This is a genomic window from Streptomyces sp. NPDC050534 (assembly GCF_044457745.1).
GTDB lineage: Bacteria > Actinomycetota > Actinomycetes > Streptomycetales > Streptomycetaceae > Streptomyces.
Window position 1 is genome coordinate 57672 of sequence record NZ_JBITHF010000020.1, and the last position, 55580, is coordinate 113251.

The following is a 55580-nucleotide window of genomic DNA, read 5'->3' on the forward strand; positions in this document are numbered from 1 at the left end:
CGTGGCGGGAGAGCCAGGCGCGCAGGGAGGCCACCAGGTCGCCCCGGCCGGTCGCGTCGTGTTCGTACAGGGGGCGGAGCAGCCCGTCCGCGAACGCCTTGACCGCGTCGTCGGCGAGCAGCGGCAGCACCGACCCGGAGGCCAGCTGCTCGTGCGCCACGCACACCCGCCCACGCCGCCGGGCCACCGACAGCGCCTGCTCGGCCTGCTTGTACGCCGCCGCGGCCGCTATCGGTCCCACCGGCGCCGACAGCCCCACCACGAGCTCGTCCTCGTCTCCGGCGGGCTCCCGCGCCACCGCCACGTCGGAGCGCGCGGCCTCCACGGCCGCCGCGTACTCCCCGCACGCGGCGACCGCCGCGCCCCCGTCCGCCGCCAGCGCGATCAGCTGCTCGCCCTCGGGCACGACCAGCACGGACTCCCCCGCCCGCGCGGCCGCCGACTCCACGATCTCGGCGAGTGCGCCCAGCGGATCGGCGGCGGCGTCGGCCGCGGCGCGCGCGCTCGACGCCGACTCGGCGACGATCATCCGGAAGGGGGAGTCCAGGAGGCCGCCGTACAGATGGCCCGCGACGGCACGCGCGTGGTCCGGCTCGCCCGCGAGCAGCATGCGCAGCACCGCCGCGCCGAGGCGCTGCTCCGCCGCGTGCAGCGACCTCGACCGCTCCGTGGTGAGCGTGAGCAGCGCGATCGCCGAGTGCAGCGCGTACCGCTCCGCCGTGCCGAGGGCCGCCGCCGTGCCCACCGCGAGCGCGGCCCGCGCCCGGCGCTCCGTGCCCAGCGAGTGCAGTTCGACGCGGTCCTCGTTGTCGGGCGGACCCACCACCGAGGACGCCGGCGCCGGCCGCTCGCGCAGCCGCTCCACCTCCGCCGTCAGCCGCGCGGCCCGCCGGCCCGCCCACTCCGGGGCGGTGGCGACGACGGTGCCCGAGACGTCGTAGAGCGCCACCCAGCCGTCGACCTGCGCGGCGAGCGCGGACAGGACCCCCTCCGGACCGGCCGTCAGCGCCTGCTTCGTCAGTTCCCGCTGCGCCGCGAAGCCCGCCGTCACCGCCCGGTACTGGTCGGCCGCGATCGCCGCCGAGACCGCCTTGCTGATGGCGAGGAAGGGCGTGCGGCGCGGCACCTCGAGCAGCGGCAGCCCCTCTTCCTCCGCCGCGTCGACGAGCGCCTTCGGAATCTCCTCGTAGTTGACGCCCACGGCGAAGCCGAGCCCGACCACTCCGGCGCCGACCAGCCGCTTCACGTAGCGCCGCATCGCCTCCGGTTCCTCCGCGTCCAGCTTCAGCGCGGTGACCAGGAGCAGCTCGCCGCCCTCCATGTACGGCACGGGATCGGCGAGTTCGCTGACGTGCGCCCAGCGGACGGGCACGTCCAGGCCGTCCTCACCCGCGCGCACGGTGAGCTTGAGCGCGGAGTGGTGGACGAGCGAGGCAAGCGTCGGAGGCATGAGACCTTCAGGTCAGGTTTGCGAGGACCGGGCGAACCTTGTGATCTTTTGGCCGCCAGGTATGAACGGCGTGTGCCGATTCTGCCTCACTGTACGGTCACCCGGCGCCTCGGATTCCAGACCTAATCCCTCAGATCCACCAGGAGCGGGGGCGCGTGCTCCCCGTTGACATTCGTCAGGGACAGCACCGCGTGGCCCGGCGGCACTCCGTGCGCCAGCTCGGAGGCCGACCACCGCTCCCGCTCGACCTGCCGTACGGTCACGGCCCGCGCGGTCGGCGCCTTGCCGGTGATCACCCGGCGCAGCATGTGCACGGCCTTGCCGGCCGGGGTCTCGGCGATGATCTGGCGGTCGGTGACGTCCCGCGCCTCCGTCCACTCCTTGCCCCAGACCTCGGCGAAGTCCTGCCCGTCCCACGGGGTGAGCCCGGACAGCGCCATCCGGCAGCCGGCGGAGCCGAGCAGCGGCCCGCGCAGCGGCCTCGGCACGTCGTCCAGGGTGCGCAGGGTGAGCACGGCACCGGCGTTCGCCGAGCGCAGCCGCTGGATCCCGCGCACCGCCTCCGGCGTCACGACGCCCGTCGCGTCGTCCAGCACCAGGCAGGCGAACAGCGAGCGGTCCTCCCGCACCGCGACGCTCGCCGTGAACTGCGCGAGCACCAGCCGCGCCAGCATCCGCGAGGCGTCCGCGTGCCCGCGCTCGGGCAGGTCGATACGGACCCGGACCGGATGGTCGAGGGCCTTGAGCGAGAACGGCTTGGACTGTCCCGAGGTGTCGAAGAACCCGGCGAAGGCGGGCCGGTCGAGCAGCGCCACCCGGTCCGCGAGCACCGCCGCCACGTCGCCCGGGTGCCCCGACTGCCGCTGCCGCGCGTCCAGTTCCCGCAGCAGCGAGTCCTGCCCGGAGCCCTGCAGCGCCGTGCGCAGTTCGTCCAGGGGGCCGGGCGACCCGTCGAGCAGCTGCCGCAGCTCCGGTACGGAGGGGAAGCGGCCGTGGACCGCCCGGAACGGCCCGAGCAACTGGGCGAGCACGGTCGTGGACCGGCGGCTGTCACTGCCCGGATGCGGATCCGCGAGGTCCCCGACGAGCGCCTCGGCGAGCACGGCCGCGGCCTCGTCGGGATCACCGCTCCCGCCGTAGAGGTCGAGGTCGTACACCGATTCCGGATGGCCGATGCGTACGACGACGTCGTAGGAGTCGACAGGACCGAGCCCCGCGCCCGCGGCCCCGACCACGACCACGGCGGCCCGCCCGGCGAGGGCGTGCAGGCAGAGGGACTCGGCGAGCGGCTGCACCACGTGGGAGGTCTTGCCGGAGCCGGCCGGGCCGACCGCCAGCAAGGAGGTGCCGAGCAGATCGGTGCCGAGACCGAGGCCCGCCCCGCGGTAGGCGTACGGGTTGCGGGGGTCGTCGGCGGCCGTGCCGAGCCGCACCTGCCCGGTCACCAGGTCGTGCCGGGCCAGCCGGGCCGGCAGGTCTCGTTCCCCGGAGGGGTGCAGACAGGCGGCGGCACCGTCCCGCAGCACGGCACCGGTGAAGGCGGCGAGGGTGTGCCGGCCGGTGCGCACGCCCTGCCAGGCGCGGGCGATCCGGGCGTGGTCCACGTCCCGCATCAGCCCCGAGCGGGCCTCGGTGGCCAGCCGCTCGGCGGCGTCCTCGGCACCGGCGGCGCGCAGCTGGGGCCACTCGACGGGGTCCTGCTCGGGAACGGGCGGGCGTTCGGCGCGGGGCGCCGTCCGGTTCCAGGCGGGCGGGCCGTAGCGGCGCCAGATCTCGCCCCAGCGGCCGAGCCGGCCCACGCCGATCATGATGATCAGGGCGATCAGCACGTAGTAGGCGTAGACGACCACGACCGAGCCGAAGCTGTGCGGCTGGGCCCAGGAGTCGGGGATCATCGCGTAGAGCGGGAGCAGCCACCAGCCGCCGAGGTAGCCGTTCCACAGCAGCGACCAGACCAGCCAGCCGACCAGGAAGGCGATCACCGCGCCGCTGATCAGCTGGCGGGCGGGGATGAGCTCGGGCTCCTCCTCCGGGCGCGGCCGGTGCCCGAACCGCCACACGCCGGGCAGCGCGTCCGGGCGCGGCGCCCGCAGCCAGCTCAGGAACGCCGAGCCGTCCGGCCGTGGCGGCACGCCCGGGGCCTCGGACGGCCTGGGCGGCGTCGACGGCATCCGAGGTGGTCCCGCCGGACGTGGGACAGGATTCGCATGCGTACCCCGCGCGTCCTGCGTCCCGTCGCTGTCCATCGCCCTCGCCCCTTGACCAGCCGCTCCGTCCACCGTCAGCGGTCAATCTAACGCCCCGTCCGGGCAGTTCACCGCTTTACACGGCCGGGTCGGTGACCGGCGCCATGTCCACGGTGGACAATCGCGTCGGCCCGACACGCCCACATGGAGCATGCCCACCTTCCGTCCCCGGTCCTAGCCTGCGAGAAAAGAAGGCAAGAGTCCGCAAAACGCCATCCGCACCACCGCGCAGAACCCCAGGAGCCCCTCATGAGCGCACTTCCGCAGGAGCGCCGGATCGTCACCGCCATCCCCGGCCCGAAGTCGCAGGAACTGCAGGCCCGCCGCACCGCCACGGTCGCGCAGGGCGTGGGCTCCGTGCTGCCCGTGTTCACCACCCGCGCGGGCGGCGGGATCATCGAGGACGTCGACGGCAACCGGCTCATCGACTTCGGCTCCGGCATCGCCGTGACCTCGGTCGGCGCCTCCGCCGAGGCCGTCGTGCGCCGGGCCTCCGCCCAGCTCGCCGACTTCACCCACACCTGTTTCATGGTCACCCCCTACGAGGGCTACGTGGAGGTCGCCGAGGCCCTCGCCGAGCTCACCCCGGGTGACCACGCCAAGAAGTCCGCGCTGTTCAACAGCGGTGCCGAGGCCGTCGAGAACGCCGTCAAGATCGCGCGTGCGTACACCAAGCGCCAGGCCGTGGTCGTCTTCGACCACGGCTACCACGGCCGCACCAACCTCACGATGGCGCTGACGGCGAAGAACATGCCGTACAAGCACGGCTTCGGCCCGTTCGCGCCCGAGGTCTACCGGGTGCCGGTGGCGTACGGCTACCGCTGGCCGACCGGCGCCGAGAACGCCGGCCCCGAGGCCGCCGCGCAGGCCATCGACCAGATCACCAAGCAGGTCGGTCCGGACAACGTCGCCGCGATCATCATCGAGCCGGTGCTCGGCGAGGGCGGCTTCATCGAGCCCGCGCGGGGCTTCCTGCCCGCGATCCGCGAGTTCGCCTCGGCCCACGGCATCGTCTTCGTCGCCGACGAGATCCAGTCCGGCTTCTGCCGCACCGGCCAGTGGTTCGCCTGCGAGGACGAAGGCATCGTCCCGGACCTGATCACCACCGCGAAGGGCATCGCCGGCGGTCTGCCGCTCGCCGCCGTGACCGGCCGCGCCGAGATCATGGACGCCGCGCACGCGGGCGGCCTCGGCGGCACCTACGGCGGCAACCCGGTCGCCTGCGCCGGTGCGCTCGGCGCCATCGAGACCATGAAGGAGCTCGACCTCAACGCCAGGGCGAAGAACATCGAGGCGATCATGAAGGTCCGCCTCACCGCCATGGCCGACAAGTTCGACATCATCGGTGACGTCCGCGGCCGCGGCGCCATGATCGCCGTCGAACTGGTCAAGGACCGTACGACCAAGGAGCCGAACCCGGAGGCGACCGCCGCGCTCGCCAAGGCCTGTCACCAGGAGGGTCTGCTGGTCCTGACCTGTGGCACCTACGGCAACGTGCTCCGCTTCCTGCCGCCGCTGGTCATCGGCGAGAACCTGCTGAACGAGGGCCTCGACATCATCGAGCAGGCCTTCGCCCGCGTCTGAGGCAGGCCGTGTGAAGAACGTGTGCGAGGTGGATGGCGGGACGCGATTCCGCCTGTCTTCATCCCATCTGCTGCCGTAGGTTCTACCCAGATGAGAGATACACCCCGCTCACAGGGGACTGTGGGCGACTTCAGGCCGTGGCCTCCCCAGCTACGACCTGGTCGTGCCCTCGCGCACACACCCGGAGCCTCCGGCTTCGGATCTCCTCACCGATCGGACAGTCGCCCGCCCCAAACCCCCCGGGGTGGGCGTCGATCCGGTCAGATCGGCCGCCTCGGAACCACCCCCCCTGTTCCGGGGCGGCCGGCCTCCTTTCTTCCGCTTCTCGCGCTTCTGGGGCTTCCCGCCCTCCTCTTCGCGCTGATCACCTGGCAGGTCGTCTCCGACGGCCTGCTCGTTCGTGTGGACAGGCGCGTCAGCCACGCCCTGGTGGACCCGCTGCGCGTCTACGGCGGCCTCGCCGACCTGGGCAACGTGTTCGTCGCGGTCCCGGTGCTCGTCCTCGTCATCGGCTACGTCGCCCGGCGCGGCCGCGCCGCGGGAACGTACCGCTGGTGGCTGCCGCCCCTGGCGGCGGCCGTGGCGATGGCGCTGGTCCCGGTCCTGGTCGTCCCGCTCAAGGTGCTGATCGACCGCCCGGGCCCACCGATCATGGGCCCCGGCACCGGCTACTACCCCTCCGGCCACACCGCCACGGCCACCGTCGCCTACGGCACCGCGACCCTGCTCCTCCTCCCCCTGCTGAGCCGCGCCGCCCTCCGCCGCACCCTCGTCGCCGCCTGCGTGCTCGTCAACCTCGGCGTCGGCTACGCCCTGGTCCGCCGCGGCTACCACTGGCCACTGGACGTCGTGGCCAGCTGGTGCCTGTGCACGGTGCTGCTCACGGTCTTCTCGATGGTCGTCGGCAGATACGGCGATCAGCCGAAGTAACCGTCGAAGGTCCGCTGGAACTCCCAGTTCGAGTAGCGGTCCCAGTTGACCGACCACGTCATCAGTCCGCGCAGCGCGGGCCAGGTGCCGTGGGTGGGGTACGAGCCGCAACTGGTCTTCTTCGTGAGGCAGTCGAGGGTCTTGGTGACCTCGGCCGGGGCGACGTAGCCGTTGCCCGCGTTCGTGGAGGCCGGCATGCCGATGGCCACCTGGTCGGGGCGCAGCGGCGGGAAGACGTTGTTCGCGTCGCCCGCGACCGGGAAGCCGGTGAGCAGCATGTCGGTCATGGCGATGTGGAAGTCGGCGCCGCCCATGGAGTGGTACTGGTTGTCCAGGCCCATGATCGGGCCCGAGTTGTAGTCCTGGACGTGCAGCAGGGTGAGGTCGTCGCGCAGGGCGTAGAGGACCGGGAGATAGGCGCCGCAGCGCGGGTCCTGGCCGCCGAACTTGCCGGTGCCGTAGAACTGGTAGCCCATCTGCACGAAGAAGGTCTCCGGGGCCATGGTCAGGACGAACTTCGAGCCGTACTTGGCCTTCAGGGTCTTCAGGGCAGAGATCAGGTTGACGATCACCGGGGTCTTCGGGTTCTTGAAGTCCGTGTCGTCGGCGTTCAGGGACAGCGAGTGGCCCTCGAAGTCGATGTCCAGGCCGTCGAGGCCGTAGGTGTCGATGATGTTCGAGACCGAGGAGACGAAGGTGTCGCGGGCGGCGGTGGTGGTCAGCTGGACCTGCCCGTTGGCGCCGCCGATGGAGATCAGCACCTTCTTGCCGGCCGCCTGCTTGGCCTTGATCGCCGCCTTGAAGTCGGCGTCCGACTCGACGTTCGGGCACTCGGTGACCGGGCAGCGGGTGAAGCGGATGTCGCCGGAGGTGGCGGAGGTCGGCTCGCCGAAGGCCAGGTCGACGACGTCCCAGCTGTCCGGGACGTCGGCCAGTCGCGTGTAGCCGGAGCCGTTGGCGAAGCTCGCGTGGAGGTAGCCGACCAGGGCGTGCGCGGGCAGGTCCGGCGACCCGGTGGAGCCGGCGGTCGTGGTGGCCGTGACCGCCGCCGACTTCGCGGACTCGCCCGCGTCGTTCACCGCGGTGACCTGGAAGCTGTACGCCGTCGACGGGGCCAGTCCGGCCACGGTGGCCGAAGTGCCGCTCGCCGTCTGGACCTTGACGCCGTCACGGTAGATCGCGTAGCCCGTGGCGCCGGTGACCGCCGACCAGGACAGGGCGACGGAGGAGGACGTGACCGTCCCGGCCTGGAGACCGCCGGGTGCGGCGGGCGGCTGGCCGGCGCTCGCGCCCGGGCCGACGAGCGAGACGTCGTCGGCGTAGTAGGCACCGGTGCCGTACCAGCCGTGCGTGTAGATGGTCACCTTGGTGGTGGAGGCGCCGGTGGTGAAGGTCGTGGTGAGCTTCTGCCAGTCGGGTGCGGACTGGGTCCAGGTGGAGACGTCGTTGGTGCCGGTGCCGGAGGCGCCGAGGTAGACGTAGGAGCCCCGGACGTAACCGCTCAGCGTGTACTGGGAGTTCGGCTGCACGGTCACGGTCTGGGCGCACTGCGCGTTGTCGCTGCCGGCCGGGGTCGCCTGCAGCGCGGAGCTGCCGCCGTGCACGGGCGAGCCGACCGTCGTACCGGCTGTGCAGCTCCAGCCGTCGAGGCCGGACTCGAAGCCCCCGTTCCTCGCCAGGTCCGCGTCGGCCGCACGGGCGGCCGACGAGAGCGCGGTGATGCCGGGTACGGCCAGCAGGATCGCTGTGAGCGCGGCGAGGACGGGTCTGGTGCGTCTGGGGCGGTCCACAAGTGCCTCCGGGCATGGGGGAATTGGAGGGGTGGAGCGCGCCCAATTTGGTCCAGACCAATCCCGTTGTCAAGACCTCGGCCCCTGACCGTCGCCCTCCCCCGCCAGGCCCGCCGCCGCCTCGTGCATGGCCAGTTCGAGCAGCGCGGGGTCGGTCAGCGTGCCGGAGCCGTCCGGCTGGACCAGCCAGCGGACTCCGCCGGCGCTGCGGCCCGGGTAGGGCACCACGATCCATGTGCCGGCCCCCGCCGTACGGATACCGGTGCCGAGCCAGCGTGCCGCGGTGCCCGGCGGCACGAAGTAGCCCATGCGCGCGTCCCCGAAGCCGGCGAGGACCGGGCCGGGCCGGGCGAGGATGCGGGTGAGGACGTCGAGCGTGGGATAGCCGAGCACACCCGGCAGGATGAGCACGTCCCAGGCCTTGCCGGCGGGCAGCATCGCGATGCCCGCCGGATTGCGCTCCCATTCCCGGCGACAGGCCTCGGGATCCGGAGCAACGGATGCCAGCCACTCGACCGCCGTCTTCGCCCCCGCCATGAGGAGACCTCCCTGTCTCTCCTTGACGCTGGTCGCGTCAAGGGAGAGAGGGAGGTCTCCCGGCAGGCATTACGCGGGTTTCGGCACCCAATTGAAGTGAGCTGGATCACACTCAGCTGTCGAAGCCGAGGCCCAGCCGGTCCATCGTCCGCAGCCAGAGGTTGCGGTGGCCGGCCTGCGCGTCCGCGCGGGCGAGCGACCACTTGGTGAGGGCGATGCCGGTCCAGGCGAAGGGCTCGGGCGGGAACGGCAGGGGCTTCTTGCGGACCATCTCCAGCGACGTCCGCTCCGTCTCCTCCCCCGCCAGCAGGTCCAGCATCACCTCGGCACCGAAGCGCGTGGCGCCCACGCCGAGGCCCGTGTAGCCCGCCGCGTAGGCGACGTTGCCCCGGTGCGCGGTGCCGAAGAAGGCCGAGAAGCGCGAGCAGGTGTCGATGGCGCCGCCCCACGCGTGCGTGAAGCGGACGCCCTCCAGCTGCGGGAAGCAGGTGAAGAAGTGCCCGGCGAGCTTGGCGTAGGTCTCCGGGCGGTCGTCGTACTCGGCGCGCACCCGGCCGCCGTAGGGGTAGATCGCGTCGTAACCGCCCCACAGGACGCGGTGGTCGGCGGAGAGGCGGAAGTAGTGGAACTGGTTCGCCGAGTCCCCGAGTCCCTGGCGGCCCTGCCAGCCGATCGAGGTGAGCTGCTCGTCGCTCAGCGGCTCGGTCATCAGCGCGTAGTCGTAGACCGGGACGGTGTACGACCGCACGCGCCTGACCAGGTTCGGGAAGACGTTGGTGCCGAGCGCGACCTTGCGGGCGCGGATCGAGCCGTAGGGGGTGCGGACGGCCATTCCGGCACCGTACTGCTTCAGGGCGAGGGCCGGGGTGTGCTCGTGGATGCGGACGCCGAGCCGGAGGCAGGCGCGCTTGAGGCCCCAGGCGAGCTTCGCCGGATGGAGCATGGCCACGCCCCGGCGGTCCCACAGACCCGCCTGGAATGTCGGTGAGTCGACTTGTTTCCGTACCGCTTCGGCATCCAGGAACTCGACGCCGTCGGCGAGGCCCTCGCGCTCCAACTGCTCGTGCCAGTCGTGCAGTTCCGCCGCCTGGTACGGCTGAGTCGCCACGTCGATCTCGCCGGTGCGCTCGAAGTCGCAGTCGAGGCCGTGCCGGGCGACCGCCTTCTCGATCTCGTCGAGGTTGCGGGCGCCCAGCTCCTGCAGCCGGTGGATCTCGGCGGGCCAGCGGGCAAGCCCGTTGGGCAGGCCGTGGGTGAGGGAGGCGGCACAGAAGCCGCCGTTGCGGCCGGAGGCGGCCCAGCCCGCCTCCCGGCCTTCCAGCAGGACGACATCCCGTCCGGGGTCGCGCTCCTTGGCGATGAGCGCGGTCCACAGTCCGCTGTAGCCGCCGCCGACGACCAGCAGGTCGCAGGTCTCGGCGCCGGTCAGCGCGGGCTCGGGGTGGGGCTTGCCGGGGTCTTCCAGCCAGTACGGGACGGGCTGTGCGTCGGAGAGAGACTTTGTCCAACGGTTCATGGCGCTCGGGGCCATGATTTCAACTCCCTACGAGGGTGGTGCGGTTATGCCTTCTGCCGGTTGCGGCGATTGCTGATCACCATGGACGACAGCACCAGCAGTACGGCGACCAGGAACATCGCCGTGCCGATGACATTGATCTGAACGGGCGTTCCGCGCTGCGCCGAGCCCCAGACGAACATGGGGAAGGTGACGGTCGAGCCCGCGTTGAAGTTGGTGATGATGAAGTCGTCGAAGGAGAGCGCGAAGGACAGCAGCGCGCCCGCCGCGATTCCGGGCGCCGCGATGGGCAGCGTGACGCGCAGGAAGGTCTGCGCCGGACCGGCGTAGAGATCCTGCGCCGCCTGCTCCAGGCGCGGGTCCATCGACATCACGCGCGCCTTGACGGCGACGACGACGAAGCTGAGGCAGAACATGATGTGGGCGATAAGGATCGTGTAGAAGCCCAGCTGGGCGCCGAGGTTGAGGAACAGGGTGAGCAGCGAGGCCGCCATGACGACCTCGGGCATCGCCATCGGCAGGAAGATCAGCGAGTTCACGGTGCCCCGCGCGCGGAACCGGTAGCGGACCAGCGCGAAGGCGATCATCGTGCCGAGCAGGGTGGCGCCGACCGTCGCCCAGAAGGCGATCTGGAGGCTGAGCGACAGCGAGCCGCACATGTCGGCGACGCCGCACGGATCCTTCCAGGCGTCCGTGGAGAACTGCTGCCACTGGTAGTTGAAGCGGCCCTTCGGCTTGTTGAAGGAGAACACCGTGACGATGACGTTCGGCAGCAGGAGATACCCGAGGGTCACCAGTCCCGCGATGACCACAAGATGGCGCTTGAGCCAGTTGACGAAAGGCATTTAGACCAGATCCTCCGTCCCCGCCCTGCGGATGTAGATGGTGACCATGAAAAGGATCGCGGCCATCAGGATGAAGGACAGTGCCGCTGCCGTCGGGTAGTCCAGAATCCGCAGGAACTGGGTCTGGATGACGTTTCCGATCATGCGGGTGTCGGTCGAGCCGAGGAGTTCGGCGTTGACGTAGTCACCGGCCGCCGGGATGAAGGTCAGCAGGGTGCCGGAGACCACGCCGGGCATCGACAGCGGGAAGGTGACCTTGCGGAAGGTCGTCCAGGGCTTGGCGTACAGGTCGCCGGCCGCCTCGTGCAGCCGTCCGTCGATGCGCTCCAGCGAGGTGTAGAGCGGCAGGATCATGAACGGCAGGAAGTTGTAGGTCAGACCGCAGACCACGGCGAGCGGTGTGGCCAGGACGCGGTCGCCGGCGGTCCAGCCGAGCGCGTTGGTGAGGTCCAGGATGTGCAGTGTGTTGAGGACGCTCACCACCGGGCCGCTGTCCGCGAGGATCGTCTTCCAGGCGAGGGTGCGGATCAGGAAGCTGGTGAAGAAGGGCGCGATCACCAGGACCATGATCAGGTTCCGCCAGCGGCCCGCCCGGAAGGCGATGAGGTACGCGAGCGGGTAGCCCAGGATCAGGCACAGGATCGTCGCCGAGCCGGCGTAGAGGATCGAGCGCAGGAACTGCGGCCAGTACTCGGACAGCGCGTCCCAGTAGGTGGCGAGGTGCCAGGTGACCTTGTAGCCCTGCTCCAGGGAGCCCGTCTGCACGGACGTGGAGGCCTGGTAGATCATCGGCAGCGCGAAGAAGACGATCAGCCAGAGGAGGCCGGGCAGCAGCAGCCAGTACGGCGTCCAGCGGCCCCGCTTGCGCGGGGGCTTCTTCTCGGGGGCGGGCGCCAGGGGCGGCGGCGCCTCGGTGACCGTGGCCATCAGGCGGCCTCCTCCTCGACCTCGGCGACACCGGCGTCGATGTCCTGGGCCGCGTCGAGGCCGAAGGTGTGGGACGGGTTCCAGTGCAGGACGACCTCGGTGCCGGGCACGAGGCGGGCGTCACGGTCGATGTTCTGCGCGTAGACCTCGAACTCGGGACAGACGGGGCTGTCGATGACGTACTGCGTGGAGACGCCGATGAAGCTGGAGTCGGCGATCTTCCCGGTGATGCGGTTGCGGCCCTCGCCGATCTCGCCCGCGTCGTCGGCGTGCGTGAGGGAGATCTTCTCTGGGCGGACGCCGACCAGCACCTTGCCGCCGGTCGTCGTCGGCGCGCTGCACCGCGACCCGGGCAGCACCAGTTTGCCGCCGCCCGCCCTGAGCACGATGTCGTCGCCGCTCCTGGAGTCGACCTCGGCCTCGATCAGGTTCGAGGTGCCGAGGAAGTTGGCGACGAAGGTGGTGTTGGGGTTCTCGTAGAGGTCGGCGGGAGAGCCGAGCTGCTCCACGCGGCCCGCGTTCATCACGGCGACCGTGTCGGCCATGGTCATGGCCTCCTCCTGGTCGTGCGTGACATGGATGAAGGTGATGCCGACCTCGGTCTGGATGCGCTTGAGCTCCAGCTGCATCTGGCGGCGCAGCTTGAGGTCGAGGGCGCCGAGCGGCTCGTCCAGGAGCAGCACCTTGGGTGTGTTGATCAGTGCGCGGGCCACCGCGACGCGCTGCTGCTGGCCGCCGGAGAGCTGGTGCGGTTTCTTGCGCGCCTGCTCGCCGAGCTGGACCAGCTCCAGCATGTCCTCGACCTGCTTCTTCACGCTCTTGATGCCCCGCCGGCGCAGGCCGAAGGCGACGTTCTCGAAGATGTCGAGGTGCGGGAAGAGGGCGTAGGACTGGAAGACGGTGTTCACCGGCCGCTTGTAGGGCGGCAGTTGGGTGACCTCCTGGTCGCCGAGGTGGACGGTGCCGCTGCTGGGCTCCTCCAGACCGGCGATCATGCGCAGGGTGGTGGTCTTGCCGCAGCCGGACGCGCCGAGCAGGGCGAAGAAGGAGCCCTGGGGCACGGTCAGGTCGAGCGGGTGCACGGCGGTGAAGGAGCCGTAGGTCTTGCTGATGCCGGAGAGGCGGACGTCGCCGCTGCTGTCTTTGGTCATCTTCGTCACGCCCCTGTGAGCTTCGCGAACTTCTGCTGGTAGGCCGTCTCTTCCTTCGAGCTCAGCGAGCGGAAGGCGACGGACTTCGCCTGCATGGCCTTGTCGGGAAGGATCAGCGGGTTGTTCGCCGCCGACTTGTCGATCTTGGCAAGGTACGGCTTCACGTCCGCGACCGGACTCACGTAGTTGATGTAGGCGGCGAGTTCGGCGGCCGGCCCCGGCTCGTAGTAGTAGTCGATGAGCCGCTCGGCGTTCGTCTTGTGACGCGCCTTGTTGGGGATCAGCAGATTGTCCGTGGACGTCATGTAGCCGCTGTCGGGGATGACGTAGCCGACGTCGGGGTTGTCCGCCTGGAGCTGGACGATGTCGCCGCCCCAGGCGACACAGGCCGCCAGGTCGCCCTTGCTGAGGTCCGAGGTGTAGTCGTTGCCGGTGAAGCGGCGGATCTGACCCTTGTCGACGGCCTTCTGCAGCCGGGCGATCACCGCGTCGTAGTCGTCGCTCGTGAACTTCGCCGGGTCCTTGCCCATGTCGAGCATGGTCATGCCGACGGTGTCGCGCATCTCCGTCAGCAGACCGACCCGGCCCTTGAGCTTGGGGTTGTCGAGCAGGTCGGAGACCGACTTCACCTCTACGCCGCCGAGCGCCTTCTTGTTGAACGCGACGACGGTCGAGATGCCCTGCCACACGTACGAGTAGGCGCGGCCGGGGTCCCAGTCGGGGCTGCGGAACTGCTCGGAGAGGTTGGCGTACGCGTGCGGCAGGTTGGATGCGTCCAGTTTCTGGACGTAGCCCAGACGGATCATGCGCGCGGCCAGCCAGTCGGTGAGCACGATGAGGTCGCGGCCGGTGTCCTGGCCCGCGGCGAGCTGGGGCTGGATCTTGCCGAAGAACTCGTCGTTGTCGTTGATGTCCTCGGTGTACTTGACGGAGATGCCGGTCCGCTTGCGGAACGCCTCCAGCGTCGGGTGGTGCTTGCCGCTGTCGTCCACGTCGATGTACTCGGGCCAGTTGGAGAAGTTGATCTCCTTCTCCTTGGCCGAGTGGTCGTCGGCCGACTGGCCGCCTTCCGTCTTGCCCGCCGCTGGGATGCCGCAGCCGCTCAGCGACGCGATGCCGCCGGCGGCGAGCGCGCCGCCCGCGGAGGCGCGCAGCAGGGAACGGCGGGTCATCGCGGCCCGTCCGTTGCGGAAACTGCGCCGCACGGCGGCCGCAACGGCCGGTGACAGGCGATCGGGCTCGTACTGCTCCATGCGCGTGCTGCCCTTTCGGGAGGTGCGGCCGCAGGTCGGGCGGCCTGTTCTTCACCCGGCGGTAGCCGGCTCTGTTGAATATCCGACTACCGCCGGGCGGTGACTACAGTCGGTCCCCGAAGATCGTGCGGTGCCAGTCCTTCCTGGCCACCGCCGTGTTGTCGAACATGATGTGCTTGATCTGGGTGTATTCCTCGAATGAGTACGAGGACATGTCCTTGCCGAAGCCGGACGCCTTGTAGCCGCCGTGCGGCATCTCGCTGATGATCGGGATGTGATCGTTGATCCACACGCAGCCCGCCTTGATCTCGCGGGTGGCGCGGTTCGCCCGGTAGACGTCGCGGCTCCAGGCGGAGGCGGCGAGGCCGTACGGGGTGTCGTTGGCGAGCCTGATTCCATCGTCGTCGCTGTCGAACGGCAGGACCACCAGAACCGGGCCGAAGATCTCGGACTGGACGATCTCGCTGTCCTGGGCGGCGTCCGCGACCAGGGTGGGGCGGAAGTACGCGCCCTTGCCGAGGTCTCCCCCGGGAGCCTCGCCGCCGGTCACCACGCGCGCGTAGGCGCGCGCCCGCTCGACGAAGCCGGCGACGCGGTCACGCTGGACGTGCGAGATCAGCGGGCCGAGGTCGGTGCCGGGGGCGAAGGGGTCGCCGAGCCGGACGGACTCCATGAGGGCGGCCGTCCGCTCCACGAACGCGTCGTAGAGCGGACGCTGGACGTACGCGCGCGTGGCGGCCGTGCAGTCCTGGCCGGTGTTGATGAGCGCACCGGCGACGGCGCCGTTGACTGCGGCGTCGAGGTCCGCGTCGTCGAAGACGACGAAGGGGGCCTTGCCGCCGAGTTCCAGGTGGATGCGCTTGACGGTCGCGGTGGCGACCTCGGCGACGCGCTTGCCGACGGCGGTGGAGCCGGTGAAGGAGGTCATGACGACGTCGGGGTGGCCCACGAGGTGCTCGCCGGCCTCCTTCCCGGTGCCGGTGACGATGTTGACGACACCGTCCGGGATTCCGGCGTCGGTCGCGGCCTGGGCGAACATCAGTGAGGTGAGCGGGGTGAGCTCGGCGGGCTTGAGCACGATGGTGTTGCCCGCCGCGATCGCCGGGAGGATCTTCCAGGCGGCCATCTGGAGGGGGTAGTTCCAGGGCGCGATCGACCCGACGACGCCGATGGGCTCGCGGCGCACGTACGAGGTGTGGTCGCCGGAGTACTCCCCGGCCGACTGCCCCTGAAGGTGCCGGGCGGCGCCCGCGAAGAAGGCGGTGTTGTCGATGGTGCCCGGGACGTCGAACTCGCGCGTCAGCTTCAGCGGCTTGCCGCACTGGAGGGACTCCGCGCGGGCGAAGTCCTCGGCGCGGTCGGCGAGCACGGCGGCGAAACGGTGCAGCGCGTCCGAGCGCTCGCCGGGGGTGGCGCCGGACCAGCCGGGGAAGGCCGCGCGGGCGGCGGCCACGGCCGCGTCGACGTCGTCGGGTCCTGCCAGCTCGTAGGTGTACACCTCCTCGCCGGTCGCCGGGTCGACGACCGCGTGGGTACGGCCGGAGGTCCCCTTCGTCAGGCGGCCCGCGATGAACTGCGCACCGTCCGAGAAGCGGTCCTGCGCCGGGAATCGTTCCGGGGTGTCACTGCCCGGGTTGTGCATGTCGCTCTCCTCCGCCGTCGCCCCGCGGATCGGGGGGCGGGTGGCGTAGCTCCAGCTCGATTTGAGTGCCGATCCTGGCAGAGCAATAGCGGTCCTACAAGGGATTCCGTTGTTGCCTTTCGGTTACGCGACGGAATCTGTCGACCAGGTGTCGAGTGAGCACGGAAAAGGGGGGACGGAGTGTCAGTGGTGCCTGCCAGACTCCCGTGCATGGAAGAGATCACGGGGAAGATCGACTCCCGGGAGTCCCTGGTCAGGGAGGTCCACGCCGGGACTCGCATCAAGTATCTGCACTTCTGGGGGCATCGGGCGCGGGCCGACGGACAGGTGGGTCCGAGTTGCCTGAGTCAGTGGTGGCCGTCGCCCTTCACCGTGGCCGGAGTGACGTACGGGACGGCAGAGCACTGGATGATGGCGGCCAAGGCCCGCCTCTTCGAGGACGCGGAGGCGGAGCGCCGGGTGCTGGCCGCGGAACACCCCTCCCTCGCCAAGAAGGCGGGACGCCTGGTGCGCGGCTTCGACGAGCGGACATGGGAGCGCGAGCGGTACGGAATCGTCGTCGAGGGCAGCGTCCACAAGTTCACCGCGCACGCGGATCTGCGGGACTTCCTGCTGGGCACGGGCGACCGGGTGCTGGTCGAGGCGAGCCCGGTGGACCGGGTTTGGGGCATCGGCCTCGCGGCGAACGACGACGCGGCGGCGGACCCGGAGCGGTGGCGGGGACCGAACCTGCTGGGTTTCGCCCTGATGGAGGCGCGGGGGCGGCTGCGCGGGGAGAGCTGACGGGCCGGGAGGCGGTCGGCGCCGGGGGATGACGGGCCGGGGAGGCGGTCGGCGTGGGGGCTGACGGGCCGGGAGACGATCGCCACCGGAGGCCGACAGGCCGGGGAGGCGGTCGGCGCCGGAAGCCGACAGGCCGGGAGACGGTCAGCGCCGGAAGCCGACAGGCCGGGAGACGGCCAGCGCCGGAAGCCGACAGGCCGGGAGACGGCCAGCGCCGGAAGCCGACAGGCCGGGAGACGATCAGCGCCGGAAGCCGACAGGCCGGGAGACGATCGCCACCAGAAGCCGACAGGCCGGGAGGCGGTCGGCGAGGGCGGCCGCCGCCGGAGAAGGGCACTCGTCGAAGACAGGCCGCCGCCGAGAAGACGGTCGCCGGGGGCAGCGCGGCGAGGGACGTCACCGCCGGAAGAAGGCACACAGCCCGCCGCTGAGGGAAGTCAGTCGTCGGAGGTGGCGCGCCGAGGGGCGGGGAAGACGGTCACCGGAGGCGGCAGGCCGGCAGGAGAAGGCGCTCGCCCGGCGGGGCGAGAGCCGCGGCAGCCGTCAGGGGTTGGCGATCAGGACCGCGATCATGACCAGGCCGAGGACGATGCCCACGGCGCCGCAGATGATGCCCGCCAGGGACTGGCCCGCGTTGGTGGCCTCGCCTCGGCGGGCCTTGGCGCGGCCGATCGAGCCGAAGATCACCGCGAGCACGCCCAGCAGGATGGCGATCGGCCACAGGCAGAACACGACGACTGCGATGATGCCGATCACCAGGGCGGCGGTGCCCATGCCGTTGCTGGGGACGGGGGTCATGCCGGTCCAGCCGTAGTAGCCGGGCACACCGGGGGCCTGCTGCGGATAGCCGTAGCCGTAGGGGACCTGGCCGGGGCCGTCGGGGGCTATGGGGGGCGGGGGGACCGGCTCGCCGTGGTGGTGGTGGGCGGGCGGGGCGTACGGGCTCGCCGGGGGCGTCGCGGCCGGCGGGGCGAACGGGTTGGCCCAGGGCTGGGCGGGCGGTGCCGTGTCGCCGACACCGGGCATGGACGTGACCGTCTGCTGGTCGTGGACGGAAGGGCGCGCCGGACCGCTCCCCGGGCCCGCCGTCGGCACGTCGCTCCCGGCGATCGTGTACCCCGCACCCGCCGGCCCGTCGTTCGCCGGCGGCGCCCACGGGTTCGGCTCCGGCGCCGGGCCGTCCTGCTTGGCCAGGGGGACCTTCGGAGCCGCGTCACGCGAGTCGGCCTCCGACGGCGCGGCCCACGGGTCGCGGGCGGCCGGCGTCTGCGCGTCGTCGGACATGCGCGGAGTCCCCTCTGTCGAACGTCCCGTCATGCTACGGCCAGTACCCCGCACCGTGGAGCGGGGCCCGCAAGCCGGAACCCCCGGCCTACGATGATCCCCGAGTCACCGATCAGCCGATCACCCGCGTCCCGCCCGGCCGAACCCGCCACGGGACGCCGCTTTCGGGGAGGAACCCTTGACCGAGCACCTCGACGCGTCCGCCGCACCGCTGCGCGACCTGCACGCCTTCATCGCCGGACTGCCCAAGGCCGAACTGCACGTCCACCACGTCGGCTCCGCCTCCCCCCGGATCGTCTCCGAACTCGCCGCCCGCCACCCCGACTCCAAGGTGCCCACCGACCCCGAGGCGCTGGCCGACTACTTCACGTTCACGGACTTCGCCCACTTCATCGACGTGTACCTGTCCGTCGTCGACCTGATCCGCACGCCGGAGGACGTACGGCTGCTGACGTACGAGATCGCCCGCGATCTGGCCCGGCAGCAGGTGCGCTACGCCGAGCTGACCATCACGCCCTGGTCCTCGACCCGCCGCAACATCGACGAGCGCGCCTTCATGGACGCCATAGAGGACGCCCGCAAGGCGGCCGAGGCCGAGTTCGGGACCGTGCTGCGCTGGTGCTTCGACATCCCCGGCGAGGCCGGTCTGGAGGCCGCCGAGGAGACGACGCGGCTCGCGACCGACGACCGGCTGCGGCCGGAGGGGCTGGTGTCGTTCGGGCTCGGCGGGCCCGAAGTGGGCGTACCGAGGCCGCAGTTCAAGCCGTACTTCGACCGCGCCGTAGCCGCCGGCCTGCACTCGGTGCCGCACGCCGGCGAGACCACGGGCCCGGAGACCGTGTGGGACGCGCTCAACCACCTCCAGGCCGAGCGCATCGGGCACGGCACCCACTCCTTCCAGGACCCGAAGCTTCTCGCGCACCTCGCCGAGCACCGCATCCCGCTGGAGGTCTGCCCGACCTCCAACATCGCCACGCGCGCGGTCCGCACCCTGGAGGAGCACCCGATCAGGGAGTTCGCGCAGGCCGGGATAGTCATCACGGTCAACTCCGACGACCCGCCGATGTTCGGCACCGACCTGAACAGCGAGTACGCGGTCGCCGCCCGGCTGCTGAACCTCCACGAGCGGGGCCTGGCGGAGCTGGCGAAGACCGCGGTCGACGTCTCCTTCCTGGACGAGCCGGGCAAGGCCCGGATCCGGGACGAGATCGACGCCTACACCGCGGCGTGGCTCGCGCCCTGACGCCCGCCCGTCGCCCGCACCCCTCAACGGGCCGCGACGCAGACCCCTCACAATGAGGGCCATGCAGAACGTGACCGCCGTGGCCCACCGCGGCGACCCCTACCGGGTCCGCGAGAACACGATCGACTCGCTGCGTTCCGCGCTCGCCCAGGGCGCGGACGCCGTCGAGATCGACGTACGGCTGACCAGGGACGGCGTCCCCGTGCTCCTGCACGACCGGACGCTGAAACGGCTGTGGGAACACGAGCGGCCCCTCGCCTCGCTCTCCGCGGACGAGCTGCGCGGCCTCACCGGCGGCGGCGTGCCGACCCTGGCCGAGGCGCTCGCCGCGGCCGGCGACAGCCGGATCATGCTCGACCTGCCCGGGACGAACGAGGTGCGGACGGCCCGCCGGATCGTGGACGCCGTGCGCGAGGCCGGAGCGCAGGACCGCGTGTACTACTGCGCCGACGCCCACGCCATGCTCGCCGTCCGGGCGGCCGACCCGTCCGCCGAGATCGCCCTGACCTGGACGACGTCGGCACCGCCGCGGCCGGCGCTGCTGCAGGCGGTGCGCCCGCGCTGGCTCAACTACCGCTTCCCGCTGGTGGACAGGAACCTCGCCGCCCGGGTCCACCACGACGGCTACCTCCTGTCCGTCTGGACCCCCGACACCCGGCGCTCCATGCTCCGGCTGATCGGCATCGGCGTCGACTCGATCACCACCAACCGCGTCGAAGTGCTGTGCGCGCTGCGGGACTACGCCGCCGAGAGCTGAGGCACCGCCGGACCGAGCGCCTCCAGCCGCTTGATCTTCCTGCGGACGACGTACAGCGGGATCACCCCGAAGACCCCGAACGACATGTCGAGCACCGACCACCAGAAGGGGATGCCCCGGACCGGTCCGCAGATCAGGGCGAGCGGGATGATTCCGGCGCAGGCGATCATCGCGAACTCGACGACCCAGATGTTGCGTACGGGGTCGCGGTAGGGGCCGTAGAAGGCGACCGCGATGACGAGGTGGGCGAAGGCCAGCCAGTCCGTGCCGTAGAGCAGGAAGGGGTAGTCGGCGTCGGCGGTGTCGAGTCCGTGCCGGACGCGCACGATCCAGTCCATCAGGGCCGGGACGTGCTCCGGTGCGGACAGGGACCGCAACAGGTCCTCGGTCCAGCGCAGTTCGTGGACGAGGGGGAAGGCCGTGGCGCCGCTGAGCACCAGGCAGACGACGAACAGGACCAACCACGCGCGGATGCCCTTCAGCAGGGCGGCTCTGTCGCTCATGGCGGTAGCGTACGCCTGGAATTGAACACGTTCAAAACACTTACGGCCGGGTGGCGGCGGAGGGCGTCGCACCGGTGCGGGTCCGCGCCGCCGACGGCGCCCCCGACGGGGCCCGGGTGGCGGTCTGCGCGGCGGAGGTGGACGGGCTCATACGGTCGTTCGCGGACGGTCGGGCGGTGGGCGTGGTGCTCGAGCGCATGGTGGGTACGGCGGTCGGCGCGGCGGTCCAGGGGTCCGGGGTCGGGCGCGGGCTCTCCGGGGCGGGCGACGCCGACCGGTGTGACGGCACCGACGGGCTGCTCGCGGGCGGCGGGGCGAGAGGCACCACCGGGGAGCCGGCGCCGTCGGAGCCGGTCAGCCGCAGCGGCAGGATCACCAGGGCGGCGACACCGCAGGTCACGGCCGCGCCGGCGGCGGCGCGCAGCAGACGGCGGCGGGACGCGCCGCGGCGGATCGCCTCGTAGCGGCCGGGGGGTGCGCCGAGGTACTCGCCGGGGGGCCGCAGGATGACGGTGAGCGGGTCGTCGGGGTCGCGGCCCGGGCCCCCGTCAGGGTGTGTGATCAAGGCTTCTCCTCAGGTGGGCACGGAGCAGTTCGCGGGCCGTGTGAAGGTCGGCCTTGACGGTTCCCTCCTTGCGTCCGGTGAGCACGGACACCTCCCGGATGGGCATGTCGGCGTAGTAGTGCAGAAGGATCGGGACGCGCAGCCGCTCCGGGAGGGACTGCACGAGCAACCGCACCGAGGGGTCGGCCTGTTCGGGGTGCGGGGTCACCGCGGCCTCCGTGGTCGCCCGCCGTACGGCTCTGCGTTCGCGCTCCAGTTTGCGCCAGTGGTCCCGGACTAGGTTGGCCGCGGTGACGTAGAGGAAACCGCGCGGCTCGGCCACGGCCGTCCAGCGGGCCCACAGCCGGGTGAACGCCTCCGAGGCGATCTCGTGAGCCGTCTCGTCGTCGTCGACCAGCCGGCGGACCCAGCCGGCGAGACGCGGATAGAGGGCGGCGAACAGCTCGGACGCGGCCTTCTCGCGGGACCGTTTCAACATTCTCCCGGGGTGTGGAGGGCTCGTGGGGGCTGCCGGGGTCTCCTGGGGAAGAGCCCGGGCCGGCGGCGTACGTTCCACCGGCCCGGGATCCACGGCGCCCCGGGGCGGACCGAGGCGGGCGTTCAGCGGCTCGTGGAGCTCAACTTCGGCTCGTGGAGCTCAGCTCCGCGAAGACGATCACGTTGTCGCGGTAGCCGTCACCGGTCCGTGCGCCGCCGCAGGTGATGAGCCGCAGCTCCGGCCGGTGCACGTTCCCGTAGACCTCGTCCGAGGGGAAGTGGTCCTTCGCCACCGTGCGCACCTCGGTCACGGTGAACTCCGCAGCCGTGCCGTTCTCCAGGCGCGCCACGATCCGCTCGCCCCGGCGCAGGTCCTTCAGGTGCCGGAAGACGCCGTCCCCGTAGGCGCCGACCGTGACATGGCCGAGGATCACCGACGGACCGGTCTGTCCCGGCGTCGGGGAGTGTTCGTACCAGCCCGCCCTGTCGTGCGCCGTGATCGGCGGCACCTGCACGGTGCCGTCCCCGGCCAGGCCCAGCTTCATGACCGGGGTGTCGACCCCGATGGCCGGTATCCGGAGCCCGACCGGGACCGATCGCCCCACGGCGGACACCGACCTGGCGGCCGGTGGCGCGGAGGACGTCGGTGCGCTCGGCCGGCTCCCGTTCGCGGGGCCGCCGGCCGTGGCGCCGGGGCCGCCGCAGCCCGTGAGCAGCGCGGCCAGCGCCACGGCGGCGAGGGCGGACCTGGAGAACGGCCTCATGCCCCGTTCGCCTGCCGGCGGCGTACGAGGAAGACCGCTCCGCCGCCCAGGACGACGGCCGCGGCGGCGCCCCCGCCGATCAGCGCGCCGGTCCCGTGGGAGTCCGAACTCGTCGGCGCCACACCGGTGTTGGGCGCGCCGCTCGGCACGACGGAGACCTGACCCGACCGCGGCGCCCGGGTCGGTGCGGCGCTCGGGACGGCGCTCGGGGCGGTGCTCGCCCGGTCGGAGGTGGGGACGGGGCTGGGGGCACGGGTGGCGCTCTGGGCGGCACTCCGGGCCGGGCTCGGGGTCGCGCTCGCCCCGTCGGCGAAGGCGGGCACCGCTCCCGCCAGGACGGCTGTGCACGCAAGTGCCATGGCACTGAGGCCCGTTCGGCGCATGGATCGCTCTCTTTCGTCGGCCCGCGCGGTGGTCGACCGGCGGGCTGTGTGACTGGTCGAGCGGAGAGACGAGGCGGCCCCGGGGCGGGTTGTAAAGAACGGGCAAAGCCGCTGGGGCGGGCGTCACGGCTGTGACTCGGGGGGCTATTTGGTGACGACTGTGCGCGGGTCTTGAAGGTGCCTTGCGGCAGTTCCGGCCATGACGTAGTTACGTGAATCATGAACCTGTTCACCCGAGCTGCGTCCCTGCGCCGCCCGGCTCCCCCCACCGCACCCGCACCCGCTCCCCAACTCGCCCCGGAACCACCGGTCTTTCCCCCCAGAGCCGGTATGCCGGACCCCGCCCTGGCGGGGTTGACGGGAGAGTGGATCATCGACCCGGCGCACAGCCGTATCGGCTTCTCCGTGCGCCACGCGATGGTGACGACCGTCCGCGGGGCGTTCACGGAGTACGAGAGCCGGCTCCATTTCGACGGCCGCGATCCGTCCCGTTCGCGGGCCGAGATCGTCATGTCCACCGGGTCGGTCGACACCGGTGTCGAGCAGCGCGACGCCCATCTGGTCGGCCGCGACTTCCTGGACGCCAGGAACTACCCGCAGATGCGTTTCGTCAGTACGACGGTTCAGCTGCTGGGCAGCGACGTCTACCGCATGACCGGCGACCTCACCATCAAGCGGACCACCCGGCCCGTCGAGCTGGACCTCACCTACATCGGGCACGTCACCGACCCGTTCGGCATGCAGCGGGTCGGATTCGACGGCACGACCACCATCAACCGCACCGAATGGGGCCTGACCTACAGCCAGAAGCTGGCGGAGGGCGGTGCCATGGTGAGCGAGAAGGTGCGCCTCCAGTTCGACATCGCCGCCATCCGCGCGGACCACGCCTGACCGGTCCGCCCCGTGGACCCGCTCGGCCTCCTCCCCCGGCGGCCGGGCCGGTCGGCGCGCACGCGGCGGCTGCCGCCCTACAACCCCACGATCTTGTTCCACCGCTTCGCGAACTCCACGCGCTCCCGCGACGTGATGTCCCGCGCGATCACGAGCCGCTCGCGCATCTGTGCGTCCGGGAAGATCAGCGGGTTCTCGGCGAGGGCCGCGGTGTCCTTGTCCTTGGCGTCGGCGAGGACGTGCCGGGCGGCCGGGACGGGGCAGACGTAGTTGACCCAGGCGGCGAGGTCGGCGGCGACCTCGGGGGCGTAGTAGTGGTCGACGAGCCGCTCGGCGTTGCGCTTGTGCCGGGCGCGGTCCGGGATCATCAGCGAGTCGGACCAGAGCTCCGCGCCCTCCTCGGGGACGACGAAGCGGATGTGCGGGTTGTCCGCCTGGAGCTGGATGACGTCGCCGGAGTACGCCTGGCAGGCCAGGACGTCTCCGCTGACCAGGTCCTTGGTGTAGTCGTTGCCGGTGAAGCGGCGGATCCTGCCCTGCGCGACGTACTTCTCCACCTGGTCGCAGACCTTGTGGAAGTCGTCCGCGGTCCACTTGGTGATGTCGACGCCGTTGCCCTGCATCAGCAGCGCGAACGCCTCGTCCAGACCGGACAGGAGGGTCACGCGGCCCTTGAGGTCGTCCGCCCACAGGTCGGAGACGTGCCGGACCTCGCGGCCCAGCCTGCGCCGGTCGTAGGCGATGCCGGTGATGCCGGACTGCCACGGCACGGAGAACCTGCGACCGGGGTCGAAGGCGGGCGAACGCAGCAGCGGGTCCAGGTACTTGGCGACGTCGGGCTGCTTCGCCCGGTCCATCTTCTGGACCCAGCCCAGCCGCACGAATCTCGCGCACATCCAGTCGCTCATGACGATCAGGTCGCGGCCGGTCTGCTGGTGGTTCATCAGGGCGGGGCTGATCTTGCCGAAGAACTCGTCGTTGTCGTTGATCTCCTCGGTGTACTTGACGGAGATCCCGGTGCGCTTCTCGAAGGCCTCCAGGGTGGGCCGCCGGTTGGGGTCGTCGTCGTCCGTGTCGATGTAAAGCGGCCAGTTCGCCCAGGTCAGCCGCTTGTCACTGGCCGACAGATCCGCCGCGGCACGCTCACCGGGCCCCACGTACGCGGCCGGCACCCCGCACCCGGCCAGGCCGCCGAGCACCGCGCCCCCGCCCAGCGCACGCAGCAGGGACCGGCGGGGCAGGGCGGCGTTCTTCGCTGAGAAGGGCATTGCCGCAGCATGCCGCCCCCGTCCACGGCCCGGCAATCGACGTACCGTCGAGTACGCCCCCGCAGGCCGGACACCCTGCCGATCAGCGGGCACCCTGGGAGCCGCCGGGCGAACGGGATCAGCGGGCCGCTGTTCTCGATGCGGAGGGCGGGGCGGCCCGTGGGGTCCGGTCCGGTCCACACGCTCACCCAACCGCCCTGCCCCGCGGGGAGGTTGTCGCGTACGGCGTTCTCGTCCGGCAGCCGCTCACGCACGATCGCGGTGAGGTCGACGAACTCCCGGCGCTCCAGGCCCCGTTGGCTGCCGCCGCACTCGGCACGGTCAACGCGACGGACGCCTGAAGAAGGCCGGCGTCACCTTCCCGGCGGGCCCGGGCCTGCCCGGACTGACCACCAGCGTGCGGAACGCCTGACCGCCGCGGAGGGGGAGAAGAGCGCGGCCCCGGACGGAACTCTCCCGTCCGGGGCCGCACTTCACGTCGTACGGACTACACGTCCAGCGACGTCATCACGTGCTTGATCCGCGTGTAGTCGTCGAAGCCGTACGCCGACAGGTCCTTGCCGTAGCCGGACTTCTTGAAGCCGCCGTGCGGCATCTCCGCGACCAGCGGGATGTGGGTGTTGATCCACACGCAGCCGAAGTCGAGCTTCTTCGACATCCGCATCGCGCGGCCGTGGTTCTTGGTCCACACCGAGGAGGCGAGGGCGTACTCGACGCCGTTGGCCCACTCCACCGCCTGGTCCTCGTCCGTGAAGGACTGGACGGTGATGACCGGACCGAAGACCTCATTCTGGATGATCTCGTCGTCCTGCTTCAGCCCGGAGACGACGGTCGGGGCGTAGAAGTAGCCCTTGTCGCCGACCTGGTGGCCGCCCGCCTCGACCTTGGCGTGGGCGGGCAGGCGCTCGATGAAGCCGGAGACCTGCTTGAGCTGGTTCGGGTTGTTGAGCGGGCCGAACAGCACGTCCTCGTCGTCCGGCTGACCGGTCTTGGTCTCGGCGGCCGCCTTCGCGAGCGCCGCGACGAACTCGTCGTGGATGCCCTCCTGGACGAGGACGCGGGTGGCCGCCGTGCAGTCCTGGCCGGCGTTGAAGAAGCCCGCCACGGAGATGTCCTCGACGGCCTTGGCGATGTCGGTGTCGTCGAAGACGACGACCGGCGCCTTGCCGCCGAGCTCCAGGTGGACGCGCTTGAGGTCCTTGGAGGCGGACTCGGCGACCGACATGCCGGCCCGCACGGAGCCGGTGATGGAGGCCATCGCCGGGGTCGGGTGCTCGACCATCAGGCGGCCGCTGTCACGGTCGCCGCAGACGACGTTGAAGACGCCCTTGGGCACGATCGAGCCGATGATCTCGGCGATCAGGACGGTGGAGGCCGGGGTGGTGTCCGACGGCTTCAGCACGACCGTGTTGCCGGCCGCGAGGGCCGGGGCGAACTTCCACACGGCCATCATCATCGGGTAGTTCCACGGCGCGACCTGCGCGCAGACGCCGACCGGCTCGCGGCGGACGATGGAGGTCAGGCCCTCCATGTACTCGCCGGCCGAGCGCCCCTCCAGCATCCGGGCCGCGCCCGCGAAGAAGCGGATCTGGTCGACCATGGGCGGGATCTCCTCGGACCGCGTGAGTCCGATCGGCTTGCCCGTGTTCTCCACCTCGGCCGCGATGAGTTCCTCGGCCCGCTCCTCGAACGCGTCCGCGATCTTCAGCAGGGCCTTCTGCCGCTCGGCGGGGGTGGTGTCGCGCCAGGCCGGGAAGGCCGCGGCGGCCGCCGCCATCGCGGCGTCGATGTCCGCCTGGCCGGACAGCGGCGCGGTCGCGTACGCCTCGCCCGTCGCGGGGTTGACCACCTCGGTGGTCCGTCCGTCGGCGGCGTCCCGGAACTCACCGGCGATGTAATTCCGTAGTGTGCGCAGCCCACGCAGCTCGGTGCTCACTGCCGGCCTCCTGTCAGGTCGAACTGTCCATTGACTGAGACACCACCCTAATCCGCACACCGACGTTTTCAACACCCCCACTCCTGCTGATCCTGCGAAATCCGCAAGTCTCGGTCTCATAAACAACGAATTTCATCGCTCCGCCCTTGCGGAACGATCGAGACGTCGTGCACAGTGAGGTCGTGGCCAGTCGAAGCGCAGAGCAGCGGGACCCCCGCGAGCCCAGGAACGGCACTCCTCATCTGGATGCCGTCTCCCTCGCCATCATCGAACAGCTCCAGGAGGACGGCCGCCGGCCGTACGCCGCCATCGGCAAGGCCGTCGGCCTCTCCGAGGCGGCCGTGCGCCAGCGCGTCCAGAAGCTGCTCGACCAGGGCGTGATGCAGATCGTCGCCGTCACGGACCCGCTCACCGTGGGTTTCCGCAGGCAGGCGATGGTGGGCGTCAACGTGGAGGGCGACCTGGAGCCGGTGGCCGACGCGCTGACCACGATGCCGGAGGTCGAGTACGTGGTGATGACCGCGGGCTCGTTCGACATCCTCGCCGAGATCGTGTGCGAGGACGACGACCACCTGCTGGACGTCATCAACAAACGCATCCGGGCACTGCCCGGCGTGCGCTCCACCGAGAGCTTCGTCTACCTGAAGCTCAAGAAGCAGACCTACATGTGGGGAACCCGATAACCGTGAGGACCCGATAACCGTGAGCACCAAGGACCTCAGCCGCACCGCGTACGACCACCTGTGGATGCACTTCACCCGCATGTCCTCGTACGAGAACGCCCCGGTCCCGACCATAGTCCGGGGCGAGGGCACCTACATCTACGACGACAAGGGCAAGCGCTACCTCGACGGTCTCGCGGGCCTGTTCGTGGTCCAGGCCGGCCACGGCCGCACGGAACTGGCCGAGACCGCCTTCAAGCAGGCGCAGGAGCTGGCGTTCTTCCCCGTGTGGTCCTACGCCCACCCGAAGGCCGTGGAGCTGGCGGAGCGTCTGGCCCACCACGCGCCGGGCGACCTGAACAAGGTCTTCTTCACCACCGGTGGCGGCGAGGCGGTCGAGACCGCCTGGAAGCTCGCCAAGCAGTACTTCAAGCTGGTCGGCAAGCCCACCAAGTACAAGGTGATCTCCCGCGCGGTCGCGTACCACGGCACCCCGCAGGGCGCCCTGTCGATCACCGGCCTGCCGGCTCTGAAGGCCCCCTTCGAGCCGCTCGTCCCGGGCGCCCACAAGGTCCCGAACACCAACATCTACCGCGCCCCGATCCACGGCGACGACCCCGAGGCCTACGGCCGCTGGGCCGCCGACCAGATCGAGCAGCAGATCCTCTTCGAGGGCCCGGACACGGTCGCCGCGGTCTTCCTGGAGCCCGTGCAGAACGCCGGCGGCTGCTTCCCGCCCCCGCCCGGCTACTTCCAGCGCGTGCGCGAGATCTGCGACCAGTACGACGTGCTGCTCGTCTCGGACGAGGTCATCTGCGCCTTCGGCCGCCTCGGCACGATGTTCGCCTGCGACAAGTTCGACTACGTCCCGGACATGATCACCTGTGCCAAGGGCATGACCTCGGGCTACTCCCCGATCGGCGCCTGCATCATCTCCGACCGGCTGGCCGAGCCGTTCTACAAGGGCGACAACACCTTCCTGCACGGCTACACCTTCGGCGGCCACCCGGTCTCCGCGGCCGTCGGCCTCGCCAACCTCGACCTGTTCGAGCGCGAGAACCTCAACCAGCACGTCCTCGACAACGAGGGCGCGTTCCGCGCCACCCTGGAGAAGCTGCACGACCTGCCGATCGTCGGCGACGTCCGCGGCAACGGCTTCTTCTACGGCATCGAGCTGGTGAAGGACAAGACCACCAAGGAGTCCTTCAACGACGAGGAGACCGAGCGCGTCCTGTACGGCTTCCTCTCCAAGGCGCTCTACGACAACGGCCTGTACTGCCGCGCCGACGACCGCGGCGACCCGGTCGTCCAGCTCGCCCCGCCGCTGATCTCCGACCAGGGGACCTTCGACGAGATCGAGCAGATCCTGCGCGCGACCCTGACGGAGGCGTGGACGAAGCTCTAGGCTCCGCCGCCACCACCCGGTCATACGGCCCGGGGTGCACCCGTAAGAGTGAGAAGGGTGCCCCCGGGCCGCGTGCTGTCCGGCGCAGCGGCGTCGGCTCCTTAGCGTGCCTGGTAACCGATCGGCCCAGCCTTCGTTCCCCCGCCTGGGGGAAAGGCACGGGAACTACGGATCTGAACGAGGTGTACGCCCATGGAGGCCCCGCCGGACAACGACGTGCTCTGGGCACGCGCCCTGCACTTCCAGCACAGCGACGGCTCGCCGGGGCTCAGCGGTGTCTCGCTGGGCGTCCGGGAGGGCGAGATCGTCGCCGTCGGCGGCCCCCGGGGCAGCGGCAAGACGACACTGCTGCGCTGCCTGTCCGGCCTGGTGCCGGTCCGGCGCGGCGAGGTCTGGTTCAACAGCGTGCCGGTGCACACCATGGGCCCGATGACCCGTGAGCGGCTGCGCCGCGACCGCTTCGGCTGGATCGACCCGGCCCCGGTGCTCGTACCGGAACTCAACGCCTGGGAGAACGCCGCCCTCCCGCTGATGCTCCGCGGCACCAGCCGCCGGCGTGCCAAGACGGCCGCGCTGGAGTGGCTGGAGCGCCTCGACGTCGGCGACAAGGCCCGGCTGCGGCCGCACGCGATGAAGCAGGCCGAGCGGCAGCGCGTGTCGATCGCCCGGGCCCTCGCCCCGGCCCCCACCGTCCTGTTCGCCGACGAGCCCACCGCGCCGCTGCACCGCGCCGACCGCGCCCATGTGCTGCGCACGCTCACCACGGCGGCCCGCTCGCACGGCATCACGGTCGTCCTGGCCACCCACGACGCGGAGACCGCGGCCCTCGCCGACCGCACGGTGTCGCTGCTGGACGGCCGCCGCGTGAACACGGTCCACCTGCCCCCGGTCACCGAGACGGAAGGCCGGGCCGCGTGCTCGCTCTCCGTCTGACCCGCGGCGCCCACCCGGCCGTACACCTGCGCCGTGCCCTGGTGGCGCTGGCGTCGGCCGGGACGGGCTTCCTCCTGCTGTCCGTCCTCGGCTACGCGATGAGCCATGCCGAGTCCCCCGCCTCCTCGGCGCTGCGGCTCGCCTGGTGCCTGACCCCGCTGGCCGCCACCGTCCACCTCGCGATGGCGGTGGCCCGCACCGACCCGGCCACGAAGCCCCGTCCGGGTCTGTCGGCCATCGGCCTGGGCCCGGGCCGCCTGATGACCATCTCGGCGGCCACCACGGCCCTGTCCTGCACGCTGGGCTCCCTGCTGGCCCTGCTGGTCTTCCTCCAGCTGCGCGGCGACTTCGCGAGCCGGCCCGTCGGCGGGACCGCCGGCGAATTCCTCGCCGCGGACCTGCCGCTGCCCTTCCCGGCGGCCCTGACCCTGCTGGCCCTGGTCCCGGCGATCGCGTCGACGACCGTGGCGCTGGTCCTGCGCCCGCGCGACGCGCGGCCGAGCGTGGCACCGAGGGGCTACGGCCGCTTCGGCGCGTACGGCAGGTCGGTGGCGCAGGAGACCTTCGGGGCGTACGGCCGCTTCGGCGCGCGCTTGCGCAGCACGGGGCACCGGTCCGCCGATGCCGTACTGCCCTCGGCGATCATGTCCGCGCCCGCCGAGCCCCCGGCCTCCCCCGCACCCGACGCCGACCCGGACCCCGACCGGCCCCCGGCTCCGCGCAACGCGCCCGCCGGACTGCCCTGGGGTGTCGCGGTCCTGGCCGCCGGTCTGGCCGTCGAGGCCTACGCCGGGCGGGCGGCGGACGGCTCCCGCCTGGCCCTGCCCGGCGGCCTCGCCACCGGCGCGCCCGGCATCCTCATCGGCTGGGCCCTCACCGCCCTCGGCCTCGCTCTGGCCGGCCCCGGCCTGACCCATCTGTGCGGCCGCCTGCTGCAGTCGGCCCGCCCGGGCGCCCTCAGGCTGCTCGCCGGCCGTGTGCTGATGGAGGAGGCCACCCGCATCGGCCGTCCGCTCGGCGTCGTCTGCGCGGTCGCCTCCGGGGTGGTCGCCATGACGGCGCTGTTCGACGCGGACCAGCCCGGTTTCGGCCCCCTCACCACCCTCGGCACGCTCCTCGTCGCCGGCTGCACCGTGGCCACCCTGCTCACCGCCGCCGTGGAGGCCAGGCAGGCCCGGTCCGACACCACGGCCGCGCTGCTGCGGCTCGGGGCGCCCGCGACGATGCTGCGCAGCGCCGCCGCCCTTCGGGCCGGTGCGCTGCTCGCCGTGTTCGGCCCGCTGACGCTGGTCGTGGCCGAGCTGGCGGCGCTTCCGCTGGCCCGCTGAACCTTCGCGGAACAGAATCCCCGAAGGGCGATGAGTTCCGCGCGGACCCCCGGTCTACCCCTGCGAACGGACCCCGCCCGATGGGAGAGACCCGCATGTACCAGCAGATGATCTTCGTGAACCTGGCCACCGACGACGTCGCCGCGTCGAAGAAGTTCTTCACGGAGCTCGGCTACACGATCAACCCGCAGTTCAGCACCGACGACTGCACCTGTGTCGTGATCAGCGACACCATCATCGCGATGCTGCTCAGCAAGCAGCGGTACGCGGACTTCACGAAGAAGGAGATCGCGGACTCCACGAAGACCAGCGAGGTGCTGATCTGCCTGAGCGCGGAGAGCCGCGAGAAGGTCGACGAGCTGGTCGGCAAGGCGGTCGCGGCCGGCGGCACCGCCAACGCCGACGTCCAGGACCACGGCTTCATGTACGGCCGTTCCTTCGACGACCTCGACGGCCACTCCTGGGAGGTCATGTGGATGGACCCGGCGGCGGTGCAGGGCTGAGCCCTCCGCGGCAGGACGCCGTGCCTAGCATGGGCCCGTGCACACGAGCCCGGCCCATGCGGCCCACCACGACGAGCGCGAGATCGAGACGCTCGAGGACTTCGACGCGACCGTCTCGGCGCGCGGCACTCTGGCCGGTTACCGCGTACAGGCCGTCGATCTGATCGACCGTACGCGGGAGTTGCTCACCACCGACACCGCCGGGGCCGTCTTCCTCGGTTGCCCGATGCGCGAGGACGCGGTGGCGAAGATCCGCGGCGACGGCGCCCTGGTCTTCCCGCCCGTCCCGCATCTGCCCTTCGACCCCTACCGCGGTCATCTCTACACGCCCACCGACCTGTTCGCCTCGCTGGAACTGGGGTACGAGCGGACGCCGGACGCCCTGGCCTACGACTGGTTCCAGCGCACCAAGGCGGACGGCGACATATACGCCTCGATGCTGCGCGCCGTCCACGACGACTCCATCTCCGACGCCCTGGACGAACTTCTGCGCGACGCGCAGGTGGTGGGCGTCATGGGCGGCCACGCGATGAAGCGCGGCACGGACGCCTACGCCGGTGCCGCGCGCCTGGGCCGGGAGCTGAGCCGCGCCGGGTTCACCGTGGCGACCGGTGGCGGACCGGGCGCCATGGAGGCGGCGAACCTGGGCGCGTACACGGCGCCGTACGACGACGCGATGCTCGACGAGGCCTGCCAACTCCTCGCCAAGGCAGCCTCGTTCACGCCCTCGATCACCGAGTGGGCGCAGGTCGCCTTCGAGGTGCGCACCCGCTGGCCGAAGGGCAACCACTCCGTGGGCATCCCCACCTGGTTCTACGGCCACGAGCCGCCGAACGCCTTCGCCTCGCACATCGCCAAGTACTTCGCCAACGCCACCCGCGAGGACGGCCTGCTGGCCCGCTCCAACGCCGGCGTGGTCTTCCTGCCGGGCGCCGCCGGGACCGTACAGGAGATCTTCGACAACGCGACGCCCAACTACTACGAGTCACGCGGCGAACCGACGCCCATGGTGCTCGTCGACCGGGAGCACTGGACGGAGCGGCTGCCGACGTGGCCCCTCTTGCAGGCGCTCGCCCGGGAACGGTCGATGGAGTCCCGTATCGCCCTCGTTGACCGTATCGAGGAGGCTCCGGAGGCGTTGAAACGTCTCTGCAGTTAATAAGAAGGCAAAGCCAACAGCCCGGCCCCGCTTACGCATTGACACTTCTTATGGAACGCTTATAGACCTGTGATTCTCCTGGGGAATGTGAGGCTTCGCCTCCACAGCTGCTTCACTCCCCCATGTCAACCCCCCGCAGTTGCGCACCCCGTGAAGGGCAAACGTGTCCATAACCCGTCGTACCGCACGTCGTTCCGTGCAGATCCTGGGCGTTGCCGCCGCCTCCTCCGCGCTCGCCCTGAGCGCCGCGGGCAGCGCGCTCGCCTGCGACATCAAAGAGTTCTCCGCCGAAGCCAAGTGCGACGGCGGCAAGGGCAGCATTGTCGTCACCGACAAGGATGGCTCCGGTACCCCGGCCACCATCACCGTGTTCCTGAAGAGCCCCGCCGGTGTCGAGACTCCGGTCGGCCAGCCGCAGGAGGTCAAAGGCTCGGCCCAGGGGACGACTGTCACCTACAACGAGGACTGGAAGCCGAACGCCCAGTACCGCGTCCACGTCAAGGTCGACACCGACCGGGTCCACATTGACAAGGACATCAACGGCTCGCCTCTGACCACCCCGGCCGAGGGCTGCTCGAAGGGCGAGTCGACCCCCCCGGCGACCCCGCCGGCGTCGAGCACGCCTCCGGCCGACGAGTCCGCGACCCCGACCCCGTCCGCCTCGGAGAGCAGCTCCGCTCCGGCCGGCACCTCGAGCAACGCGCCGTCCCCGGCGGCCGGTGACTCGAACCTGGCCGAGACCGGTGCGAACTCCAACACCGGCATGATCGCCGGTATCGCGGGCGCCCTGGTCGTGGTCGGCGGCGGCGCCGTCTTCTTCGGCATGCGTCGTCGTGGCGCGAGCAGCAAGAGCTGACGCCTCACTCAGCGGTATCGCTGTGGCCCGTCCCCGTATCCCCGGGGGACGGGCCTCGGTCGTTTCACGGGGCCTGTCACGGCGGCGGGCCATGACCTCAACGGTCAAGCGAGGACGACGACTTCGGCCGCGTCGAACTCCACGCCGACCACGTCCCCGACCTCCGGCGCCGCCCGCAGCGCGCACGCCGCCTCGAGGCGCGGCGCCTCCTCCGGCTGGAGCTGTACGGCGACGTGGGTGCCCTTGAAGGTGCGTGCGGCGACCGTGCAGCGCAGGCCCTGGTCGGCGGGGACGAGACGGACGCCCGCGGGGCGCACGAGGAGCGTGCGCGGGCCCTGGGGGGCATCCTCGGGCACCGGCAGCTTGCCCCACGGAGTGTCCGCGGCCTGACCGGCCACCGTCCCCTCGACCACGTTGTCGAAGCCCAGGAACCGGGCCACGAACTCGTCCGCGGGCCGCTGCCAGACCTCCAGCGGCGTACCGGACTGGGCGATCCGCCCGTCCCGCATCACCACGACCCGGTCCGCGAGCGCGAAGGCCTCGCCCTGGTCGTGCGTCACGGCGAGGACCGTGGTGCCCAACCGCCCGAAGAGTTCCCTGAGTTCGACGACCAGCCGCTCCCGCAGCGAGCGGTCGAGCTGCCCCAGCGGCTCGTCCAGCATCAGCAGCCGGGGGCGGGGAGCGAGGGCCCGCGCCAGCGCCACCCGCTGCTGTTCCCCGCCGGAGAGCGACGCGACGGCCCGGCGTGCGGCGCCCGGGAGACCGACGAGATCCAGCAACTCCCGTACTCGATCATCCTGTTGCGGGCGGGACGTCCCGCGCATCCGCAGCCCGAAGGCGACGTTGCCGCCTGCGTCCCGCTGCGGGAAGAGCTGGTGGTCCTGGAACATCAGGCCCACTCCCCGCTTGTGCGCGGGCACGCCCGTCTGGTCGCGGCCGTCGAGCAACACCCGCCCCGCGTCGAGGGGTTGCAGCCCCGCCACCGTCCGCAGCAACGTCGACTTGCCGCTGCCGCTGGGCCCGAGCACGCACACGATCTCGTGCTCGGCGACATCCAGGCCGACGCAGTCGAGCACGGCCCGGCCGCCGAAGCGGACCGTCGCGTCCTGAAGGCTCAGCAGCATCTAGAACTCCCCGGTCCGGTCGGTACGGAGCCGCTCCAGCACCAGCAGCGCCACCGCGCACACCACCATCAGAATCGTCGAAAGGGCCATCGCCTGGCCGTAGTTGAGGTCCCCCGGGCGGCCGAGCAGCCGTGCCACGGCGACCGGCAGCGTCGGGTTGTCCGGCCGCGCGATGAACACGGTCGCACCGAACTCCCCCAGCGACACGGCGAACGCGAACCCGGCCGCGACCAGCAACGCCCGCCGCACCAGGGGCAGATCGACCTCCCGCCAGACCCGCCACGGCGACGCCCCGAGCACGGCCGCCGCCTCCCGCAGACGCGCGTCCACGGCCCGCAGCACCGGCAGCATGGTCCGTACGACGAAGGGGGCGCCCACCAGCGCCTGCGCGAGCGGCACCAGGATCCAGGAGGAGCGCAGGTCGAGCGGCGGTTTGTCGAGGGCGATCAGGAAGCCGAAGCCGACCGTCACCGCGGACACGCCCAGCGGCAGCATCAGCAGCGCGTCGAAGCCGCGCACCAGCCGGCCCGCGTCCCGGCGGGCGAGGGCCGCGGCGGCGAGACCGCCGATCAGCACGGCGATGGCGGTGGCGGCGGCCGCGTACTGCAGGGAGTTGGCGATCGACTCGATCGGCGGGACGAGGAAGGTGCCGCCGTCCTCGTGGGTCAGCGACCGGTAGTAGCCGAAGCCCGGGGCGTCCAGCGACCGCTGCACCAGCACGGCGAGCGGCAGCACGAGCAGCACGGCGACGGTGGCGAGGACGCCGGCGAGCAGCCCCCACTCCCGCACCCCGCGCGGCCGCCGCGCGGTCACGGACGCGTCGACCAGCCGCAGGGCGCTCTCCCGCCGCCGTACGGTCCAGGCGTGCACCGCGAGGATCGCGCCCACCGCCACGAACTGGACGATGGTGAGCACCGCGGCCGTGGAGAGGTCGAAGATCTCGGACGTCTGCCGGTAGATCTCCACCTCGAGCGTGGCGAACGTCGGCCCGCCCAGGATCTGCACCACGCCGAAGGAGGTGAAGGTGAAGAGGAAGACCATGAGCGCGGCCGCTGCGACGGCGGGCCCGAGCGCGGGCAGCGTCACCTTCCGCCACGCCCTCAGCGGTGAGGCGCCCAGCATCCGCGCCGCCTCCTCCTGGCGCGGGTCGAGCTGGCCCCACAGGCCGCCCACGGTCCGTACGACGACCGCGTAGTTGAAGAAGACGTGCGCGAGCAGGATGGCCCACACGGTGGTGTCCAGCCGTACGCCCCACAGCTCGTCCAGGAGCCCGCCACGTCCGACGAGCGCCAGGAACGCCGTGCCGACGACGACCGTCGGCAGCACGAACGGGACGGTGACGACGGCCCGCAGCACCTGCTTGCCGGGGAAGTCGAAGCGCGCGAAGACGTAGGCGCCGGGGAGTGCGACCAGCAGCGTGAGCGCGGTCGAGGCGAGCGCCTGCCAGGTGGTGAACCACAGGACGTGCCGGATGTCGGACTGCGTGACGACGTCCGCGATCCGGCCGAACTGCCAGGATCCGTCGACCTTGAGCCCGCGCGCCACGATCGCGGCCACGGGCCAGGCGAAGAACAGCGCGAAGAACGCGACGGGCACGGCCATGAGACCGAGCCGAGCCGCGCTCCCCGCGCGACGGCCGCGGACGGCTACTGCAGTACGAGTGACGTCCACGACTTGACCCACTGGTCACGGTTCTCGGCGATCTTGCCGGGCGCCATCTTCTCCGGGTCCTTGGCCGGCTGCCCGAACTTCTGGAACTCCGGCGGAACCTGAGCGGCCTCCCGCACCGGGTAGACGAACATGTTCAGCGGCATGTCGTCCTGGAACTCCTTGGTCACCAGGAAGTCGAGGAGCGCCTTGCCGCCCTTGGTGTTCTTGGCGTTGCTGAGCAGTCCCGCGTACTCGATCTGCCGGAAGCAGGTGCCGTACGACGTCCCGGTCGGCGCCGTCTTCGGCTTCGGGTCGGCGTAGATGACCTCGGCTGGCGGCGAGGAGGCGTAGGAGACGACGAGCGGCCGGTCGCCCTTGGCCTTCTTGCCGCCGGCGGAGCCGGAGAACTCCTGGTTGTAGGCCTGCTCCCAGCCGTCGACGACCTTCACACCGTTCGCCTTGAGCTTCTTCCAGTAGCCCTGCCAGCCGGCGTCGCCGTACTTGGCGGCCGTGCCGAGCAGGAAGCCGAGGCCGGGCGAGGAGGTGGCGGCGTTCTCGGTGACGAGGAGGTTCTTGTACTGGGGCTTGACCAGGTCGTCGAACGACTGCGGCGGCGTCAGCCCGTGCTTGCTGAAGTACGCCTTGTCGTAGTTGACGCAGATGTCTCCGGAGTCGATGGGCGTGACCCGGTGCTTGGCCTGGTCGACCCGGTACTCCGGCAGGATCATGTCGGAGCCCTTCGCCTCGTACGACTGGAAGAGGCCGTTGTCGAGCGCCCGCGAGAGCAGGGTGTTGTCGACGCCGAAGAAGACGTCGCCCTGCGGGTTGTCCTTGGTGAGGATGGCCTTGTTGACGGCCTGCCCGGCATCGCCGTCCTTGAGGACGTGGACCTTGTAGCCGGACTGCTTCTCGAAGTCGGCGAGGACGCTCTTCGAGACGGCCCACGAGTCGTGGCTGACGAGGGTCACGGACTTGGAGCCGCCGGACCCGCCGGAGCCGCCGTTGCCGGACGAGGACCCGCAGGCGGACAGCGTGACGAGCCCGAGGCCCACGACCACGGCCGCGAGCTTCCTGTTGTTGTTCACCGAATTCCTCCTGGCTGACCAGGAAGAGACGCGGCCCTGCCCGGGACCGGCGGACATGGCCGACGGCTCCCGGGCAGGGCGCAACAGCTTGAGTGATCACCGAACTTCCTACCCAGAATGACCTGGGCAAGGTTCAGAGGGTCTGCGGCCCGGTTGCCGCACTCTCAGCGCTGTGGCGCTCCCCTGTCGGAATATGCAGATGTGTGTACGGGTGTTCTGTACGGGTGTTCGTACCGGCTCAGGTTACCGCTCGGTGGCCGCGAGCTGGCCGCAGGCCCCGTCGATCTCCTGCCCACGGGTGTCCCGGACAGTCACCGGTACACCGTGCGCGGCGATGGCCTCCACGAACGCCTTCTCGTCCTCGGGCCGGGAGGCGGTCCACTTCGACCCGGGCGTCGGGTTCAGCGGGATGAGGTTGACGTGCACGGGCTTGCCCCTGAGCAGCCGCCCGAGCCGGTCGCCGCGCCAGGCCTGATCGTTGATGTCGCGGATGAGCGCGTACTCGATGCTGAGCCGGCGCCCGCTCTTCTCGACGTACTCGAAGCCGGCGTCGAGGACCTCGCGCACCTTCCACCGTGTGTTCACGGGGACCAGGGTGTCGCGCAGCTCGTCGTCGGGGGCGTGCAGCGAGATCGCGAGCCGGCACTTCAGGCCCTCGTCGGCGAAGCGGTGGATGGCCGGCACGAGCCCGACGGTCGAGACGGTGATGCCGCGCTGGGAGAGCCCGAGCCCGTCGGGGGCGGGATCGGTGAGCGCACGGATGGCCGTGATGACCCGCTTGTAGTTGGCCAGGGGCTCGCCCATCCCCATGAAGACGATGTTGGAGAGCCGGGCGGGCCCGCCGGGCACCTCCCCGTCCCTGAGCGCCCGCATCCCGTCCACGATCTGATGGACGATCTCCGCGGCGGACAGATTCCGGTCCAGCCCCGCCTGGCCGGTGGCGCAGAAGGGACAGTTCATCCCGCAGCCGGCCTGCGAGCTGATGCACATGGTGACCCGGTCCGGGTACCGCATCAGCACGGACTCGACGAGCGTCCCGTCGAACAGCCGCCACAGCGTCTTGCGGGTCGTGCCCTGGTCGGTCGACAGATGCCGTACGACCGACATCAGGTCCGGCAGCAGCGCCTCCTGCAGCCTGCCGCGCGAGCCCGCGGGGATGTCGGTCCACTCCGCGGGGTCGTGCGCGTACCGCGCGAAGTAGTGCTGCGAGAGCTGCTTGGCACGAAACGGCTTCTCCCCGACCTCGGCCACAGCCTCCTTGCGCTCGGCAGGCGTGAGATCGGCAAGATGCCGCGGCGGCTTCTTGGCTCCGCGGGGGGCGACGAAAGTGAGTTCTCCGGGCTTTGGCATGGCGGTACCAGTGTCGCAGATCGACTGGGGTGACCTGCGACTGTGACCTACGGCACCTGTCGTTGGTGGTCGTCGTCCGTCGCCGCTGAGCCCCTTCGGACGGCCCACAGACTGCCCGAAATTCTCGGCTTCCCCAGGAGCTGACCATGAGAGCCTCACACCCGTGGCTGCTGAAACCGAGGTGGGAGAGCTGTTGCGCCAGCGCGGCTGGCGGACGGCATTCACCGTCGCTGGAAGGGTGAACGCGTGGGCCGCCCTGGTGAGCGTCATCGAGCGTGGCTACAGCGACGACATCTACGAGTACACCAACGACCTCTACTGCCGAAAACTGGCTGCACGAAGCGTGGCTCCTGCTGGACGAACATATCGTCCAGCTTTGGACCCCGCAGATCAAAGCTCTGGACGACCGGTACAAGGCCGCGACCGTCGACGACGACGGCCAAGCACTCGACCAGTTCCACAGACTGCCCGGCCCCGACCTGTGGTGGTGGCGGCGACACCCTCGCGTCCTCACCGGAGACCTCGGGCGTTCGCTCCGCTCGGCCGGTGCCATCGGCACCGACCCTGACACAGCGTGACCCCCAGCCTCGTGGAGTTACGGGAAAGCCCTTACGGCACCCTTAGGGCCTGTCCGGCGAGGGGATGTCTTCACGTCTCGGCGCGGCGGAACTTACGGCTTGTGGGTTACCCAGAGCAGTTCCGCCGGCCAGCGGTGTGCCCAGTCGGGTGGGTCGGTTTCGTTGTAGCCGTTGGGTGTTCCGGGTTCGGGCCGCGGCTCGATGAGGTCGTCGATGATGAGGCCGGCGCCGCGCAGGACCTTGACCCAGTCGCCGTAGGTGAGCTGGTAGCTGGTCGCGCCGTCGCCTTCGGCGATGGTGTTCAGCCCGAAGTAGTCCTGCTGCAGCGTCGTGGTCACGCGGCCGGCGGCTTCGTCGTAGCAGGCTTCGAACCATGGGCTGGCGACGTTGAACACCAGGCGCCCGCCTCGGCACAGGACGCGTGCGGCCTGCGGGACGGCCAGGTGCGGGGGCGCCCAGCTGAGCCCACCGAAGTCGCAGAACACCAGGTCGAAGCTGTCGGCGGCGAAGGGGAGTTGTTCGGCGGCGCCTTGCACCAGCGGGTAGCGGGCCACTCCCATCGCGCGGGCCGCTGCGGCGAGTTGGGCTTCGGACAGGTCGAGCCCGACCACGGTGGCGCCCTCGGCGGCGAGCGCCCTGGACCACTGGCCGGCGCCGCAGCCGAGTTCGAGGACGCGCTTGCCGGTGACGTCGCCGAGGGCGTGCAGGTGCGCGTCGGGGATGGAGTACATGCCCCACAGCCGGGGTGTGGCGCCGATCTGCGGGTCGTGCTTGTGCTGGTAGGCGCTGCTGATCTGGTTCCAGAGCCGCCGGTTGGCGGGGATGCTGTCCACGTGCCGACTCCAGCACCGCCTGCCGGAGGCGGTCAACACGATTAGGGCACTGGCCGGCCCTCGCCTCGGTCCGGCCCTGACTCGGCCCATGATCCGCCGGACGAGCCCTGGATGACAGCGCTCCGTTCAGCCAAGGCGCGCGGCGACGACTCGGGGATACGCGGTTCTGAGAGCTGGATCAAGTCGCGGATGATCTCGCGAGCCAAGTGATGGTCGCGGATCTGCTCGGGCGCCAATGCCTCGGCTTCCAAGAGCGCGGCTGTAGCCTCACCGACGTGTCGCCGCTGCACGTGTGCTCGCGCCACGTCAAGCAGGAAACGTGACTGCCGCTCATGCGAGAGACCCGACGCGTCAACCTGCTGGGCTACCTCTAGTGCAAGTCCTGCATCTCCCAACTCCACGGCCGTACTTACGGCGTGAATCTCGACGTTCGTCGGACCGAACTCCGTGTCGAAGTCGTTGCGATCCCCACCCAAGCGCGCTGCCACTTCGCGCGCTCGCTCGATGTGCTCGTGGGTCCGCCCACGATTGCCCTCCCTCGCGTTGATCACTGCGAGGACGAGCCGCCCAGCTCTCCAGCACCTCGTCCGCGGCCGCCCCAGGCCCAGCCTCCTCGTACTCGATCCGCCCACAGCTGAGGTACTCGGGCGGAGTTGAGTACTTGCGCTCTGGTGGGTGAGGGAGGGAGCGGAAACGCTTGGGGCATGCCTCAAGGACTACGGAAACCTGCTACTCAGCTGTTGTCGATCCTCGTGCTGGCTGGGGTGTCCCTGGCAGGGTGGGCTGCCTGGCTGGGCTGGGACCAGCATCGCGACGTGCAACCTGATGGCACGACGACCGGTCCGTACGAGGCGTGGCAGGTGATCGGACTGGTGCTGACTCTGCTGGCAGCGGTGTACTGGGCGGTGTCCCGGCGCTACATCGCGGGCGCCGTGCTCGGCACCACCGCCGGACTCACCGTTGCCGCCTATTCCGATTGGTCGGACGACTCCAGCGGCCTCTTCATGGTCGGCGTGGGAATGGTCATGATGGGGAGCCTCGTCGTGACCGCCATCGTTTCCGCCGTGATCGCCGCTGCCGGACGAGACGGACGAGACGGACAACGGATCGGAGCATGACGGCACGCGGCGCCGCCTCCGACAGCTACCGCTGGTTCGGGTGGCCTGGCCGACTCCTGGACTCCCTCTCTCCGTTTCCCGGGCTGCCACTGGACGGCGCCTTTCCAGGGCGCCGCACGGTCCACGGCCTGCTCACCCTGGCCCGGCTGTAGAACAACCGCCACCACCCCCGAACCGGTCGACCTCGATGCCCGCCTGGCCGACCGCGCCGCGATGTGGGAGCCGCCGGCAGCCGAACAGTACGTCGGCCTGGCCATCACCGGAGCCACAGCTGACCGGGGGTGGGCGAGCCGTCTCAGCGCGCCCGGTACAGGAGTCGACGCCGTTGTCCGTCTCCGCCCTGTGGCGCCCCAGCGGACACTCACCCGGCGGCACAGCATCGCCACGGTCGCCCGGAGCGGCGGGACAGCAGCGGTGAACGGCCGACGTAGGACGCGCCTCGCGGGCTCCGTACTCGGATCAGCCGGCTTCGTGACGCGCTCGATGGCGGCGCTCAGAGGCGCAGATCGAATCGAGTGACCTGGGCGGCCGGAGAGCTGCGGACGGCGGCCCTAGTCCTGGGGCCCGCCCGCCGTGTGCTCCAGCCTGTTCCTCAGCAGCCGCTCGTTGTGCGGCAGCTCCTTGCGGACCTGGGGGCGGACGAGGAGGGGGAGCAGGACCTTGCCGATGCCGTGGGCCTCGAAGTCCAGGTCCATCGTCACGCGGGTGCGGCGGCCGTCGTCGAGCGGTTCCACTGCCCCGTGGAAGTGGCCCCTCACCGGGCCGTCGATGCCGCGCAGACTCCAGCTGTGCGGTGGCTCGCACTCGGTGCACTCCATGGTCATCGGCATCTCGCGGCTTCCGACCCGGCGGGTGACCTTGACCCGGGAGCCGGGGTGGAGCGGTCCCTCGTCGAGCTGTTCGACGGAGACCGCGCTCAGCTGCCACTCCGGCAGATGGGACGGATCGATGACGTAGGCCCAGACATCCTCGGGGCTCCGGTCGACGTCGATCTCTTCATGGAAGGCGGTCATGACGCCCTCCCTTCAGGATGATCCCCAGACGATCCCTTTTGAGGGCTTACAACGGAATCGTCCCACCAGGCCGAGGACGACGCCATCGACCGGGTGGGACTTCCCGGACCGTCAGCCGGACCCGACGAAGAGCACCAGCAGCAGCCACACCACGGGCGCCGTGGGCAGCAGCGAGTCCAGGCGGTCCATGATGCCGCCGTGCCCGGGCAGCAGCGTGCCCATGTCCTTGATGCCCAGGTCACGCTTGATCATCGACTCGCCGAGGTCGCCCAGCGTGGCGCTGGCGGCGACCGCGAAGCCCAGGAGCAGGCCCTGCCACCAGGCGCCGTCGTCGATCAGGAACTGCATGCACAGCGCGCCCGCCACCATCGCGAAGCCGACCGCGCCCACCAGCCCCTCGCGGGTCTTGCCGGGGCTGATGCGCGGGGCCAGCTTGTGCTTGCCGAAGCGCCAGCCGACGGCGTACGCGCCCGTGTCGCTGACCACCGTCAGCAGCAGGAAGGTCAGCACCCGCCAGGGGCCGTCCTCGGCCGTCAGCATCAGCGCCACGAACGTGGCGAGGAAGGGCACGTAGAACGCCGCGAAGACGCCCGCCGTGACGTCCTTGAGGTAGCCCTCCGGCGGCTCCGTCATGCGCCACACGAGCAGGGCCAGAGCCGTGAGCGCCATCGCGACCCAGGCGCCCTCGGCGCCCCGGACGTAACCGGCGACCACCATCGCGGCGCCGCCGAGCGCCAGCGGGACCAGCGGCGCCTTGATGCCCTTGCGCTCCTCGAGCCGGCCGGTCAGCTCCCACAGGCCCACCACGACGGCGACGGCGATGACGCCGACGAAGACGGCCTTGACGACGAACAGGGACGCGATGATCACCACGCCGAGGCCGACGCCGACCCCTATGGCCGCACCCAGGTCGCGCCCCGCGCTCTTCTTCTGCGGCGGGGGCGCCGGCTGCGGGGCGTCGGGCATGGGCTCCGGATTCTGCTGCACCACCCCGTAGGGCGGCGCCTGCGGCGTCTCGTCGCGGAACAAGGGGCCGCTCAGCCGAGCGGCCCCCCGGTCGTCATCCTGGTCACCGCCGTACGCGGGTCCCTCAGGCACGATGGGCATGGGGCGAGTCTGCTGCGCCTCAGGCGCATCGTACGCGGGACCCGCCGGGGCAGCCCCCTGGACGGGCCCCTGGTCCGACGGCCCCCAGTACCCGGCCGGTGAACCGGTGTGCGGCGGCGCTCCCCAGGAAGATTCGTTCATCAGACCTCGAGCAGCTCCGCTTCCTTGTGCTTCAGGAGCTCGTCGACCTGGGCCACGTACTTGTGCGTGGTGTCGTCGAGTTCCTTCTCCGCACGGCGGCCCTCGTCCTCGCCGGTGTCGCCGTCCTTGATCATCTTGTCGATCGCGTCCTTGGCCTTGCGGCGGACGGAACGGATGGACACACGCGCGTCCTCGGCCTTGCCCTTGGCGACCTTGATGTAGTCGCGGCGGCGCTCCTCGGTCAGCTCCGGGAACACCACACGGATGATGTTGCCGTCGTTGCTCGGGTTGACGCCGAGGTCGGAGTCGCGGATGGCCTGCTCGATGTTGCGGAGGGCCGACTTGTCGAACGGGGTGACGACCGCCATGCGCGGCTCCGGCACGGAGAACGAAGCCAGCTGGTTGATCGGCGTCGGCGCGCCGTAGTAGTCGGCCACGATCTTGTTGAACATCGCCGGGTGCGCACGACCGGTGCGGATCGCGGCGAAGTCCTCCTTGGCGACCACGACGGCCTTCTCCATCTTCTCCTCGGCCTCGAGGAGGGTCTCTTCGATCACCACTTGCTCCTGCGTGTCTTGAGTAAGGCCCGGCTGCGGTTCCTTGGTGGGGCGGCGGCCGGCTGCGTCGCGTCTTCTTCCTGCACGGTTCCCGACCCGCAGGACATTGTCCATCCCCCGGTCAGGGTCCGTAGGTGTTGCCGGTCAGTCCTGGCTGCCGCGGTCACCCACAAGCGTGCCGATCTTCTCACCCTTGACGGCGCGCGCGATATTGCCCTCCGCCAGAAGCTCGAAGACGAGGATCGGAAGCTTGTTGTCGCGGCACAGCGTGATGGCCGTGGCGTCGGCGACCTTGAGGTCGCGGGTGATCACCTCGCCGTAGCCGAGGGAGTCGAACTTGACCGCGTCCGGGTTGCGCTTGGGGTCGGAGTCGTAGACCCCGTCCACGCCGTTCTTGCCCATCAGCAGCGCCTCGGCGTCGATCTCCAGGGCGCGCTGCGCGGCGGTGGTGTCGGTGGAGAAGTACGGCATGCCCATCCCTGCGCCGAAGATGACCACACGGCCCTTCTCCAGGTGCCGGATGGCACGCAGCGGGATGTAGGGCTCGGCGACCTGGCCCATGGTGATGGCGGTCTGCACCCGGGACTGGATGCCTTCCTTCTCCAGGAAGTCCTGCAGGGCGAGGCAGTTCATCACGGTGCCGAGCATGCCCATGTAGTCGGAGCGGGCCCGGTCCATGCCGCGCTGCTGGAGCTCGGCGCCGCGGAAGAAGTTGCCGCCGCCGATGACGATGGCGATCTGCGCGCCGTCCCGCACGACGGACGCGATCTCACGGGCCATCTTGTGCACCACGTCGGGGTCCACACCCAGGCCTCCGCCGCCGGAGAATGCCTCACCGGACAGCTTCAGCAGAAACCGACCGGATACTTTGCCGTCGTCGCTCTTCTGGGCCTTGGTGGTCATCGAGATCCCGCCTCTTTCATGTGGTGCACATACGAAGAAGGCCACTGCCGGTGGGGTGTCGTTCGCAACCCATGCTCGGCAATGGCCTCCTCGTCAGATCTGCTGTCGCCCGTCACGCGCGCGTGACGGCGTACCGGACGACTGCTCCCGACCCTATCGGGCCGGGACGCCGCTCGCGGCACGGACTCAGATGCCGACCTTGATACGCGTGAAGCGCTTCAGGGTGACACCGGCCTCGTCCAGAACCTTCTGGACCGACTTCTTGTTGTCGAGCGCGTACGGCTGACCGAGCAGCGTGGCGTCCTTGAAGAAGCCGTTGAGGCGACCCTCGACGATCTTCGGCAGGGCGGCCTCGGGCTTGCCCTCGGCGCGGGTGGTCTCCTCGGCGACGCGGCGCTCGGACTCGACGACCTCGGCCGGCACGTCCTCCTTGGAGAGGTACTTCGGCGCGAAGGCGGCGATGTGCTGGGCGACGCCCTTGGCGATCTCGGCGTTGGGCTTGTCGAGCTCGACCAGGACACCGATCTGCGGGGGCAGGTCGGGCATCGTGCGGTGCATGTACGCGAGGACGTAGCCGTCGGCGTACTGCGCGAAGCGGTCCAGGACGATCTTCTCGCCCAGGTTGGCGTTGGCCTCGTCCACGAACGCCTGGACGGTCTTGCCGGCCTCGATCTCGGAGGCGAGCAGGGCCTCGATGTCGGCCGGGGAGGTCTTGGCGACGTGCTCGGCGATCGCGGAGGCGACGGCCTGGAACTTCTCGCCCTTGGCGACGAAGTCCGTCTCGCACTTCAGCTCGACGAGGACGCCGGAGGAGTTGTCGTCGGCGATGATGGAGACGACGGCGCCGTTCTCGGCAGAGCGGCCCTCGCGCTTGGCGACGCCCTTCTGGCCCTTGATCCGGAGCGCCTCGACGGCCTTGTCGACGTTGCCCTCGGCCTCGTCCAGCGCCTTCTTGCAGTCCATCATGCCGGCGCCGGTGAGCTCACGAAGCTTCTTGACGTCGGCGGCGGTGTAGTTCGCCATGAGTCTTTGAATCTTTCTCGAAGTCTGGAAGATCGAAGATCTACGGGGTCTGCGGCCCCAGGTGTCCGGGGCCGCTGACACTCCGCCGACCTACGGATGAACGGCGGGAGCGACTTTCACCGCGCCCGGAGGCGCTATTGGCTGCAGTACCGCTCCCGCCGTCAACTTCAGGACGCTGACGGTCAGGCCTGCTCGGCGTCCGCAGCCGGAGCCTCGGCCGCAGGGGCCTCGGCGGCCGGAGCCTCGGCCGCGGGGGCCTCGGCGGCGGGGGCCTCGGCGACGGGGGCCTCGGCGACGGGGGCCTCGGCAGCCGGAGCCTCGGCGGCCTTCTCGGCCTCGGCGGGCTTCTCGGCCTCGTCGGCCTTCTTCTCGCCCTCGTCGGCCTTCTTCTCACCCTCGAGCAGGTCGCGCTCCCACTCGGCGAGCGGCTCGCCCGCGGCCTTCTCGCCCTTGCCCTCGGTGGCGACACCGGAGCGGGAGATGAGGCCCTCGGCGACCGCGTCGGCGATCACACGGGTGAGCAGGGTGACGGAGCGGATCGCGTCGTCGTTGCCCGGGATCTTGTAGTCGACCTCGTCGGGGTCGCAGTTGGTGTCGAGGATCGCGACGACCGGGATGTTCAGCTTCCGGGCCTCACCGACGGCGATGTGCTCCTTCTTGGTGTCCACGATCCAGACGGCGCTGGGCACCTTCTGCATCTCGCGGATACCACCGAGGGTCTTCTCCAGCTTGGCCTTCTCGCGCGAGAGCACGAGAAGCTCCTTCTTGGTCAGACCGGACGCGGCGACGTCCTCGAAGTCGATCTGCTCGAGCTCCTTGAGGCGCTGCAGACGCTTGTAGACGGTGGAGAAGTTGGTGAGCATGCCGCCCAGCCAGCGCTGGTTGACGAAGGGCATGCCGACGCGGGTGGCCTGCTCGGCGATGGCCTCCTGCGCCTGCTTCTTCGTGCCGACGAACATGACCGTGCCGCCGTGGGCGACGGTCTCCTTGACGAACTCGTAGGCGCGGTCGATGTACGACAGCGACTGGAGCAGGTCGATGATGTAGATGCCGTTGCGCTCGGTGAAGATGAAGCGCTTCATCTTCGGGTTCCAGCGACGGGTCTGGTGACCGAAGTGGACGCCGCTTTCCAGCAGCTCCCGCATCGTGACGACGGCCATGGCCGTTCTCCTTGGTTTTCTCGGTTGTGCCGCGGGAACCGGACGGCTCCCGCGCCTGACGCCCGCATGCGCCGTGCCACGAAGGACCGAGGAGCGCTGACACCGGCTTGTGACCACCTGGTGTCGGGGCGTGCGAAGTCGACCCGGTGACCCGGATCGCCAGAAGAAGTGTACGGGACCGGCGAGGCAGCGGGTGACGCCGCTGTCCACAACCGCGTGGTGGTCCACAGGTCCCGGCCATGATTGCCGGGAGTGCGGGACGGTTGCGGCATGCGAGCGAACCGAAGCGTGCGGCTGTCATGGGCGGTACTGCTGTCCCTGGCCCTGTCCCTGACCCTGGCCGTCCTGACCCCGTGGGCCTGGGCGGACACCCCGCCCCCCTTCCCACCCCAGGCCCCACCCACGCCCACGCCGGCCCTCGGCCGCGCCTGGCCCGTGGGAACCCGTCCCGCCGTCCTGCGGGGCTGGGAACCCCCGGCGACTCTCTACGGCCGCGGCCACCGGGGCGTCGACCTGGCGGCTCCACCCGGCGCCCCGGTACGGGCGGCGGCACCCGGCCGCGTCTCCTTCGCCGGCCGGGTGGCGGGCCGGGGCGTGGTCTCCGTGGGGCTGACGGGCACGGACTTACGTACGACGTACGAACCCGTGAAGGCGTCGGTGAAGAAGGGGGACGAGGTGGAGGCAGGTGAGGTGGTGGGGACGGTGGAGCCGGGGGCCTCCCACTGCACGGTCACGTGCGTCCACTGGGGTCTGCTGAGAGGCGGCACCTACCTGAATCCGCTGTCCCTCCTGCCACCAGGGCTGTTGCGGAGGGGACCGTCGAGGCTGCTGCCGGTGCTCGGCGTACCGCTCCCGCTCGAGCCTGCCTGACCTGTGGGCGGTCGTGCGGCTGCGGCGCCGGCCTCAGCCGCGCACACCCCGCAGCGCCATAGCCACGGCCGCGTCGGCGACAGCCGAAGGCACCTCCGCACCGAGCTCGATCCGCCGCACCGCCGCGTCCACGATCCCCTGCAGCAACATCGCGGCCAGCCGGGGCTCCGAGTGCCCCATCTGCGACAGCGCCTCGACGATCATCGCCACCAGCCCGCCGTGCGCGGCCCGGATCTTCTCCCGGGCCCGCGCGTCCAGCTCACCGGCGGAGATCGCCACGACGGCCCGGTGCCGCCGGTCCCCCACCAGCTCCAGCTGCTGCCGGACATACGCCTCGACCTTGGCCTCGGCCGTCCCCTGCCGCTCCATCGCCGCCGAGACCTCCGCGGCCCACACGGGAAAGTCGACCTCGCACAGCTCCTCGACGACCGCCGCACGGGAGCGGAAGTACTCGTACACGGACGACCGCGCGAGCCCCGTCCGCTCTGCGAGAGCAGGGAAGGTCAGCGCCTCGGTCCCGCCCTCCGACAGCAACGACCGGGCCGCGTCCAGCAGGGCGGCTCGCTGCATCGACCGGTGCTCGGCCACGGAGGCCGCTCGAATCCTTGGCACGTCAACCACTTTACGGACGGACCACCCCCGGCGGGAGCGGGTCACGACTCTCAACGACCGAAGCTGGCCAGCTTCGCCCGCAGCTGAAGCACCGACTTGGTGTGGATCTGGCTGACCCGGCTCTCGGTCACGCCCAGCACGTTCCCGATCTCGGCGAGCGTGAGTCCCTCGTAGTAGTACAGCGTGACGACGGTCTTCTCGCGGTCGGGCAACGTGTTGATCGCCCGCGCCAGAAACCGCCTCAGTTCCCGGTCCTCGGCCACCTCCACGGGGTTGTCGGCGGCGGTGTCCTCCAGCGTGTCCATCAGGCTGAGCCGGTCGCCGCCCTCACCGCCCACGTGCAGCAGCTCTTCCAGCGCCACCACGTTGGCCAGCGACAACTGGCTGAACACCGCGTGCAGGTCGTCGACCGCGATGCCCATCTCGGAGGCCACCTCACCCTCCGACGGCGTCCGGCGCAGCCGCGCCTCCAGGGTCGCGTACGCCCGCTCCACGTTCCGCGCCTTCTGCCGCACCGACCGCGGGATCCAGTCCAGCGCCCTGAGTTCGTCGATCATCGCGCCCCGGATCCGGGTGATCGCGTACGTCTCGAACTTGATCTCCCGGTCGACGTCGAACTTCTCGATCGCGTCGATCAGCCCGAACACCCCGGACGAAACGAAGTCGGCCTGCTCGACATTGGGTGGCAGACCGACGCTCACCCGTCCCGCCACGTACTTGACCAGCGGCGAATAGTGCAGGATCAGCTGCTCCCGGAGCCGCTCGTCCCCCGTGTCCTTGTACGACCGCCACAGCTCGTCGAGCGTCGAGGGAGCGGGCGGCCGCACGCTGCCACCGTCACGGGCGGCTGGGGGGATCGCCGCCCGGTCGGGCCCGGAGGTGTGCTGGGGCATTCGTCGCCTTGTGCCGTTCTGCCGTGAAGTGGGGGTGCCTGGGTGAGCTGTCGGTCTGATGTCGAGATGCCTGTCTGCGTCGGAATCCACGTGAGCGTAGCGTGACTGGAGTGTCGCGGTGAGCGAACAGCGGCCCGCCACCCGTGCGCAGATACGTTCCTCAGTGCGCCCCACGGAGTCACAGTGATCGCTCTGCGTGAGCACCCCGGAACGTCAACTGCGGGCATTTCCACAGGTCTCGGGCTTCCCCCGGACGGCCGAACACCCTCGGTCAGCATCGGCTCCGGCCCCCGCGGACGGAGATCATCGCCTGGCGTGTCAACTTCCAGCCGTCGCCGTGTCGTTCGACGTAACCGAGTGATCGGAGTTCGTACAGCCTCGCGATCGCGTCGTCCTGCGTGGTCTGCGCGCCCCGCGCGATCGCCCCGGGCGGCGCCGCGCCGCGGCCGGGCAGCGCGGCCAGCACGCGCCGGGCGCCCGGCTCCAGGAGATCGCGGGGCAGCACGGGCCCGCGCCGGTCGGGGGCCAGCTCCCCCATGTCGCCGACCAGTTCGACGACGTCCGCGGCATCGGTGACGAGCACGGCGTCGCCCCGCAGGAGTTCGTGCACCCCCGCGGACAGACCGCTGGTGGCCGGTCCGGGCACGCCCATGGTGTGGCGCCCCAGTCGCTGCGCGGCCCGCGCCGTGACCAGCGAACCGCTGCGGTGGGCGGCCTCGACGACCACGGTGCCCCTGGTCAGGGCGGCGATCACGCGGTTGCGGACGATGAATCTGCTGGGTGTCGGGTGATCACCGGGCGGCAACTCCCCGACGACGAGCCCCTGTTCCGCGATCCTGGTGATCAACTCGGTGTGTCCGCGCGGGTAGGGCCGGTCGACCCCGCAGGCCAGGACCGCCACCGTGGCGCCGCCGGCCCCGAGCGCGCCCCGGTGCGCGGCGCCGTCGACCCCGTAGGCGCCGCCGGAGACGACCACCCAGCCGTGCTCGGCGAGCCCCGCACCGAGCGTGGCCGCCATGTGGGCGCCGTACTCGGTGCAGGCGCGGGCGCCCACGACGGCCACCGAGCGCAGGGCCCACATCCGCAGACTGGGCCGACCGCGCACCCACAGTCCGCAGGGCCGGCCGTCGCCCAGATCGTCGAGCTGTCCCGGCCACTCGCCGTCTCCCGGTGCCACGAACCGCACCCCGGCGTCCCGCGCCAGCGCGAGATCCCGCTCCGGCTCGGCCTGCCGGGCGCGGGCCAGGAGGCCGGCCCAGCGCCTGTCGGTCACCCCGGCGAGGCGCGGCCCGCCCTCGCACAGCCGCCGGGCCACCTCCGGCGCCCCGATCTCCCGCACCCACCGCCCGCCGACCTCGTCCCCCGGCTCGAGCACCCGGGCCAGAAGGACGCGGGCGAGCCGCTCGGCCTCCGGGTCGCCGCCGGCCCTCATGCCGGCGCCCCGATGGCCATCGGAACGCCCCGCGGGACGCCCGTGCGCAGTTGCAGGGCCAGGGCCACGTCCGTCGCGTCGGGACGGCCCCGGCCGACGAGGTCCGCCACGGTCCAGGCGACCCGCAGCACGCGGTCCAGTCCCCGTGCGGTGAGCACCCCGCGCTCCAGACTGCGCTCGGCGTCGTCCATGGCTCCCGGCGCCGCGTGCCAGCGGCTGCGCAGTTCACGCCCGGGGACCTCACTGTTGGACCGCCAGAAAGTGCCCGCGAGGCGTGCTGCCGCGCGCTCCCGCGCCGCCCGGACCCGGTCGGCCACCGTGGCGGTGGACTCACCCCGGGCGCCGGGCACGGTCAGCTCGGCACGGGTGACCGCGTCGACCTCCACGCGCAGATCCACACGGTCGAGCAGGGGCCCGGACAGCCGGGCCTGGTACCGGCGGATCGCGGACGGCGGGCAGTCGCACAGCGAGTCCCGCTGCGAGAAGCGTCCGCACGGGCAGGGGTTGGCGGCGAGCACCATCAGGAACCTGGCGGGGAACCGCACCACCCCGGCGCTGCGCGCGATCACCACATGCCCCGCTTCCAGCGGCTGTCGCAGGGCATCGAGGGTCTGGCTGTGGAACTCCGGAGCCTCGTCGAGAAAGAGCACTCCACGGTGGGCCAGCGACACCGCGCCGGGGCGGGCGATGCCCGGACCGCCGCCGACGAGGGACTGCATCGTGGCCGAGTGGTGCGGGGCGCAGTAGGGCGCGACGTCGATGAGGGGCTTGCCCGGCGGCAGCAGCCCGGCGACCGAGTGCACCGCGGTGACCTCGAGCGAGTCCTCGCGGGTGAGCCGGGGCAGTACGGCCGGCAGCCGCTCCGCGAGCATCGTCTTGCCGGCGCCGGGCGGTCCCTCGAGGAACAGATGGTGACCGCCCGCCGCGGACACCTCCACCGCCGTGCGGGCCGAGGTCTGGCCCACCACGTCGGCCAGGTCGTGGTCGTGGTCGTGCTGGGCCGCGCCCAGGCTGTGCATGCCGGTGGCCGCCCCGGTGCCGGGCACGCGCAGCCCGGCCAGCAGCGGGTCCGGGCGGCCCAGTTCGTCCGGCTCCTCCTCGGGGACCGGCTCGTCGGTCAGCACGGCGATCAGCTGCCGCAGGCTGCGGATGCCCAGTACCGAGACACCGGGCACCAGCGAGGCCTCGGCGGCCGCGCACTCCGGCACCACGATCTGCTCGTAACCGGCGTCCGCCGCGGCCAGCACCGCGGGCAGGATGCCCCGGACCGGGCGCACCCTGCCGTCCAGCCCGAGCTCCCCGATCATCACGATGTCCGCGAGCACCCGCGGGTCGATCCGCTCGGCTGCGCCGAGCACCGCGCAGGCCACGGCCAGGTCGAAGCCCGAGCCCGCCTTGGGGACCGACGCCGGGCTGAGGCCCACCGTGAGCTTCTTCTGCGGCCACTCGCCACCCGAGTTGACGACCGCCGCCCGCACCCGGTCCCGGCTCTCGGTCAGGCTCTTGTCCGGCAGTCCCACCAGCGTGAACGCCGCGACCCCCGGTTCCAGGTCGGCCTGGACCTCGACGACCACCCCTTCGACGCCGACCAGGGCCACCGAGCACGTACGCGCGAATCCCATGTCAGGCCACCCCTCGCGCGTGCTCGACGACCGGGGCGCCCTTGTCCGGCAGGACGACGCCGACCAGGTCGACGCGGACACCTCCCGGCGGCGCTCCCCCATGGGTCTGGATCCAGCGCTCGGCGAGGTCCCGCAGCCGCTGCGCCTTCTCCGGGGTCACGGCGGCCATCGGGTGCTCGAAGCGGCCGTCCCGGCGGGTCTTCACCTCGCAGACGACCAGCACGTCGCCGTCCAGGGCGACGATGTCGATCTCACCGGTCCTGCCACCACGCCAATTGCGTTGCAGGACCGCCATCCCGGCCTCGGCCAGCCGCCGCGCGGCCAGATCCTCGCCGTACCTGCCGAGTGCACTGCGTGCGTTCATGTCGGCACCACCTCCGGCGCCAACCGTCACGCATCCGGCCCGACCGAGTGGATCTTGGTGGGCTACTCACCGGTTGTGGACAACCTTGTCACTCACACGAGGACGGATCAGCCGCTCGGCAGCTCCAGGTCACTCTTGTTGAGCTCCTCGATGTTCACGTCCTTGAACGTGAGCACCCGCACCTGCTTCACGAACCGAGCCGGCCGGTACATGTCCCAGACCCAGGCATCCGCCATCGAAACTTCGAAGAACACCTCACCCTGGACCGAATGCACCTGCATCTCGTAGTCGTTGGTGAGGTAGAAGCGCCGCTCGGTTTCGATCACGTATTTGAACAGACCGACGACATCGCGGTACTCCCGGTAGAGCTTCAGCTCCATCTCGGTCTCGTACTTCTCGAGGTCCTCGGCGCTCATGGCAGCTTCCCCTTCAGCCGTGCGATCCCACCATTGTGCGCCAGTCCCGTGACCCCTAGACGATTTCCGCATCAAGGGTCACGGGCCCGGCCGGGGGACCTTCGTCGAGCAGCCGGCGCAGCAGCTCGGCGAGTCTGGTCGGATACACCGTCTCATGGGCCAGGGCAAGTTCCGCACAGGTCCACCAGCGTGCTCCTGCGACGCTGCGCCGTTCCAGCTCCGTGAGGCGGGTGGCCTCGGTCGTCGTCTGGGTCGTACGGGCCAGGAAGTACCACTCGTCCTGGTCCCAGCGGCGGCCCGCGAACGGAAAGGAGCACATCCGCCGCCACAGCACCGGCCCGAGCTCCACGTCGGTGATGCCGGTCTCCTCGGCGAGTTCCCTCAGTGCGGCCTGTTCACGACTCTCGTCGCCCTCCACTCCGCCGCCGGGCGTGAACCACCAGTCGTCGCGGGGGTCGTCCGGCTCGTGGCCGTTGAGCAGGAGGATGCGGTCGTCGGGGTCGAGCAGGACGACCCGGGCCACCTTGCGCAGGCCGCCCGTGTACGAGTCCTCGTACGCGCCCGTGGTCTCAGCGGGCACCCACGGGCTCCGTCCGCGCACGGGACCGCCGGGCGCCCGTCCGCTTGGCGATCGGGCCGTAGGCGCCGCCGGCGAAGACGAGGACGGCACCCGCGACGATCATGGTGACGATGATGCGCAGCGGGCCCGGCTGGGACAGCGGCCCGAGGGTCTTGAAGCCGGTCGGGCGCTCCAGCATGCCCTTCATGGGCCAGGCGATGGCGTCGACGCGGGCCGTCACGGTGGACTCCGGGACCGTGCCCTGCGCCGCGTCGCTGAGGTGGGCGGAGGAGTCCAGGGAGCCCTCGCGCTCGTCACCGAGCAGGAACAGGCGGCCCTTGGGGACCTTCACGGTCGGGATCTTCTTGTCCTCGACGACGTTGCCCTTGAGGTACGCCTCGTCGATCTGCTTGCCGTTGACGGTCAGCTTGCCGTTCGTGCAGCAGGAGACCGTGTCCCCGCCGACCGCCACCACGCGCTTGACCACGGCCGAGCCGGTCACCCAGCTCGTGTCGTTGAAGACGACGACGTCGCCCCTGCGTACCTCACTGCCGTCCACCCGCTGTGCCAGCACCCGGTCGCCGACGCCGATCGTCGGCGTCATCGAACTGGTCGGCACCGTGTACGGCCGGTAGATCACGGCTCCCCAGGCGAATCCTCCGAGGAACAGCACGACGCCCAGTGCGACGGCCAGTCCGGACAGTCGCTGTCCGGTCCTGCTGCCCACCGGGCCTGTGCTGGTGCCACCGCTGCGCGGGGCCGTACGCGTAGTGCTCTCGCCACCCATGGGTCCGCACCCTACCCGGCGGTACGTGACCCGGGCAGCCCTTCACCGGCTGCCTTGGCCACAGCTACACCAGGGCTTCACCAAGGCGGGGTCAGACGTGCTCCACGGAGCCGCCCCGGCGGGTGTCCACGGACTCGGTCCGCCTGCGCCGCCACAGCACCACCGGCACGGTGCCCGCGAGGGCGAGCGCGTTCGGTGCGGCCGTCAGGGCGGCGGACGCCGAGGACTGCTTGTCCAGACCGGGCTGGTCGAAGGTGTCCGGAATCGGCAGGGTGTCCCAGCGGGTGATCGGCCAGGCGATGACGATGGCGCGGCCGACGACCTTGTTCACCGGGACCATGCCGTTGTGCTTGTCGCTCTGGTTGTAGCGCGAGTCGCGGGAGTTCTGGCGGTGGTCGCCCATGACCCAGATGTAGCCCTTGGGGACCTTCACCGAGAACTGGCCGCCCTGGTCGTCGACGCTGCACGGGGTGTTGCCGGCGTAGACGAACGACGTGTCGTTCAGTGCCTTGCCGTTGACCATCAGCGGGCCGGAGCCCTTGCAGGAGACGGTGTCGCCGCCCACGCCGATGACGCGCTTGATCAGGTCCTTCTCCTCCGCGGACGGCATCAGGCCGATCCAGCTGAGCACCTTCTGCAGCGCGTTCGGGGTGGCCGTGGGCTCGCCCGCCAGCCAGTTGTCCGGGTCGTGGAAGACGACGACCTCGCCGCGCTCGGGCTTGGAGCCGAACCAGGGGGTGAGCTTGTCCACGAGGACGCGGTCGCCCTGCTGGAGGGTGTTCTGCATCGAGTCCGACGGAATCGAGAACGCC

55 protein-coding genes and 1 riboswitch (2 of these 56 cut by a window edge) are annotated in these 55580 nt (G+C 70.9%); of the genes, 17 read left to right on the top strand and 38 right to left on the bottom strand.

Translation table 11 applies throughout. The annotated features are described in order from the left end of the window. Both ACIBN2_RS42930 and ACIBN2_RS42935 read right to left on the bottom strand, forming a co-directional pair. A protein-coding gene (locus ACIBN2_RS42930; protein ID WP_399143104.1) for a PucR family transcriptional regulator crosses the window boundary here: on the bottom strand, positions 1-1450 show its 5' portion. 155 nt of this gene lie to the left of the window's left edge; only the first 1450 of its 1605 coding nucleotides appear in the window; the start codon lies at positions 1448-1450; the stop codon falls past the left edge of the window. A gap of 122 nt (positions 1451-1572) precedes the next feature. Next, the gene (locus ACIBN2_RS42935; RefSeq protein WP_399143106.1) at positions 1573-3696 is read right to left on the bottom strand and encodes an ATP-binding protein; all 2124 of its coding nucleotides are present in this window, start codon (positions 3694-3696) and stop codon (positions 1573-1575) included. A gap of 249 nt (positions 3697-3945) precedes the next feature. On the opposite strand from ACIBN2_RS42935, the gene gabT reads away from it, so the two are divergent. Both gabT and ACIBN2_RS42945 read left to right on the top strand, forming a co-directional pair. Next, the gene (gabT, locus tag ACIBN2_RS42940) at positions 3946-5280 is read left to right on the top strand and encodes a 4-aminobutyrate--2-oxoglutarate transaminase (protein ID WP_399143108.1); all 1335 of its coding nucleotides are present in this window, start codon (positions 3946-3948) and stop codon (positions 5278-5280) included. Positions 5281-5682: 402 nt separating this feature from the next. Further along, the gene (locus ACIBN2_RS42945; protein ID WP_399143110.1) at positions 5683-6210 is read left to right on the top strand and encodes a phosphatase PAP2 family protein; all 528 of its coding nucleotides are present in this window, start codon (positions 5683-5685) and stop codon (positions 6208-6210) included. Here the strand turns inward: ACIBN2_RS42945 and ACIBN2_RS42950 are convergent. The 8 genes from ACIBN2_RS42950 to ACIBN2_RS42985 all read right to left on the bottom strand — a co-directional run bounded on the left by ACIBN2_RS42950 (position 6198) and on the right by ACIBN2_RS42985 (position 15871). Next, positions 6198-8000 carry a chitinase gene (locus ACIBN2_RS42950; RefSeq protein ID WP_399143112.1) on the bottom strand — a complete coding sequence of 601 codons (1803 nt, stop codon included), beginning with the start codon at positions 7998-8000 and terminating at the stop codon, positions 6198-6200. The two genes, ACIBN2_RS42945 and ACIBN2_RS42950, sit on opposite strands and share 13 nt — an antisense overlap. A gap of 69 nt (positions 8001-8069) precedes the next feature. After that, the gene (locus ACIBN2_RS42955) at positions 8070-8537 is read right to left on the bottom strand and encodes a hypothetical protein (protein ID WP_399143114.1); all 468 of its coding nucleotides are present in this window, start codon (positions 8535-8537) and stop codon (positions 8070-8072) included. A gap of 112 nt (positions 8538-8649) precedes the next feature. After that, on the bottom strand, positions 8650-10068 hold the full coding sequence (locus ACIBN2_RS42960; protein ID WP_399143116.1) for an NAD(P)/FAD-dependent oxidoreductase: 1419 nt from the start codon (positions 10066-10068) through the stop codon (positions 8650-8652). A gap of 29 nt (positions 10069-10097) precedes the next feature. Then, a complete protein-coding gene (locus ACIBN2_RS42965) occupies positions 10098-10898 on the bottom strand; it encodes an ABC transporter permease (protein WP_399143118.1) in 801 nt (266 codons plus the stop codon). Then, the gene (locus ACIBN2_RS42970; RefSeq protein ID WP_399143120.1) at positions 10899-11825 is read right to left on the bottom strand and encodes an ABC transporter permease; all 927 of its coding nucleotides are present in this window, start codon (positions 11823-11825) and stop codon (positions 10899-10901) included. Then, complete coding sequence (locus ACIBN2_RS42975; RefSeq protein ID WP_399143122.1) at positions 11825-12976, bottom strand: ABC transporter ATP-binding protein; 1152 nt, start codon at positions 12974-12976, stop codon at positions 11825-11827. The genes ACIBN2_RS42970 and ACIBN2_RS42975 overlap by 1 nt, the downstream gene beginning before the upstream one ends. Positions 12977-12981: 5 nt before the next feature. Continuing rightward, positions 12982-14229, bottom strand: coding sequence for a PotD/PotF family extracellular solute-binding protein (locus ACIBN2_RS42980; protein ID WP_399143123.1), 1248 nt, complete (start codon positions 14227-14229; stop codon positions 12982-12984). 103 nt (positions 14230-14332) lie between these two features. Next, on the bottom strand, positions 14333-15871 hold the full coding sequence (locus tag ACIBN2_RS42985; protein WP_399143124.1) for a gamma-aminobutyraldehyde dehydrogenase: 1539 nt from the start codon (positions 15869-15871) through the stop codon (positions 14333-14335). 210 nt (positions 15872-16081) lie between these two features. On the opposite strand from ACIBN2_RS42985, the gene ACIBN2_RS42990 reads away from it, so the two are divergent. Continuing rightward, positions 16082-16654 (top strand): NADAR family protein, encoded by a 573-nt coding sequence (locus ACIBN2_RS42990; protein WP_399143125.1) that lies wholly within the window; start codon positions 16082-16084, stop codon positions 16652-16654. A gap of 543 nt (positions 16655-17197) precedes the next feature. Here the strand turns inward: ACIBN2_RS42990 and ACIBN2_RS42995 are convergent. Then, positions 17198-17938 carry a hypothetical protein gene (locus ACIBN2_RS42995; RefSeq protein WP_399143126.1) on the bottom strand — a complete coding sequence of 247 codons (741 nt, stop codon included), beginning with the start codon at positions 17936-17938 and terminating at the stop codon, positions 17198-17200. Positions 17939-18116: 178 nt separating this feature from the next. Here ACIBN2_RS42995 and ACIBN2_RS43000 point away from each other — a divergent pair, with 178 nt between their 5' ends. Together ACIBN2_RS43000 and ACIBN2_RS43005 are read left to right on the top strand one after the other, a co-directional pair. Continuing rightward, the gene (locus ACIBN2_RS43000; RefSeq protein WP_399143128.1) at positions 18117-19181 is read left to right on the top strand and encodes an adenosine deaminase; all 1065 of its coding nucleotides are present in this window, start codon (positions 18117-18119) and stop codon (positions 19179-19181) included. 61 nt (positions 19182-19242) lie between these two features. Further along, entirely contained in the window at positions 19243-19938 is a 696-nt protein-coding gene (locus ACIBN2_RS43005) for a glycerophosphodiester phosphodiesterase (RefSeq protein ID WP_399143129.1), read from the top strand. On the opposite strand, the gene ACIBN2_RS43010 is transcribed toward ACIBN2_RS43005, so the two are convergent. The 5 genes from ACIBN2_RS43010 to ACIBN2_RS43030 form a co-directional block, all read right to left on the bottom strand. Then, positions 19920-20441, bottom strand: a complete 522-nt coding sequence (locus ACIBN2_RS43010) for a hypothetical protein (protein ID WP_399143131.1) — start codon at positions 20439-20441, stop codon at positions 19920-19922. The two genes, ACIBN2_RS43005 and ACIBN2_RS43010, sit on opposite strands and share 19 nt — an antisense overlap. A gap of 40 nt (positions 20442-20481) precedes the next feature. After that, positions 20482-21006 (bottom strand): hypothetical protein, encoded by a 525-nt coding sequence (locus ACIBN2_RS43015; protein WP_399143133.1) that lies wholly within the window; start codon positions 21004-21006, stop codon positions 20482-20484. Then, the gene (locus tag ACIBN2_RS43020) at positions 20990-21481 is read right to left on the bottom strand and encodes an RNA polymerase sigma factor (protein WP_399143224.1); all 492 of its coding nucleotides are present in this window, start codon (positions 21479-21481) and stop codon (positions 20990-20992) included. The genes ACIBN2_RS43015 and ACIBN2_RS43020 overlap by 17 nt, the downstream gene beginning before the upstream one ends. Positions 21482-21623: 142 nt before the next feature. Further along, positions 21624-22247: a class F sortase gene (locus ACIBN2_RS43025; RefSeq protein WP_399143135.1), complete on the bottom strand. Its 624-nt coding sequence runs from the start codon at positions 22245-22247 to the stop codon at positions 21624-21626. Next, positions 22244-22630 (bottom strand): sortase-dependent protein, encoded by a 387-nt coding sequence (locus ACIBN2_RS43030; RefSeq protein ID WP_399143137.1) that lies wholly within the window; start codon positions 22628-22630, stop codon positions 22244-22246. Before ACIBN2_RS43030 ends, ACIBN2_RS43025 begins: the two co-directional genes overlap by 4 nt. A gap of 219 nt (positions 22631-22849) precedes the next feature. Between ACIBN2_RS43030 and ACIBN2_RS43035 the strand changes: the two genes are divergently transcribed. Further along, entirely contained in the window at positions 22850-23521 is a 672-nt protein-coding gene (locus ACIBN2_RS43035) for a YceI family protein (protein WP_399143139.1), read from the top strand. A 77-nt stretch (positions 23522-23598) separates the two neighbouring features. Here ACIBN2_RS43035 and ACIBN2_RS43040 read toward each other — a convergent pair whose 3' ends face one another. Both ACIBN2_RS43040 and ACIBN2_RS43045 read right to left on the bottom strand, forming a co-directional pair. Further along, on the bottom strand, positions 23599-24789 hold the full coding sequence (locus tag ACIBN2_RS43040; protein ID WP_399143141.1) for a spermidine/putrescine ABC transporter substrate-binding protein: 1191 nt from the start codon (positions 24787-24789) through the stop codon (positions 23599-23601). Positions 24790-25276: 487 nt separating this feature from the next. Next, positions 25277-26725, bottom strand: a complete 1449-nt coding sequence (locus tag ACIBN2_RS43045; protein WP_399143143.1) for a gamma-aminobutyraldehyde dehydrogenase — start codon at positions 26723-26725, stop codon at positions 25277-25279. Positions 26726-26892: 167 nt separating this feature from the next. Here ACIBN2_RS43045 and ACIBN2_RS43050 point away from each other — a divergent pair, with 167 nt between their 5' ends. The 7 genes from ACIBN2_RS43050 to ACIBN2_RS43080 all read left to right on the top strand — a co-directional run bounded on the left by ACIBN2_RS43050 (position 26893) and on the right by ACIBN2_RS43080 (position 33571). Further along, positions 26893-27408, top strand: coding sequence for an Lrp/AsnC family transcriptional regulator (locus ACIBN2_RS43050; protein WP_399143145.1), 516 nt, complete (start codon positions 26893-26895; stop codon positions 27406-27408). 19 nt (positions 27409-27427) lie between these two features. Next, a complete protein-coding gene (locus ACIBN2_RS43055) occupies positions 27428-28792 on the top strand; it encodes an aspartate aminotransferase family protein (protein ID WP_399143147.1) in 1365 nt (454 codons plus the stop codon). Positions 28793-28984: 192 nt separating this feature from the next. After that, positions 28985-29725, top strand: a complete 741-nt coding sequence (locus ACIBN2_RS43060; protein WP_399143148.1) for an ABC transporter ATP-binding protein — start codon at positions 28985-28987, stop codon at positions 29723-29725. Beyond that, the gene (locus ACIBN2_RS43065) at positions 29707-31053 is read left to right on the top strand and encodes a hypothetical protein (RefSeq protein WP_399143150.1); all 1347 of its coding nucleotides are present in this window, start codon (positions 29707-29709) and stop codon (positions 31051-31053) included. The genes ACIBN2_RS43060 and ACIBN2_RS43065 overlap by 19 nt, the downstream gene beginning before the upstream one ends. A 95-nt stretch (positions 31054-31148) precedes the next feature. After that, positions 31149-31556 carry a VOC family protein gene (locus ACIBN2_RS43070; RefSeq protein ID WP_399143225.1) on the top strand — a complete coding sequence of 136 codons (408 nt, stop codon included), beginning with the start codon at positions 31149-31151 and terminating at the stop codon, positions 31554-31556. A 37-nt stretch (positions 31557-31593) separates the two neighbouring features. After that, the gene (locus tag ACIBN2_RS43075) at positions 31594-32715 is read left to right on the top strand and encodes an LOG family protein (protein WP_399143152.1); all 1122 of its coding nucleotides are present in this window, start codon (positions 31594-31596) and stop codon (positions 32713-32715) included. A 163-nt stretch (positions 32716-32878) separates the two neighbouring features. Further along, positions 32879-33571 carry an LAETG motif-containing sortase-dependent surface protein gene (locus tag ACIBN2_RS43080; protein WP_399143154.1) on the top strand — a complete coding sequence of 231 codons (693 nt, stop codon included), beginning with the start codon at positions 32879-32881 and terminating at the stop codon, positions 33569-33571. A 104-nt stretch (positions 33572-33675) separates the two neighbouring features. Here the strand turns inward: ACIBN2_RS43080 and ACIBN2_RS43085 are convergent, their stop codons facing one another. The 4 genes from ACIBN2_RS43085 to rlmN all read right to left on the bottom strand — a co-directional run bounded on the left by ACIBN2_RS43085 (position 33676) and on the right by rlmN (position 38780). Beyond that, on the bottom strand, positions 33676-34695 hold the full coding sequence (locus tag ACIBN2_RS43085) for an ABC transporter ATP-binding protein (protein WP_399143155.1): 1020 nt from the start codon (positions 34693-34695) through the stop codon (positions 33676-33678). Further along, positions 34696-36297: an ABC transporter permease gene (locus tag ACIBN2_RS43090; protein WP_399143157.1), complete on the bottom strand. Its 1602-nt coding sequence runs from the start codon at positions 36295-36297 to the stop codon at positions 34696-34698. Positions 36298-36341: 44 nt separating this feature from the next. After that, a complete protein-coding gene (locus ACIBN2_RS43095) occupies positions 36342-37430 on the bottom strand; it encodes a thiamine ABC transporter substrate binding subunit (RefSeq protein ID WP_399143159.1) in 1089 nt (362 codons plus the stop codon). A gap of 87 nt (positions 37431-37517) precedes the next feature. Continuing rightward, a riboswitch (TPP riboswitch) is annotated at positions 37518-37625 on the bottom strand. Between the two features lie 48 nt (positions 37626-37673). Beyond that, positions 37674-38780, bottom strand: coding sequence for a 23S rRNA (adenine(2503)-C(2))-methyltransferase RlmN (rlmN, locus tag ACIBN2_RS43100; protein ID WP_399143161.1), 1107 nt, complete (start codon positions 38778-38780; stop codon positions 37674-37676). 275 nt (positions 38781-39055) lie between these two features. Between rlmN and ACIBN2_RS43105 the strand changes: the two genes are divergently transcribed. Further along, a complete protein-coding gene (locus ACIBN2_RS43105; protein ID WP_399143163.1) occupies positions 39056-39358 on the top strand; it encodes a hypothetical protein in 303 nt (100 codons plus the stop codon). A 92-nt stretch (positions 39359-39450) separates the two neighbouring features. On the opposite strand, the gene ACIBN2_RS43110 is transcribed toward ACIBN2_RS43105, so the two are convergent. Continuing rightward, positions 39451-40191 (bottom strand): class I SAM-dependent methyltransferase, encoded by a 741-nt coding sequence (locus tag ACIBN2_RS43110; protein ID WP_399143165.1) that lies wholly within the window; start codon positions 40189-40191, stop codon positions 39451-39453. A 704-nt stretch (positions 40192-40895) separates the two neighbouring features. Here ACIBN2_RS43110 and ACIBN2_RS43115 point away from each other — a divergent pair. Together ACIBN2_RS43115 and ACIBN2_RS43120 are read left to right on the top strand one after the other, a co-directional pair. Then, positions 40896-41309 (top strand): hypothetical protein, encoded by a 414-nt coding sequence (locus tag ACIBN2_RS43115; RefSeq protein WP_399143166.1) that lies wholly within the window; start codon positions 40896-40898, stop codon positions 41307-41309. Further along, positions 41306-41461: a hypothetical protein gene (locus ACIBN2_RS43120; RefSeq protein WP_399143167.1), complete on the top strand. Its 156-nt coding sequence runs from the start codon at positions 41306-41308 to the stop codon at positions 41459-41461. The genes ACIBN2_RS43115 and ACIBN2_RS43120 overlap by 4 nt, the downstream gene beginning before the upstream one ends. A 399-nt stretch (positions 41462-41860) precedes the next feature. Here ACIBN2_RS43120 and ACIBN2_RS43125 read toward each other — a convergent pair whose 3' ends face one another. The 6 genes from ACIBN2_RS43125 to rpsB form a co-directional block, all read right to left on the bottom strand. Next, entirely contained in the window at positions 41861-42322 is a 462-nt protein-coding gene (locus ACIBN2_RS43125; protein ID WP_399143169.1) for an SRPBCC family protein, read from the bottom strand. A gap of 111 nt (positions 42323-42433) precedes the next feature. After that, positions 42434-43570: a phosphatidate cytidylyltransferase gene (locus ACIBN2_RS43130; protein ID WP_399143171.1), complete on the bottom strand. Its 1137-nt coding sequence runs from the start codon at positions 43568-43570 to the stop codon at positions 42434-42436. Further along, a complete protein-coding gene (gene frr / locus ACIBN2_RS43135; protein WP_393866760.1) occupies positions 43570-44127 on the bottom strand; it encodes a ribosome recycling factor in 558 nt (185 codons plus the stop codon). Before frr ends, ACIBN2_RS43130 begins: the two co-directional genes overlap by 1 nt. 144 nt (positions 44128-44271) lie before the next feature. Then, positions 44272-45030, bottom strand: coding sequence for a UMP kinase (gene pyrH / locus ACIBN2_RS43140; protein WP_399143173.1), 759 nt, complete (start codon positions 45028-45030; stop codon positions 44272-44274). Positions 45031-45216: 186 nt separating this feature from the next. Then, entirely contained in the window at positions 45217-46053 is an 837-nt protein-coding gene (tsf, locus tag ACIBN2_RS43145) for a translation elongation factor Ts (protein ID WP_399143175.1), read from the bottom strand. A gap of 182 nt (positions 46054-46235) precedes the next feature. Next, positions 46236-47213, bottom strand: coding sequence for a 30S ribosomal protein S2 (rpsB, locus tag ACIBN2_RS43150; protein WP_399143176.1), 978 nt, complete (start codon positions 47211-47213; stop codon positions 46236-46238). Between the two features lie 270 nt (positions 47214-47483). On the opposite strand from rpsB, the gene ACIBN2_RS43155 reads away from it, so the two are divergent. Then, a complete protein-coding gene (locus tag ACIBN2_RS43155) occupies positions 47484-48083 on the top strand; it encodes a murein hydrolase activator EnvC family protein (RefSeq protein WP_399143177.1) in 600 nt (199 codons plus the stop codon). A gap of 33 nt (positions 48084-48116) precedes the next feature. On the opposite strand, the gene ACIBN2_RS43160 is transcribed toward ACIBN2_RS43155, so the two are convergent. The 9 genes from ACIBN2_RS43160 to lepB (ACIBN2_RS43200) all read right to left on the bottom strand — a co-directional run. Beyond that, positions 48117-48671: a TetR/AcrR family transcriptional regulator gene (locus ACIBN2_RS43160; protein WP_399143227.1), complete on the bottom strand. Its 555-nt coding sequence runs from the start codon at positions 48669-48671 to the stop codon at positions 48117-48119. 74 nt (positions 48672-48745) lie between these two features. Next, positions 48746-49588, bottom strand: coding sequence for an RNA polymerase sigma factor WhiG (whiG, locus tag ACIBN2_RS43165; RefSeq protein WP_399143179.1), 843 nt, complete (start codon positions 49586-49588; stop codon positions 48746-48748). A gap of 271 nt (positions 49589-49859) precedes the next feature. Next, a complete protein-coding gene (gene dprA, locus ACIBN2_RS43170) occupies positions 49860-51020 on the bottom strand; it encodes a DNA-processing protein DprA (RefSeq protein WP_399143180.1) in 1161 nt (386 codons plus the stop codon). After that, positions 51017-52642, bottom strand: coding sequence for a YifB family Mg chelatase-like AAA ATPase (locus ACIBN2_RS43175; RefSeq protein WP_399143182.1), 1626 nt, complete (start codon positions 52640-52642; stop codon positions 51017-51019). Before ACIBN2_RS43175 ends, dprA begins: the two co-directional genes overlap by 4 nt. A 1-nt stretch (position 52643) precedes the next feature. Further along, positions 52644-53006, bottom strand: a complete 363-nt coding sequence (locus ACIBN2_RS43180; RefSeq protein WP_399143183.1) for a YraN family protein — start codon at positions 53004-53006, stop codon at positions 52644-52646. Positions 53007-53113: 107 nt separating this feature from the next. After that, entirely contained in the window at positions 53114-53422 is a 309-nt protein-coding gene (locus ACIBN2_RS43185; protein ID WP_003993268.1) for a DUF2469 domain-containing protein, read from the bottom strand. 55 nt (positions 53423-53477) lie between these two features. After that, positions 53478-54002, bottom strand: a complete 525-nt coding sequence (locus tag ACIBN2_RS43190) for an NUDIX hydrolase (protein WP_399143185.1) — start codon at positions 54000-54002, stop codon at positions 53478-53480. Continuing rightward, entirely contained in the window at positions 53992-54768 is a 777-nt protein-coding gene (gene lepB / locus ACIBN2_RS43195) for a signal peptidase I (protein ID WP_399143187.1), read from the bottom strand. Before lepB (ACIBN2_RS43195) ends, ACIBN2_RS43190 begins: the two co-directional genes overlap by 11 nt. Positions 54769-54859: 91 nt before the next feature. Next, positions 54860-55580 carry the 3' portion of a signal peptidase I gene (gene lepB, locus ACIBN2_RS43200; RefSeq protein ID WP_399143188.1) on the bottom strand. 287 nt of this gene lie beyond the right edge of the window, so only the last 721 of its 1008 coding nucleotides appear in the window; the start codon falls outside the window, past its right edge — the gene reads right to left on this strand; the stop codon is at positions 54860-54862.

What these genes read in the sequence shown, in the direction of transcription:
- ACIBN2_RS42935 (WP_399143106.1), bottom strand. Translation starts at nt 3,696, where the DNA reads ATGGACAGCGACGGGACGCAGGACGCGCGGGGTACGCATGCGAATCCT.
- gabT (WP_399143108.1), top strand. Translation starts at nt 3,946, where the DNA reads ATGAGCGCACTTCCGCAGGAGCGCCGGATCGTCACCGCCATCCCCGGC.
- ACIBN2_RS42955 (WP_399143114.1), bottom strand. Translation starts at nt 8,537, where the DNA reads ATGGCGGGGGCGAAGACGGCGGTCGAGTGGCTGGCATCCGTTGCTCCG.
- ACIBN2_RS42960 (WP_399143116.1), bottom strand. Translation starts at nt 10,068, where the DNA reads ATGGCCCCGAGCGCCATGAACCGTTGGACAAAGTCTCTCTCCGACGCA.
- ACIBN2_RS42965 (WP_399143118.1), bottom strand. Translation starts at nt 10,898, where the DNA reads ATGCCTTTCGTCAACTGGCTCAAGCGCCATCTTGTGGTCATCGCGGGA.
- ACIBN2_RS42970 (WP_399143120.1), bottom strand. Translation starts at nt 11,825, where the DNA reads ATGGCCACGGTCACCGAGGCGCCGCCGCCCCTGGCGCCCGCCCCCGAG.
- ACIBN2_RS42975 (WP_399143122.1), bottom strand. Translation starts at nt 12,976, where the DNA reads ATGACCAAAGACAGCAGCGGCGACGTCCGCCTCTCCGGCATCAGCAAG.
- ACIBN2_RS42980 (WP_399143123.1), bottom strand. Translation starts at nt 14,229, where the DNA reads ATGGAGCAGTACGAGCCCGATCGCCTGTCACCGGCCGTTGCGGCCGCC.
- ACIBN2_RS42985 (WP_399143124.1), bottom strand. Translation starts at nt 15,871, where the DNA reads ATGCACAACCCGGGCAGTGACACCCCGGAACGATTCCCGGCGCAGGAC.
- ACIBN2_RS42990 (WP_399143125.1), top strand. Translation starts at nt 16,082, where the DNA reads ATGGAAGAGATCACGGGGAAGATCGACTCCCGGGAGTCCCTGGTCAGG.
- ACIBN2_RS42995 (WP_399143126.1), bottom strand. Translation starts at nt 17,938, where the DNA reads ATGTCCGACGACGCGCAGACGCCGGCCGCCCGCGACCCGTGGGCCGCG.
- ACIBN2_RS43005 (WP_399143129.1), top strand. Translation starts at nt 19,243, where the DNA reads ATGCAGAACGTGACCGCCGTGGCCCACCGCGGCGACCCCTACCGGGTC.
- ACIBN2_RS43010 (WP_399143131.1), bottom strand. Translation starts at nt 20,441, where the DNA reads ATGAGCGACAGAGCCGCCCTGCTGAAGGGCATCCGCGCGTGGTTGGTC.
- ACIBN2_RS43025 (WP_399143135.1), bottom strand. Translation starts at nt 22,247, where the DNA reads ATGAGGCCGTTCTCCAGGTCCGCCCTCGCCGCCGTGGCGCTGGCCGCG.
- ACIBN2_RS43030 (WP_399143137.1), bottom strand. Translation starts at nt 22,630, where the DNA reads ATGCGCCGAACGGGCCTCAGTGCCATGGCACTTGCGTGCACAGCCGTC.
- ACIBN2_RS43035 (WP_399143139.1), top strand. Translation starts at nt 22,850, where the DNA reads ATGAACCTGTTCACCCGAGCTGCGTCCCTGCGCCGCCCGGCTCCCCCC.
- ACIBN2_RS43040 (WP_399143141.1), bottom strand. Translation starts at nt 24,789, where the DNA reads ATGCCCTTCTCAGCGAAGAACGCCGCCCTGCCCCGCCGGTCCCTGCTG.
- ACIBN2_RS43060 (WP_399143148.1), top strand. Translation starts at nt 28,985, where the DNA reads ATGGAGGCCCCGCCGGACAACGACGTGCTCTGGGCACGCGCCCTGCAC.
- ACIBN2_RS43070 (WP_399143225.1), top strand. Translation starts at nt 31,149, where the DNA reads ATGTACCAGCAGATGATCTTCGTGAACCTGGCCACCGACGACGTCGCC.
- ACIBN2_RS43085 (WP_399143155.1), bottom strand. Translation starts at nt 34,695, where the DNA reads ATGCTGCTGAGCCTTCAGGACGCGACGGTCCGCTTCGGCGGCCGGGCC.
- ACIBN2_RS43090 (WP_399143157.1), bottom strand. Translation starts at nt 36,297, where the DNA reads ATGGCCGTGCCCGTCGCGTTCTTCGCGCTGTTCTTCGCCTGGCCCGTG.
- rlmN (WP_399143161.1), bottom strand. Translation starts at nt 38,780, where the DNA reads ATGCCAAAGCCCGGAGAACTCACTTTCGTCGCCCCCCGCGGAGCCAAG.
- ACIBN2_RS43115 (WP_399143166.1), top strand. Translation starts at nt 40,896, where the DNA reads ATGCCTCAAGGACTACGGAAACCTGCTACTCAGCTGTTGTCGATCCTC.
- ACIBN2_RS43120 (WP_399143167.1), top strand. Translation starts at nt 41,306, where the DNA reads ATGACGGCACGCGGCGCCGCCTCCGACAGCTACCGCTGGTTCGGGTGG.
- ACIBN2_RS43125 (WP_399143169.1), bottom strand. Translation starts at nt 42,322, where the DNA reads ATGACCGCCTTCCATGAAGAGATCGACGTCGACCGGAGCCCCGAGGAT.
- ACIBN2_RS43130 (WP_399143171.1), bottom strand. Translation starts at nt 43,570, where the DNA reads ATGAACGAATCTTCCTGGGGAGCGCCGCCGCACACCGGTTCACCGGCC.
- pyrH (WP_399143173.1), bottom strand. Translation starts at nt 45,030, where the DNA reads ATGACCACCAAGGCCCAGAAGAGCGACGACGGCAAAGTATCCGGTCGG.
- tsf (WP_399143175.1), bottom strand. Translation starts at nt 46,053, where the DNA reads ATGGCGAACTACACCGCCGCCGACGTCAAGAAGCTTCGTGAGCTCACC.
- rpsB (WP_399143176.1), bottom strand. Translation starts at nt 47,213, where the DNA reads ATGGCCGTCGTCACGATGCGGGAGCTGCTGGAAAGCGGCGTCCACTTC.
- ACIBN2_RS43155 (WP_399143177.1), top strand. Translation starts at nt 47,484, where the DNA reads ATGCGAGCGAACCGAAGCGTGCGGCTGTCATGGGCGGTACTGCTGTCC.
- whiG (WP_399143179.1), bottom strand. Translation starts at nt 49,588, where the DNA reads ATGCCCCAGCACACCTCCGGGCCCGACCGGGCGGCGATCCCCCCAGCC.
- dprA (WP_399143180.1), bottom strand. Translation starts at nt 51,020, where the DNA reads ATGAGGGCCGGCGGCGACCCGGAGGCCGAGCGGCTCGCCCGCGTCCTT.
- ACIBN2_RS43175 (WP_399143182.1), bottom strand. Translation starts at nt 52,642, where the DNA reads ATGGGATTCGCGCGTACGTGCTCGGTGGCCCTGGTCGGCGTCGAAGGG.
- ACIBN2_RS43180 (WP_399143183.1), bottom strand. Translation starts at nt 53,006, where the DNA reads ATGAACGCACGCAGTGCACTCGGCAGGTACGGCGAGGATCTGGCCGCG.
- ACIBN2_RS43185 (WP_003993268.1), bottom strand. Translation starts at nt 53,422, where the DNA reads ATGAGCGCCGAGGACCTCGAGAAGTACGAGACCGAGATGGAGCTGAAG.
- lepB (WP_399143187.1), bottom strand. Translation starts at nt 54,768, where the DNA reads ATGGGTGGCGAGAGCACTACGCGTACGGCCCCGCGCAGCGGTGGCACC.